We start from the raw sequence: 57,671 nt of genomic DNA, 5'->3' as shown, positions 1-57,671 counted from the left end.
GATAAAGATGGCGGAGGACTTCATGCGGGCAAACTGCTCTGCGCCGAACAGATGGTACGTTTCGTCGGTCAGCGGCAGGATCAGGCAGACAAAATCGGCTTCATCCAGCAGCGTGTTGAGGTCGCAGTAGCGAGCGTTGAAACGCTCCTCTGCTTGCTCATGGCGACGGCGTGCGTTGTAGAGAATCGGCATATTGAAGCCGAAATGGGCACGCTGTGCCAGCGCCATCCCGATGCGGCCCATGCCGACAATCCCCAGCGTCTTATGGTGTACATCGATACCAAACCAGTCCGGCCCGATGCTCTTCGTCCACTCACCGCCCTTCACCCGCTCGGCCACTTCGACCACTCGACGGGCGGAGCTGAGTACCAGCGCCATCACCGTGTCGGCGACCGTTTCGGTCAGTACCGTCGGCGTGTGCATCAGCAGTACGCGACGGGCGTTGAGCGCCTCGACGTCAAAATTATCGTAGCCCACGGAGATGGTGGACGTCGCGCGAAGCTTCGGCATCTTCTCCAGCAGGGCGGTATTGACGGTTTCGCTTGAGCCCAGCAGACCTTCCGCGTTGGCGAATGCCTGAGCGTGTTGCGCCACCGTCTCCGGGCGTAGGTTAGGTACCTGGGTAACGGAAAAATGTTCTTCCAGGCGACGTAGCAAATCGTCAGGTAACGCTTTGTAGAGAATAATGGACGGCTTCATGCGAATCTCCGTGAGTTAAATTTAAGCGTGGCGTGCGCCAACGGGTAGCGATTGATTATGAGCAGGCTTAACAATCAAAGTTAGCCATACTGAGGCAAAAAGCGCTATCCCCATAAAAATGTAAGATGCCGACGGGCTGCCGGTAGCGCCGTTGAGATAGCCGACGAACCACGAGCCGAAGAATGAACCCAGTGCGCCCATGCTGTTAATCAGCGCCATTGCACCGCCTGCGACGTTGCGCGGTAGCATCTCAGGAATGATGGCGAAGAACGGGCCGTACGGGGCGTACATTGCGGCACCGGCAATCACCAGCAGAATATAAGAAAGCCAGAAGTGATCGGCGCCGACGGCCCAGGAGCCGATAAAGGCAAAACCGGCAAGCAGCAGCAGCGGCCAGACGAACAGGCGGCGGTTCTGCAATTTATCAGAGGCCCAGGACACCACGATCATCGCCACCGTAGCGGCCAGATACGGCACGGAAGAGAGCCAGCCCACTTCGACCATCCCTAAGTTCGCGCCGCCGCTGCGGATGATGGATGGCAGCCACAGTACGAAACCGTAGACCCCGATGCTCCAGGCAAAATACTGCATGCACAGCAGAATCACATTCCGTGAACGGAAAGCTTCGCCGTAGTTGCGAACGGCCTTAATTCCCTGCTGTTCGCGTTCCAGCTGCGCCTGAAGCGCGGCTTTTTCCGATTTGTTCAACCAGCCGACCTGTGATGGCTTATCTTTTACCAGCACCCACCAACAGAAGGCCCAGATGACCGCCGGAAAGCCTTCGATAATAAACATCTCGCGCCAGCCGAGCGCCTGAATCAGATAGCCCGATACCACCGACATCCACAGTACCGTGACCGGGTTGCCAAGGATGAGAAACGTGTTGGCACGTGAGCGTTCCGACTTCGTAAACCAGTTGCTGATGTAAATCAGCATGGCAGGCATGACGGCGGCCTCGACGACGCCGAGAATAAAGCGAATTGCCGCCAGCGCCGGAATATTGGTGACCATCCCGGTCAGCGAGGCACAGACGCCCCACAGCACCAGGCAGGTAAAGATCAGCTTACGTACGCTGCGGCGTTCGGCGTAGATGGCGCCGGGAATCTGGAAGAAGAAATAGCCGAGGAAGAACAGGGCGCCCAGCAGGGAGGAGATCCCTTTGGTAATGCCCAGATCTTCGGTGATCCCGGCGGCGGAGGCGAAACTAAAGTTCGCGCGGTCAAGGTACGCCAGGCTGTACGTGATAAACACGATCGGCATGATGTACCACCAACGTTTTGCTGCGTTTGTTGAGCTGTTCATAGGCCTGCCTCTATTGTCGCTTCGCCGCCGCTGTATGTAGGGTACAGGGTGGCACTATCGTAACGTGACGTTATTCGCCTAACGCTTCACGCGTGGGTAAACCTTCACTGTCGCCCTGAACCTGAATGGCCAGCGCGCCAATTTTATTGCCTCGGGTGACGGCCTGATGCAGCGAGCGGCCTTCCAGCAGCGCGCTGATGACGCCGACGGCAAAACCGTCCCCGGCACCGACGGTGTCGACCACGTTATCCACTTTTACCGGGGCAACGTTGCCTTGTTCACCGGAGGCTGTTTTGTACCAGGCACCGTCAGCGCCCGTTTTCAGCACCACCGCTTTCACCCCCTGATTGAGATAGAAATCGGCGATGCCTTCCGGCGTCTGCTGTCCGGTTAAAATCATGCCTTCTTTCAAACCGGGTAAAACCCAGTCAGCCTGGAACGCAAGCTGGTTGAGTTTCTCCACCATTTCCGCTTCGCTTTTCCACAGCACCGGACGCAGGTTCGGGTCGAAGGAGAGGGTTTTGCCCTGCGCTTTCATCGTGCGGGCCGTGTGGTCCAGCAGCGCATAAGAGCTGGCAGAGAGCGCCGCCGCCACGCCGCTTAAGTGCAGGTGGCGGGCGCTGGCGAAGTATTCATCGTGATAATCGGCAACGGAGAGATGGCTGGCAGCGGAGCCTTTGCGGAAGTACTCCACAATGGGATCGGTTCCATTTTCGACTTTAGATTTTAACTGAAAGCCGGTTGCATGCTGCGGGTCGATGGTGACGCCGCAAGCATCAATACCTTCTTTTTTCAGCGAGTTAAGGACAAAGCGTCCAAAGCTATCGTTGCCCACGCGACTGACCCAACCCACCTTCAGCCCCAGGCGCGCCAGACCGGTGGCCACGTTCAGCTCCGCTCCCGCCACGCGCTTGATAAAATGCTCCACGTCGGCCACGTCGCCGGTTTGCGTCGCCACAAACATCGCCATCGCTTCGCCGATGGTGATGACATCCAGGGAATGTTTCATCGCTTACTCCTTACGTAATAGTTCGACATAGCGGCGGGTAACCGCAGCCAGGTCGGCCCCTTCCAGCGGAAACTCAATGCCACGCGGCACATCGATCGGGAGCTGGTTTAGCAGCGCCAGCCAGCGGGCGTCGGCCTCATCGGGCGGAACCGCGCGGTAGCTGTCGTGATGCGGCACGGCGGCTTTGACGTGGATATAACCGACTGACGGCGCCAGCTGCTCCGCCGCCGCTTCTGGCGTATCGCCGACCCACAGCCAGTTGCCCATATCGAACGTGAGCTGTACGGGAAGTTTCTGCATATGGCAGGCGGCGTTGAAACGTTGCATTGGCGGCAGGCGTCCACAGGACGTTTGATCGTTCTCGACCACCAGTTTCATGGCGCTACTTGCCAGCCAGTCGCGTAGCGTGTTGAACGACTCGGTATGGCGAAAGTGGCCCAGCGACACTTTCAGCCACAGCGCACGCAGCGTGGTGGCTTCCTGAAGCAAAGCGGGGAGCAGAGGATTAAGGGAACCATCGGCCATAAACAGCGCTTCGGGCGCGGAGTAACAGGCCTGCAGGCCGGATGATTGAATCGCCGATGCCAGCGCGGGCAGCGTCTGAAGCTCTGCGGGGGTAAACATCTCGCGGCGGATTTCTACGCCGTCAGCTCCGGCTGCGGCGATGATGGGCAGCATGGCTGCTTGCCCGCCTGCGCTGCGTACCGCGTCGTGGCCATAAGCGGCGGTGACCACCATAATTTTTCTTTGCATAGGGACTCCGAATCTAACGCTATGTCTAATACGCTAGATGGAATCGGTTCCAAAGAAAATCTCACTGTGTTGAATTTATGATCGCCATCACGAAGGAAGATTAACGGGCCGTGGAACCGCGCACGATCAGCTCGCCGGAAAAGACCTGCTCATGAATGGCATCCGCCGCCCCTTCAATGCGCCGCACCACCTGCTCTACGGCGGCGTAGCCAATCTGCCAGGTCGGCTGCTTGAGGGTGGTAATGCCCACGCCCGCCAGTTCGGCCCATTCCAGTTCGTCAAACCCCAGCAGGCCGATGTCGCTGCCCCAGTTCAGGCCGATGCGCTTGAGCGAACGTGCAACCTGAAGGGTCAGCGCGCCGTTGGCGGAGATCACCGCTTTACGCATTCCGCGGTGCTGCTGGTGGAACTGACGCAGCGTGTTATCAAGCTGAGTGTTCTCTGCCAGCGGCACTTCGGCATTTTCGGCGACGACGCCGGGATAGCGGGCCAGCGTGGCGCGGAAGGCGCTCAGGCGTTCGCGCCGGGTGTTAACGGTGCCTAGCGGTTCGCTGAGGAACAGCAGCGCCTCAAATCCTTGCTCAATCAGGTGTTCAGTGGCGGTGGTAGCGGCCTGAGTGTTATCGAGCCCGACCACATCGCAGGCGAAGTCCGGAATTTTACGGTCGATTAGCACCATCGGTAGCGCGGACTGCTGCAAACGTTGCAGCCCCTCTTCACGCATGCCGACGGCGTTGACGACAATTCCTTCGACCTGATAGCTGCGCAGCAGATCAAGATAGTGCAGCTCCTGGTCCACCTCGTTATTGGTGTTACACACCAGCGGGGTGAAGCCTTTTTCGCGGCAGGCGGCTTCAATGCCGCTAAGCACATTGACGGAGTAAGGGTTGGTGATATCGGCAATGATCAGGCCTATCAGACGGGTGCGCCCGCGCTTCAGGCTGCGGGCCATCAGGCTTGGGCGATAGTCGAGCTCGGCAATAGCGGCTTCAATGCGGGCCAGCAGCGCGTCGGAGAGCAGATGCTTCTCGCCGTTAAGGTAACGGGAAATGCTGGTTTTGCCGGTTTTCGCCGCTTTTGCCACATCGCTGATGGTGGGGCGCGCTGATTTTGCCATGGGAAGGTCTCTCGCCTGAAAGTGACAACACCTTAGCGCGAAAATCTGTCTAATCAAGTATTTTGCCGGGTGGAGAGGCCACCCGGCAATGAGATTACTGCATCGGGCTTAAGGTAATTTCTACGCGACGGTTCTGCGCTTTGCCTTCTTCGGTGCTGTTGCTGGCGATAGGATTCGCTGGCCCCATACCGGTGGTACGCACGCGTGCAGCGGCGACGCCCTGGGTGATCAGCGAGCTGGCCACCGAGTCGGCGCGCTGCTGAGACAGCTTCATGTTGAGCTGCTGGCTACCGGTGCTGTCGGTATAGCCGACAACATTCACCGCAGTTTTCTCATACTCTTTCAGTACCATAGCGACGCCGGTTAAGGTGTTGGCGCCTGCTGGTTTCAGAGTGGCGGAGGAGCTGTCGAAGGTGACGTTATTCGGCATATTCAGCACGATATTGTCACCGTTACGAGTGACGCTGACGCCGGTCCCCTGCATTTTTTGGCGTAGTTTCGCTTCCTGCACGTCCATGTAATAACCCACGCCGCCGCCGAGCGCTGCCCCCGCAGCTGCGCCGATCAGCGCGCCTTTACCGCGATCTTTCTTGGAAGACGAGAGTGCGCCAACGCCCGCGCCCACCAGCGAGCCAATGCCCGCGCCGATACCGGATTTACCCACTTCGCGCTCGCCGGTGTATGGGTTTGTGGTGCAGCCTGATATTGCCAGCGCGCCGCTCACGATGGCAGCAATCGCAAATACACGTTTTTTCATCTTAATTCCTTAATGACATTCTTATTTTTCGCCACAGCGACGGTGGCGCGTCATTATGACTGGCGAAATTGCTGAAAATTCTTGGGAACTCTCTGAAATTTGTAAGTAACATTGAATGGCGCAAAACATAACCGACACCACCTGCAGGAGCGCCCATTTGTCTACGCCATCTTCTCCCTATACCGTTTTAACCGCAGCCCACTGGGGCCCTATGCTTGTCGAGACAGACGGCGAGCAGGTGTTCTCCTCACGCGGGGCGCTACAAACGTCGTTTACCAATTCGCTGCAAAGCGTGGTGCGCGATCAGGTGCACAGTAAAACCCGTGTGCGTTACCCCATGGTGCGAAAAGGCTTCCTGGCCTCGCCGGATAGCCCTCAAGGTATACGCGGGCAGGACGAGTTTGTGCGGGTAAGCTGGGATGACGCGCTCGCGCTGATCGATAGCCAACATCGCCGTATTCGTGAAACCTATGGCCCGGCGTCGATATTTGCTGGCTCGTACGGTTGGCGCTCTAATGGTGTTCTGCACAAGGCGGCGACGTTGCTACAGCGCTATATGAGCCTGGCGGGCGGCTACACCGGCCATCTGGGGGATTACTCGACCGGGGCCGCGCAGGCAATCATGCCGCATGTGGTGGGCGGTAATGAGGTGTATCAGCAGCAAACCAGCTGGCCCATGGTGCTGGAACATACTGACGTGGTGGTGTTATGGAGTGCTAACCCGCTGAATACGCTGAAAATCGCCTGGAATGCTTCCGACGAGCAGGGGTTGCCTTATTTTGAACAACTGCGCCAGAGCGGTAAGCGACTGATCTGTATCGATCCGATGCGTTCGGAAACCGTCGACTTCTTTGGCGAGTCGATGGAGTGGATCGCTCCGCACATGGGCACCGACGTGGCGTTGATGCTCGGCATTGCCCACACGCTACTGATCAATAACTGGCACGATAGCGACTTTTTAACGCGTTATACCGCAGGTTTCCCGGTATTTGCTCAATATCTGTTGGGTGAAGGCGATGGCGAAGCCAAAACCGCCGAGTGGGCAGCCGCCATTTGTGGTGTTCATGCCGATAAAATTCGCGAACTGGCAGAAGTTTTCCATAAAAACACCACCATGCTGATGTCCGGCTGGGGAATGCAGCGCCAGCAGTACGGCGAGCAAAAGCACTGGATGCTGGTTACGCTGGCGGCAATGCTGGGGCAGATTGGTACGCCGGGCGGCGGCTTTGGGCTGTCGTATCATTTCGCCAACGGCGGCAACCCGACGCGGCGCGCGGCGGTGCTGGGCTCAATGCAGGGCACGGTGCCGGGCGGCGTTGATGCGGTCGATAAAATCCCGGTCGCACGCATTGTCGAAGCGCTGGAAAACCCCGGCGCGCCGTATCAGCACAACGGTATGGACCGCCACTTCCCGGATATTCGCTTTGTCTGGTGGGCGGGCGGCGCCAACTTTACCCATCATCAGGATACCAACCGGCTGATTCGCGCCTGGCAGAAGCCTGAACTGGTGGTGATTTCTGAATGCAACTGGACGGCGGCGGCACGGCATGCGGATATCGTCCTGCCCGCCACCACCTCCTTTGAGCGCAACGACCTGACCATGACCGGCGACTACAGCAACCAGCACCTGGTGCCGATGAAGCAGGTTGTGCCGCCCCGCGATGAAGCCCGTGACGACTTTACGGTGTTTGCCGACCTCTCTGAGCGCTGGGAGCAGGGCGGTCGGGCGCGCTTTACCGAAGGGAAAAGCGAGCTGGAGTGGCTGGAGACCTTCTACCGAATCGCCGCTCAGCGCGGCGCGAGCCAGCAGGTGACGCTGCCGCCATTTGCGCGTTTCTGGCAGGATAACGCGCTGATTGAAATGCCGGAAAGCGAGCAGAACGCGGATTTTGTTCGCTTTGCTGCCTTCCGCGCCGATCCGCAGGCCAATCCGTTGAAAACGCCGAGCGGTAAAATCGAAATTTACTCCGAGCGTATTGCCAGCTTCCAGTATGCTGATTGTCCGCCACATCCGATGTGGCTGGAGCCGGACGAATGGCATGGCAACGCGCATCCCGGGCAGCTTCAGTTGCTGTCGGCGCATCCGGCGCACCGTCTTCATAGCCAGCTTAACCATACATCTCTGCGTGAACGTTATGCGGTGGCGGGGCGTGAGCCGATTACCCTCCATCCGCAGGATGCGAAGATACGGCAGATTGCCGAGGGCGATCTGGTCCGCGTCTGGAACCACCGGGGACAGGTGCTGGCTGGCGCGGTTGTCAGTGACGGTATTAAGCCCGGCGTGATGTGCCTGCATGAAGGGGCGTGGCCTGATTTCGCGCATGAGGAAGGCGGAATTTGCAAAAACGGTGCGGTCAACGTTCTGACCAAAGATATCCCCAGCTCGCGGCTGGGGAATGGCTGCGCCGGCAACACGGCGCTGGCATGGGTCGAGAAATATGATGGGCCGGTGCTTACGCTAACGGCGTTTGATCCGCCTGCCAACGCATAATCCACGTGGGATGCCGGGTCTCCTCCTGCCACGCGCTGTCTTCAATACGAAAACCCTGCGCGTGGTAGAAATTTACCGCCCGGCTGTTTTTTTGATAGACCTCCAGGCTGAGATCGGCAAAGTGCTGTTTAACGACGTTGAGCAGCGCATGGCCGATGCCTTGACGGATGGCTTCCGGGGCAACAAACAGTGCGCCGACAAAGCGCGATTCAATAACGCTGATGAATCCCTGTAAACGCTGTTGCTCATCTTCCCACACCCAGGTTTCCGCGGCGGGAAGGTAGGTATCGCGCACAATGCTTAAGCTCTCTTGCCAGTACTGGGCGTTAATAAACGGGTGCGCAAAGGTAGTGCTTTCTAACCACAGCTCAAGTAAAGGGTCGAGCTGCTTAGTGTTCCATTTTCTGATCATGCTGAACTCCAGGATGGCAGAAGCAGGTGGTCACATGGTCGTTGACCAGCCCGCAGGCTTGCATGAAGGAATAACAGATGGTGGTGCCCACGAATTTAAAACCACGTTTTTTCAGCGCTTTTGACAGCGCGTCGGAGGCGGGCGTCGACGTCGCGATTTCGCCCAGCGTTGCGGCTTGAGTGACGACCGGGGTGTTATCGACAAACGACCAGACGAAGTCATTGAATGATTCACCGCTGGCCTCCATCGCCAGGAAGGCGCGGGCGTTGCCGATAATCGCCTGAATTTTACCCCGGTGGCGAATGATGCCGGCGTCCAGCACCAGCCGCTCGACGTCTTCTTCAGTCATGGCGGCGACCTTTGCCGGGTCGAAATGGTGGAAGGCACGACGATAGTTTTCACGCTTTTTCAGCACGGTTATCCAGGAAAGTCCGGCCTGCTGGCCTTCCAGGCAGATCATCTCGAACAGTTTCTGGTTATCTCTTTGGGGGACGCCCCATTCGGTATCGTGATACTCGATGTAAAGCGGATCCTGGCTTACCCAACCACAGCGCTGCATTTTCTTCTCCCTGCTTTTGTCGAAATAATAAAACCCTGCACTTCGCTTGACGCCTGTCATAAAGAGACAATAGTTAATACAGGGGACTTTATCCCTGAAAACATAACAATAACTGCCAAAATTGGCTCTTTCTGGAGTCACTTAATGAATAATAAGAAATGCAATGGCCTTTGGCGATGTGCTGCGCCAGCGTCGGTTTTTGTGTGGATGTTAGTATCGCCACACGCGAATGCCTGGCAACAGGAATATATCGTGACTGACTCACAAAGTAATACTGCCGAGCGCTATACATGGGATAGCGATCACCAACCGCGGTACAACGACATTCTGGCGGAACGTATTGATGCCATGCAAACTGGCTCGGGGCTGAATATGAATGTGCCGGACTCGACGCCGCTTGATGCAACCAAAACGATGAGCGTTGGCTGGAATTTCCCGCTGGCGGAGGGCATAACCACTGGGCCAGTCGCGACGTGGCATTATGATGGCTCTCCGGGCTTTATGTGGAATGAATTTGGCGATACCGCCAGCGCCGGTGCGCAGACCGACCCGCTCTGGCACGCAAGCGTAAGCACCCTCGGTTGGCGCCTGGATTCGCACCCGTGGCTGGGCATTCGCCCGTGGGCGCAGGTGAGCTATAACCAGCAGTTTGGCGAGAATCAGTGGAAGGCGCAGTCTGGCCTGAACCGAATGCCGACCACGACGCAGGACGGCAACTGGGTGGATGTGACCGTGGGGGCAGATATGTTACTGAATTCACATCTGGCAGCCTATGCCGCGCTCTCGCAGGCGGATAATATGGCGGCGGGTGCAAACTATCTGTATACCATGGGCGTCAGCGCGCGCTTTTAATCACGCAATATATTCAGCGGCGGAATCATTTTTTTCAATGTCATTCATTCCGCCGCTGATGCATTTCATTCCGTCCTGAATGCATTTCATGCCTTTTTGAACCAGCGAAAATGTTAACTTCGTTATCGTTGGCAGCAGTTAATTCAAGAAGGCATCTTCATCATGAACGCTGCAACTAAAAATCACACTCGCTGGCTGACATTGTTCGGCACCATTATTACCCAGTTCGCCTTAGGTTCTGTCTATACCTGGAGCCTGTTCAACAGCGCGCTGTCCAGCAAACTGGACGCGTCGGTCAGCCAGGTAGCGTTCTCCTTTGGTTTACTCAGCCTGGGTCTGGCGCTCTCCTCTTCCGTGGCCGGTAAACTGCAGGAACGCTTTGGCGTGAAACGCGTCACCATCGCTTCCGGCGTGCTGTTGGGGCTTGGCTTCCTGCTGACGGCACATGCGAACAGCCTGATGATGCTGTGGCTGAGCGCCGGTATCATCGTCGGCCTGGCAGACGGCGCGGGCTATCTGCTGACGCTCTCCAACTGTGTGAAATGGTTCCCGGAACGTAAGGGGCTGATTTCCGCCTTTGCCATCGGTTCTTACGGCTTAGGTAGCCTCGGCTTCAAATTTATCGACAGCCAGCTGCTGGCGACCGTCGGGCTGGAAAAAACCTTTATGATTTGGGGCGCGATCGTGCTGGTGATGATCGTCTTCGGCGCGATGCTGATGAAAGACGCGCCGAATCAGGAAGTCCAGAAACATAACGGCGTGATGGAAAATGACTTCACGCTGGCGGAATCAATGCGTAAACCGCAGTACTGGATGCTGGCGGTGATGTTCCTGACCGCCTGCATGAGCGGCCTGTATGTGATTGGTGTTGCTAAAGACATCGCACAGGGGATGGTGCATCTGGATCTGGCCACCGCAGCCAACGCCGTTACCGTTATCTCCATTGCCAACCTGAGCGGTCGTCTGGTGCTGGGTATCCTGTCTGACAAAATCGCTCGTATCCGTGTGATTACCATTGGTCAGATTATCTCGCTGGTGGGTATGGCCGCGCTGCTGTTTGCACCGCTGAACGAAATGACCTTCTTCGCGGCGATTGCCTGTGTAGCCTTTAACTTCGGCGGTACCATCACCGTGTTCCCATCGCTGGTAAGTGAATTCTTCGGCCTGAACAATCTGGCGAAAAACTACGGCGTGATTTACTTAGGATTTGGTATCGGCAGCATCTGCGGTTCGTTGATCGCCTCTCTGTTTGGCGGCTTCTACGTAACCTTCTGCGTTATCTTTGCCCTGCTGATTATCTCGCTGGCGCTGTCGACCACCATTCGCCAGCCGAAAACGGAAATTCTGCACGAAGCGCACGCTTAACATTATTACTCCTTTCAATAAGATGATTCAGGCCAAATATTTTTGTAAATATTTGGCCTGATCACATCCGCAGCGAATACTTTTCCCCTTTCTTGTTGTCTACTTACCGCGCTTGCAAATGCGGCCCTTTGGGCAAATCGCATAAATTAACTAGTCTACTAATTATTTGATTTGTGACTTGTTTTTTATTTTCCCTTTTTCCAGGGTTTTTCGAATGAGATACATCAAAGCGATGTCCCAGCAAAAGCTCAGTCTTTTGCTGGCGGTATACATCGGCTGGTTTATGAATTATTCCGTGTTGGTTCGTCGGTTCGGGGGGTATTTATCGGACTTCAGTGTCGAGAAAGGGATGTTTATCGGCATTGAGCTGGTGAGTTCGCTGCTGGTGACGTTCTTCCTGTTCCGTCTGCTGTCGCTGGGGGGACGTAGGTTGTGGAAAGTGCTGGCAACGGCCGTGGTGCTGATTTCCGCCGGCGCAAGCTACTACATGACCAACCTGAATGTGGTCATTGGCTACGGGATTATTGCCTCGGTGATGACGACCGATGTCGATCTCTCCAAAGAGGTGGTGGGCTGGCATTTTATCTCCTGGCTGGTGCTCACCAGCATTATCCCGCTGATCTTTATCTGGTTTAACCAGGCGCGGGATACGCTGCTTAATCAACTGCTGACGTCAGGGCAGCGCCTACGGGGTATTGGCATTGTGCTGCTCTGTGCGCTGTTGGTGTGGGGGCCTATTCGCTTGATGGAAGCCCACCTGAAGGACAGCGAGCGCCTTTCACAGGTCGATCTACCAAGCTATGGCGGCGTACTGGCCAACTCTTACCTGCCGAGCAACTGGGTCTCTGCGCTAAGTCTGTACGGTTGGACCCAGGTTGATGAATCGCTGGATACCAGCGATCTTATCGATCCGGCAAAGAAGTTTACCTACGTTGCGCCTAAAGACATTGATGATACCTATCTGGTGTTTATCATCGGCGAAACGACCCGCTGGGATCATATGGGCCTGTTCGGCTACGCGCGCAACACCACCCCGGAGCTGGAGAAGGAGAAAAATCTGGTGGCCTTCCGCGGCTATTCCTGCGATACCGCGACCAAGCTTTCGTTGCGCTGCATGTTTGTCCGTCAGGGCGGGGCGAGTGATAACCCGCAGCGCACGCTGAAAGAACAAAACGTGTTTGCGGTGCTGCATCAGCTCGGCTTTACCGGTGACCTGCTGGCGATGCAGAGCGAACTGTGGTTCTACAGCAACACCATGGCCAACAACATTGCCTACCGCGAGCAGATTGGCGCCGAGCCGCGTAACCGCGGCAAGAGCGTGGACGATATGCTGCTGGCGGATGAAATGAAAAACGTATTGGCGCGTAACGGCGTCGACGGTAAGCACCTGATCATCATTCACACCAAAGGCTCGCACTTTAACTACACGCAGCGCTACCCGCGCAGCTTTGCAAAGTGGACCCCGGAGTGCGTGAACGTGGATGATAAATGCAGCAAAGCGGAGCTGATTAACTCGTACGATAACTCGATCACCTACGTTGACCATTTCCTGGTGAACATCTTTGATCAGTTACGCGATAAGAAGGCCATCGTCTTCTATGCCGCGGACCACGGCGAGTCGATCAACGATCACGAACGTCTGCACGGTACGCCACGCAAGATGGCGCCGCCGGAGCAGTTCCGCGTGCCGATGATGGTCTGGATGTCGGATAAGTATCTGGAAAATCCGGACCACGCCAGGTCGTTCGCATACCTGCAACAGCAGGCGGCGATGAAGCAGCCGAAACGCCACGTGGAGCTTTATGACACCATTATGGGCTGTTTGGGTTACACTTCTCCGGACGGTGGAATCAACGAGTACAACAACTGGTGCCACATCCCCGAGGCGAAAAAATCGGCGCAGTGATGGCTTTCTGGCCGAACAAGGGGCTTTTGTTAAATAAGGGATTGACGAGGGCGGGGCACAGCAGTAAGATGCGCCGCATTCGGTGATTGGCGCAGCCTGGTAGCGCACTTCGTTCGGGACGAAGGGGTCGGAGGTTCGAATCCTCTATCACCGACCAAATTAAAAAAAGCCGCTCTTTGAGCGGCTTTTTTGCGTTTGTAGCTCAGCTCTCTTATCGCGAAGTGGATGCCCGCACGACCAGATCCGGAGTTTTACCCTTGCTGTAGCTGACCTTCTCACCCGCCATAGCGGCAAACAAGAGCGTGATGGCCTGACGCGCCACTTCATCAAGATGCATATTCACTGCCGTCAGTGGCGGTGTGGATTCACGTGCGCGAATACCGTCATAGCGAGTAACCACCCGTATTTGTTCAGGTATGGCGATATCTTGTTCCTGAAAAGCCCGTACCGCGCCGCTGGCAAAGGTATCGATCAGCACCAGCACGCCATCAACGTCGGGATGTTCCTGTAATAGCTGATGTGCCGCGCGGTAGCCGGCATTTTCACCGTCGCTTTCATTGAGCGAGTAGATGACGGGGGACTGCCGCCCTTCACACCAGCGCCGGTAAGCCGCTTTGCTCTCCAGCATTGATGTGCGCTGCATGTTGCCGACAAATAACGCACATTTACGTGTGCCGGAGGACTCCAGATGCGCGAGCAGAATTTGCGCCGTTGCTGCTGAATGCAGTTCAACCCACGGCACAGGCGTGTCGGTCCCCGGCGTGCGGCCAATGGTGACACAAGGAATGCCGGCCTGCGCCAGCGCCTGTAGCTGGGGATCGTTTTCCGCCGGCTCAATCAGAATCGCTGCGTCGAAGCCGACCGCGTCCAGCGGATTTGCGCCCGGTGGCACCAGAATCAAGGCATGCTGTTTTTCCAGCGCCATCATGGCGGAAGTGAGCGCAACCTCCATCATAAATCCCAGCCGGGAGGCGCCGGAGGCAATGGTCAACGGCACCGATGAGAGCAGCGCGATGGTATTGGTTTTGCCGGTACGCAGCTGTCGGGCACGGATATTGGGCGTGTAATTCAGCGCGACAATCGCCTCTTCAATACGCCGACGGGTCTCCGGTTCAACAAAGCGCGTGTTATGCAACGCGTTGGATACCGTTCCTGGCGACACGCCGGCATGGCGGGCGACATCAATCAACTTTGTGCGTTTTTTTTCTTGAGCAGGCATTTGCTTGCAGCCTCCAAAATCTTTTGCACAGATTAACACACTTTTTTGTGCTGACCTTTTACGTTGCTATGCCAGCTGATGAATAAGCTTTTTCAGAAAAAATTCTTCATTAAAACGTTTTAATGGGGTATTTTTACGCAAATTTATCCATCTGGAGGCTACGTGGCACACTTAACTCAGGATCCGACTTTTACGCTTGGACGCCGTCCATCCGGGCTCACCTTTATCGACAAAGAGAAGAGTTTTGGCGGGTATACCCTCTTTGCCCCGCAAACCGCAGAAGGGCGGGTTTATCTGGTTGATGAACAGGGTGAGGTCGCGCATCAGTGGCAGCTGCCGGTACGTGCAGGGCGCGATGCGGTGCTGCTGCCTAACGGTAACCTGGGATATAACGGTAGCCACCGTACCTCCGCAAATCTCTATCCCGCGTGGGATCTCTGGCATGGCGGTGATTTCTACGAAGTGACGCCGGATAACGAAATTGTCTGGCACTATGAAGACATCTTCCATCACCATGATGCGCAGTGGTTGCCGAACGGTAATCTGCTGTATACCGCCGCGTCGCCGCTGCCTGCCGATATCGCTGCCCGTGTGACCGGCGGCGACCCGCGACGTGATGCGCCGGACGGCGTGATTCAGAGCGACGTCGTCAAAGAGGTCAATCGCGACGGTGAAGTACTCTGGGAATGGCGTGCCTGGGAGCATTTGAATCCGGAAGATTTCCCGATTCATGAGATTTTTGACCGTCGCCACTGGCCGATGATTAACGGCCTGTCGGTGACTCGCGATGGCCTGGTGCTGATGAGCCTGCGCACGACGTCTGGCGTGATTGCCGTATCTAAAGAGAGCGGCAAAGTTGTCTGGCACGCGGGGCCGGAAGTGGTGGCGCAGCAACATACGCCGGTTGAAATGGAGAACGGGTCGATTCTTGTTTTTGACAATGGCAACCTGCGTCCGGGCGTGACCTCGCCGCATTCCACGGTGCTGGAGTTCAATCCGCAAACCCACGCCATTACCTGGCAATATCGCGATATCTTCCCGCCGGCCTTCTTCTCCCCCTATATGGGCAGCGCGCAACGTCTGGCGAACGGCAACACCTTTATCTGTGAATCCGCATTTGGTCGTCTGTTTGAAGTGACGCCGGAAGGGGAAACGGTTTGGGAATATATCATTCCGTTCTTCAATGAGTATCCGGAGCACCTGAGCAAAGGCATTATTCCCGGAAAACAGAACAGTGCATTCCGCGCGCATCGTTATGCCGCCGACGCGATTGCCTGGTTGAAATAATCTCTGCCGCCAGTGCGTGCTGGCGGTCATTTTTTTGATGTTTAACGGGAGGCAATCATGCCGCAACCTGGCCTTACCACGCCGGACAACGATGCATTACCCTGGCAAACGACCTTTCTTCTGGCGCTTCAGCATGTGCTGGTCGTCGCCGCGACCCCCATCACTTCCGTTTTTCTGATCGCCAAAGCGCTGCACTTTACCGACGCGGTGACCGCTTCGGTGCTGAGCGCCACGTTTCTGATGTGCGGGCTGGGCGCGATTCTGCAAAGCCTGGGCGTGAAAGGGGTAGGCGCGCGCCTGCCGTTTATCATGGTGCCCGGCGGCGCGCCGATCGCGATTTTTGTCGCTATCGCTCTGCAAACCAATATCCAGACGGCCGTTGGCGCGGTTATCTTAACGTCGTTGTTCTACTTTCTGGCGCTGCCCATTTTCCGCCGCTGCCTGCACCATTTCCCGCCCTTTATTATCGGCATTATGCTGCTGATGGTGTCGATAAACCTGATTCGTCTCTACGGCGGATTGATTATTGGCCAGCCGGGAAGCACGGATTTTGCTCACCCGACCAGCATTATTTTATCGCTGGGGACGATCCTGATTACGCTGGTTTTCGCGCTGGTCTTTACCGGTATTCTGCGCCAGCTTGCTGTGATGTTTGGCCTGCTTGCCGGTACGCTGTTGGGCATGATGCTGGGCAGTGCCGACTTTAGCGGCGTGAGCCACGGCCCGCTGTTCAGCGTTCCGCAATTGTTCCCCTTCGGTTGGCCCATTTTCAACCTTTCCGCTTCGTTGCCGTTGCTGATTTACGCGGTAATTTCTATGGCTGAAGCAACTGGGCAAACGATTGCGACGGCGGAGATTGTTAATTCTACGCAGAACGTCCGTGAAGCGATTCCGCGTACGATTCGCGGCGATGCCATTATGTCGCTGCTGGGGGGGATTTTCGGGACATCGCTAATTATTACCTCCGGCGAAAATATCGGTGTGGTGCGCACCACCAATGTCAAATCACGTTATGTCACCGCCGCAGCAGGGCTGCTGTTGATTCTGATTGCGCTGTTCTCACCGCTGGTACGTCTTGCGACCTGCCTGCCAGGGCCGGTGGTGTGTGGTACGGCGGTGATTGTGTTCAGCATTATCGGGGTGATTGGTATCGATATGATCGCTCGTGAACCGTTGCACACACCGGGCAAAACTTACGCGCTGGCAATGGGGCTGGCGATGGGCATGCTGCCTATTCTGGTGCCGGGTCTTTATCAAAATTTCCCGTCAGGCGTGCAAATGGTGTTTGGTAACGGCATGGCGGCGGGGACGTTGACGGCGATTCTGGTCAACTCGCTGTTTAACTGGAGTGAAAAGCGAAGTCAGGCGCGTGTAAAACCATAAGTTTATGAGAGCGGGCCGTTGGCCTGCTCTTATCCATCTAAAGAACTATTTTCTCACTGTTTGTTCACAATTATGTGACATATTCCATTGTATTTTTATATGCATAGACGAATCTTTTTTCACGCTACTTATGGGTAACCTCAGCATTTTCACCTGTGCGTTTTAACGTTCGCGGCATTAATCGCTCAGATAATCAGCATATCGAAAGAAATTTTTCACATAATGACTAATTGTTAATCACTGAATGTTGCAAAGTATTAAGTGAATAACTCTGCCTTCATGCCCATAGCATAAATTTCTCTGCTGAAAATAGTGCTTCGGGGTTTTTTTAATCTTTGCCCATCCATTCTCACCTTCAGTACAAATCCCGGTTAACTGTATTGACGTTTTCACATTCTATTGACAGATTGTACGGCATGAGGGGCATTTCATGGAGAATCCGCACTGCAACTCAGATGTTCCAGTGAAAGGAATCCCTCGCCTCTATATGCATCGACCCAGCCGGTTAAATAAAAAATAAGGTCAGGCGGTGTAACCCAATGCAAAGGGTAAAAACAACACATATCACATTGGAGCAGAATAATGAGTATTTCCTTGAAGAAGTCAGGGATGCTGAAGCTGGGCCTCAGCCTGGTCGCGATGACCGTTGCTGCCAGCGTACAGGCCAAAACCCTGGTTTATTGTTCAGAAGGCTCGCCGGAAGGCTTTAACCCACAGCTCTTTACGTCTGGTACCACCTATGATGCCAGCTCCGTACCTATCTATAACCGTCTGGTTGAATTCAAAACCGGCACCACGGAAGTGATTCCGGGTCTGGCCGAGAAATGGGACATCAGCCCGGATGGCAAAACCTATACCTTCCACCTGCGTCAGGGTGTGAAGTGGCAGGATAACAAAGAGTTCAAACCGACTCGCGACGTGAATGCCGACGATATCGTCTTCTCCTTCGACCGTCAGAAGAACCCACAGAACCCGTACCACAAAGTTTCTGGTGGCAGCTATGAATACTTTGAAGGCATGGGCCTGCAAGACCTGATTAGCGAAGTGAAAAAAGTCGACGATCATACCGTACAGTTCGTGCTGACTCGCCCGGAAGCGCCGTTCCTGGCCGACCTGGCAATGGACTTCGCCTCTATTCTGTCTAAAGAATATGCTGACAACATGCTGAAAGCCGGTACGCCGGAGAAAGTGGACCTGAACCCAATCGGTACCGGTCCATTCCAGCTGGTGCAGTACCAGAAAGACTCCCGTATTCTGTACAAAGCCTTCCCGGGCTACTGGGGCACCAAGCCGCAGATCGACCGTCTGGTCTTCTCCATCACGCCTGACGCTTCCGTGCGTTATGCCAAGCTGCAGAAAAACGAGTGCCAGGTGATGCCGTACCCGAACCCGGCAGACATCGCGCGCATGAAAGAAGACAAGAGCATCAACCTGATGGAACAGGCTGGCCTGAACGTGGGCTATCTCTCCTTCAACACCGAGAAAAAACCGTTTGATGACGTGAAAGTGCGCCAGGCGCTGACCTACGCAGTTAACAAAGAAGCGATCATCAAAGCCGTTTATCAGGGCGCTGGCGTAGCCGCGAAAAACCTGATCCCGCCAACCATGTGGGGCTATAACGACGACGTCAAAGACTACAGCTACGATCCGGAAAAAGCCAAGGCGCTGCTGAAAGAAGCGGGCCAGGATAAAGGCTTCACCGTTGAGCTGTGGGCGATGCCGGTACAGCGTCCGTACAACCCGAACGCTCGCCGTATGGCTGAGATGATTCAGGCTGACTGGGCGAAGATCGGCGTACAGGCCAAAATCGTGACCTACGAGTGGGGCGAATACCTCAAGCGTGCGAAAGCGGGCGAACACCAGGCTGTGATGATGGGCTGGACCGGCGACAACGGGGATCCGGATAACTTCTTCGCGACCCTGTTCAGCTGCGCAGCGGCGAAAGACGGCTCCAACTACTCTCGCTGGTGCTACAAGCCGTTTGAAGACCTGATTCAGCCGGCGCGTGCGACCGACGACCACAACAAGCGTATTGAACTGTACAAGCAGGCTCAGGTAGTGATGCATGACCAGGCTCCGGCGCTGATCATCGCTCACTCCACCGTATACGAGCCAGTGCGTAAAGAAGTCAAAGGCTACGTGGTTGACCCATTAGGCAAGCACCACTTCGACAACGTATCGATCGAATAATAAAGACGACGCCTTAACAGGCCGCGCATGCTTCCTGCCCCCTTTGGGGCGGGAAGCCGCGCCGTATCTGCGCCTCTCGTGTTGAGAACTGGCGGCAGATTTGTGAGCAATACAGACGGCCTGTGACCAGGCGGGACGTCATTAGAGAGAATCAGGGTTATGTTGCAGTTCATCCTCAAACGGTTGGGTCTGGTGATCCCGACGTTTATCGGTATCACCCTCCTCACGTTTGCCTTCGTGCATATGATTCCCGGCGATCCGGTGATGATTATGGCGGGCGAGCGTGGTATTTCCCCTGAGCGCCATGCCCAGCTGCTGGCTGAACTCGGCCTGGATAAGCCAATGTGGCAGCAGTATCTCCACTATATCTGGGGCGTGCTGCACGGTGACTTAGGGATTTCATTAAAGAGTCGTCTCCCGGTGTGGGACGAGTTTGTGCCGCGCTTTAAAGCGACACTGGAACTCGGTATCTGCGCCATGATTTTTGCCGTCGCCGTGGGGATTCCGGTGGGCGTGCTGGCCGCGGTGAAGCGCGGTTCTATCTTCGATCACACAGCCGTTGGCCTCGCGCTGACCGGCTACTCCATGCCGATTTTCTGGTGGGGCATGATGCTGATCATGCTGGTGTCGGTGCACTGGAACCTGACCCCCGTTTCCGGGCGCGTCAGCGACATGGTGTTCCTTGACGACTCCAACCCACTTACCGGCTTTATGCTGATTGATACCGCAATCTGGGGCGAAGAAGGCAACTTTATCGATGCGCTGGCGCATATGATTCTGCCGGCTATCGTGCTGGGGACCATTCCGCTGGCGGTAATTGTGCGTATGACCCGCTCGTCCATGCTGGAAGTGCTGGGTGAAGACTATATCCGTACCGCGCGCGCCAAGGGGTTAACCCGCATGCGCGTCATCATCGTGCACGCGCTGCGTAACGCGATGCTGCCGGTGGTGACGGTTATCGGCCTGCAGGTTGGTACGCTGCTGGCTGGTGCGATTCTGACGGAAACCATCTTCTCCTGGCCGGGGCTGGGGCGCTGGTTGATTGACGCGCTGCAACGCCGTGACTATCCGGTGGTGCAGGGTGGGGTGCTGCTGGTGGCGACGATGATTATCCTCGTCAACCTGCTGGTAGACCTGCTGTACGGCGTGGTGAACCCGCGCATTCGTCATAAGAAGTAAGGGGCCGTCATGTCACAAGTTACTGAGAATAAAGCACCGGTGCCGATGACCCCATTACAGGAATTCTGGCACTATTTTAAGCGCAATAAAGGCGCGGTGGTTGGCCTGGTGTACGTGGTTATCGTGCTGTTTATTGCCATCTTCGCCAACTGGATTGCACCGTATAACCCGGCGGATCAGTTCCGCGATTCGCTGCTGGCTCCGCCAGCGTGGCAGGACGGCGGTAGTCTGGCGCATCTGCTGGGCACCGATGACGTTGGTCGTGACGTGCTGTCGCGCCTGATGTACGGTGCGCGTCTGTCGCTGCTGGTTGGCTGTCTGGTGGTGGTGCTGTCGCTGGTGCTGGGGATCATCCTTGGCCTGGTGGCGGGTTACTTTGGCGGCCTCGTCGACAACATCATCATGCGTGTCGTCGATATTATGCTGGCACTGCCTAGCCTGCTGTTGGCGCTGGTGCTGGTGGCTATCTTCGGCCCGTCGATCGGCAACGCCGCGCTGGCATTAACCTTTGTCGCCTTGCCGCACTACGTCCGCCTAACCCGTGCCGCCGTGCTGGTGGAGGTCAACCGCGACTACGTAACCGCTTCCCGCGTCGCGGGCGCCGGGGCGATGCGCCAGATGTTCGTCAATATTTTCCCAAACTGCCTTGCGCCGCTGATTGTTCAGGCATCGCTCGGTTTCTCTAACGCCATTCTCGATATGGCTGCCCTCGGCTTCCTGGGGATGGGCGCACAGCCGCCTACGCCGGAGTGGGGCACCATGCTCTCTGACGTTCTGCAGTTTGCCCAAAGCGCCTGGTGGGTGGTGACCTTCCCGGGGCTGGCGATTCTGCTGACGGTGCTGGCATTTAACCTGATGGGTGACGGTCTGCGTGACGCGCTCGATCCCAAACTGAAGCAGTAAGAGGTTCGAGATGGCGTTATTAAATGTAGATAAATTATCGGTGCACTTCGGCGACGAAGGCACACCGTTTAAAGCCGTAGACCGCGTGAGCTATAGCGTCAGTCAGGGCGAAGTCGTTGGTATTGTCGGCGAGTCCGGCTCGGGTAAATCTGTTAGCTCATTGGCGATCATGGGGCTGATTGATTATCCCGGCCGCGTTATGGCTGAAAGCCTGATGTTTAACGGTCAGGATCTGAAGCGTATCTCCGAGAAAGAGCGTCGCAATCTGGTGGGCGCCGAAGTGGCGATGATCTTCCAGGATCCGATGACCAGCCTGAACCCGTGCTACACCGTCGGCTTCCAGATTATGGAAGCGATTAAAGTGCACCAGGGCGGCAACAAACAGACGCGCCGTCAGCGGGCAATCGACCTGTTGAATCAGGTCGGGATCCCGGATCCGGCATCACGACTGGATGTTTACCCGCACCAGCTGTCCGGTGGGATGAGCCAGCGCGTGATGATCGCCATGGCGATTGCCTGCCGTCCGAAGCTGCTGATTGCCGATGAGCCGACCACCGCGCTCGACGTGACCATTCAGGCGCAGATTATCGAGCTGCTGCTGGAATTACAGCAGAAAGAGAACATGGCGCTGATCCTGATTACTCACGATTTGGCGCTGGTGGCTGAAGCTGCGCACAAAATCATCGTGATGTACGCCGGTCAGGTGGTAGAGACGGGGGCGGCCAGCGACATTTTCCGCGCGCCGCGCCATCCCTATACTCAGGCGCTGCTGCGGGCGTTACCCGAATTTGCTCAGGATAAAGCGCGTCTGGCTTCGCTGCCGGGAGTTGTGCCGGGTAAATACGACCGCCCGAACGGCTGTCTGCTGAACCCGCGTTGCCCCTATGCGACGGATAAATGCCGCAGCGTAGAGCCTGAGCTGAATACCGTTGACGGTGCTCGCCAGTCGAAATGCCACTATCCACTCGATGATGCCGGGAGGCCCACACTATGAGTACGCACGAGGCCACCTCGCAGCAGCCGCTGCTGCAGGCAATTGACCTGAAAAAACACTATCCGGTGAAGAAGGGGATGTTTGCTCCTGAGCGCCTGGTGAAAGCATTGGACGGCGTGTCATTTACGCTGGAGCGTGGCAAAACGCTTGCCGTAGTGGGCGAGTCCGGCTGCGGCAAATCGACCCTGGGTCGCCTGCTGACGATGATTGAAGTGCCAACCGGCGGCGAGCTGTACTACCAGGGGCAGGATCTGCTCAAGCACGATCCACACGCGCAAAAATTGCGTCGGCAGAAAATCCAGATTGTGTTCCAGAACCCCTATGGTTCTCTGAACCCGCGTAAGAAGGTGGGGCAGATTCTGGAAGAGCCGCTGCTGATTAACACCTCGCTCAGCAAAGAGCAGCGCCGTGAAAAAGCGTTGGCGATGATGGCGAAAGTGGGTCTCAAAACGGAGCACTACGACCGTTATCCGCACATGTTCTCTGGCGGTCAGCGCCAGCGTATCGCTATCGCTCGTGGTCTGATGCTCGACCCGGACGTGGTGATTGCCGACGAACCGGTCTCCGCGCTCGACGTTTCCGTTCGCGCGCAGGTGCTGAACCTGATGATGGATTTGCAGCAGGAGTTGGGGCTGTCTTACGTCTTTATCTCCCACGACCTGTCGGTGGTGGAGCACATCGCCGACGAAGTGATGGTGATGTACTTAGGCCGTTGCGTGGAGAAGGGCACGAAAGACCAGATCTTCAACAACCCGCGTCATCCGTACACCCAGGCGCTGCTCTCCGCGACGCCGCGTCTGAATCCGGACGATCGCCGCGAGCGCATCAAACTGACCGGTGAGCTACCAAGCCCGCTGAATCCGCCGCCGGGTTGCGCTTTCAACGCGCGTTGCCGTCGACGCTTCGGGCCGTGCACGCAGCTTCAGCCGCAGCTTAAAGATTATGGCGGTCAGCTGGTGGCATGCTTTGCCGTTGACCAGGATGAGAATCAAGAAAAGAGCGTGTAACGTACTGACTATCTTAAAGGCCGCAGAGGTTAAACTTTGCGGCCTTTTTGTTTTCGGGCGCAATTCTGAAAAGGAGTCTCTTCCGGCGAGTTGAAAGGTCGATTGCCGTATTATTGACGGCAAGCCGGGTTTCCCGGTGAGGCGCAATGTTGCGGGGGCTTGATCCCCGGCGGCATGAGTTGCTGAAAAGAGAAAGCCCCCGCACGTTGTTTGGTTTTAACCTGGCAACTTACGAGGGCATCCACATCTCTTCACAAAGACAGGATAGCCGCGAACCGTTGCCATTGCAATGCAGGCGGTTGTATGACGCTCAACGAGGCACTAGTGCTTGCGGTTGTAACCTCCATCGTCGGCCCATTGGTGGTCGCATTGGTACGTCACTTCTTCAGGTTCTAAGCTGACGGGGCGTTGTGGCTGCCGCAGTGGCAACATGCGCCCGAACCGGGCCGTAGGGGAAACTCTGCGGCCTTTTTCGTTGATGCGTCGGGCTGAATTCCGAAAAAGGCATCCGCCCCGCACAGAGTGGCGAGTTGAGGAATTGTTTGCAGTAGTATCAGAAGTAAGCCGGCGTTTCCGGTGAGGCGCAATGTTGCGGGGGCTTGATCCCCGGCGGCATGAGTTGCTGGAAAGAGAAAGCCCCCGCACGTTGTTTGGTATCAACCGGCAACATAACGAGGGCCATTCACTTGCTAGACAACAAGAGGATAGCCGCGAACCGTTGCCATTGCAATACAGGCGGTTGTATGACGCTCAACGAGGCATTAGTGCTTGCGGTCGTGACCTCCATCGTCGGCCCATTGGTGGTCGCGCTGGTACGTCACTTCTTCAGGTTCTAAGCTGACGGGGCGTCGTGGCTGCCGCAATGGCACATGCGCCCGAACCGGGCCGCAGAGGAAGCTCTGCGGCCTTTTTCGTTAACCCCAATGAACGGTTATTGCGGATACGGTACCCAGGCACCGCCGTTCAGGCGCACGTATGGTTTGCCCTGATATTGCACTACCACAGCGTTGGAGTTTTCCGACACGGCGGCAGTCTGCGGCAGGTTGCTGGTCAGCGCGGACCAATCAACGCTGTCTTCGGTGAACAGCTTGCCGTCCACCGCGCGGGCAACCAGCTCGGAAATGGCGAGATAGCTGCTTGGCTGGGTGATGTCGATTGCCGGACCCTGATGCGGCGCCTTCATACCAAAGAATTTGATGGCGGCCGGAACGTGGGTAATCGACGGGCTTGGGATATCGCGCAGGCCGGAAACCTGCATCTTATCGCCTTGCAATGCCGCGCCATGCTCAGGAACGACCACCACCATCACCTTACGACCTGATTTTTCCAGCTCGGTAAAGAAGGCATCCAGTTCATCGAATAGCTTCTGTCCACGGGCTTTATAGTCTGCGGTCTTACTCTGACCCGGATAATGGTTACCGTCGTGCAGCGGCAGAATATTGTAGAAGGTCGCCGAACGGCCACCCACAGGAATATCCGGAGACTGCATCCAGCGATTCAGCGTGGCGAGGTCGTCATACACCGGTGAACCGTCGAATGACAGCAGGTTGACCGGCAGTTTACTCTGATCCATCAGCGGGCTCTGCATGCCGCCGTTTTCACGTACTTCTTTAAGGAAGTCGCCGAAAACACCGTTGTGGTCGAGCATCAGGTTCTGCTTAAAGCCCAGTTTTGAAAGATTATCGAACAGATAGCATTGGTTGCCCGCGGGCTGATACAGGCTGGTGTGTGATGGCTGACCGCAACTGGCGCGCAACAGGCGAATCGCCGCCGGGCCACTGTACGAGGTGGCTGAGTTGAAGTTGCTAAAGCGAATATCAAAGTGCGACCACAGCGGATGTTGCATCAGCGCGGCAGCTTCGAGATCGGAATTTGCCAGCGAGCAGATGTTGATAACCAGCAGGTCAAATGGCTGAGCGTCAGCCGGCAACTCCGTTGGGAAAGTCGTGACGCGCTTACTTTCCGCAGTGTAGAAGCTGTTCAGCCAGGCGTTCAGGTTATCTGATGTCGGCGCGGCGGTTTGTGCCGGAATATCGCTGTTTGTAGCTGCACTTGTGCCTGTTGTTGCCGTTGGCGCAGCCGTGTTGGCGGTTGTCGCCGTCGCATTTTGCCCGGGAGGCCACAGGCTAAACGAGGGACCAAGGAGCGCGTTCAGGTTAATCCACACCATGGCGATGACAACAAATACCGTAATACGAATCCATTGGTTCAGGAACAGCCAGGCGACCAGCAGCACGAAGAAGACGCCAACCATCTGCCAGTTGATGAAACGCGTGATCAGGTCCCAAATGTAATCGGCGCTGAAACCTGCAATTTGCGAGCCCTGGCTCATAATGCTTTCCGGTCCCGGCAGCCAGGTATCGTGCCAGAACAGCGCAAAGCCGATAGGTATCGCAATCCAGTGTCGCCAACGGTGCAGCCGACTGTTGGGCAACGGGAACAGCAGGAAGGCCATAAATACCAGGTTCTGCATGGCGTGAAAATTCAGGTATCCGGCCCACAGTAGGCCAAATTTGACCAGAAAATAGAAGTTCCAGCCGGATAGGCCCCGCCAGTAATGCCAGGAGGAAGAAGGCGTCGCGGTGGCGTTTTGCGTCGAATTAGTCATTTTTTGATTTTGCCCTGACGGCCAGATCCCGGCGCAATACGCCTACTGGCTTAACATAACGGGGTTTAAGAAACATCAAGCGGAAGGCGTTTTCAATCCGACGTTGATGGTGGCGCGTCAGATATCCCAACGGGAAAAAAATAAACGCGCACAGTACCACGAGTTGAATAATATCGCTTATTGACATCATGACGATTTCTCTTCGGTATCGGCGGACAAACGCAGTGGTTCGGGATAACGACGCCAGCCGTTGCCCTCGTAAGTGGCGTTGATGACGTTGGTCGGTTTTGGCGCCATCTGCAGTGGTTTGGTCCACAGTTCTGGCTTCACGTCGCGCATGATCAGCAGTTCGGAGGCAATTTGCTTATCTTCGAACCAAATCATGCGGTTAGAGAAAATATCGCCGGTAGGTAGCGGAAAAATATGGTTCAGCGCTTTGTCCAGGTCATTGACCCGGCAGAACGGCAGGAACAACACCAGACGTTGGTCGGCAATGGTGACGATGTCGCCCATACGGTGAGGGCGACATAGCGTGAGCGCCTGCTCAACGCGAAGTCCCGGCGCCGGGCGCAAAGCGACCATCACCCCTTTGCTGTCGGCGGGGAGTAAGGTGTTGTTGATCACTTTTTGCACCGAGTCGCAGAATACATCCCACTTCTGATAACCCTTCAGCTTCAACGGTTCCGTGTTGGCCAGCAGCGTGCTCAGGTCTTCCGGTACGTGGCGATTGAACTGCTGCGTTTGCACGCTTTCAATCAACGTCAGGCTGCGAGACAGCGGCGCGTTTGCAGAAATTACCAGGTTGGCGCCACAGCTGAGCAGCAGGCGCTCGTCGGTGGCGCGCAGGCTTGCCGTGGTCTCGCGAACGATGATTTTTAATGCGCTTCCGCGCTGGCGACGCAAGGTATGGATATAGTGGGCCAGTTGTTCGACCTGGCTATTCTGGTTGAGCGAGAATATGACCGTTGCGGCCTGGGCGGTGCGCGCGGCATTAAATACGGCGTCGTTGGTTTCGAATAACGTCCAGTGTTCTGACAGCGGCGGTGCGCCTTCAAGAATATTGATATTACTCAGAACTTCTTTTTCATCACTGCGTGGTTGCACGTTGGCAACCTCTTCCTGTGCTAAATGCCAGCCGTTGTCATTTTGTTTAATTAAAAGCTGCTGACGGGCGCTAACGCCTTTTTCATTCGCCCAGTAAGATATATCCAGGAGTTGACTATCACCCTGGTAACGTAAATTTGCGAGGCCGGAAAGTGAACGATATTCACCCAGAAGATGTGATGTTAAGGCATCGGCATTGTTGCCAGGGCTAAGAACTAAAAGAGTGCAATGGTAGTATTTCGCCCATTGTTGAGACTTGTTTACCCAATCGAGAAGTTTTTTCCCCAATATATTTTCCCAGGCGTTGTGGGAACATAAAAGGATAACGAAATAATCTTTGGGCTCCAGCGTGCAGAGTAAATCGCGGCGCATAAAGTGTAGACCATTCTGGCTATCCTGCATGGTAAATAGCGCAATTTTTTTTGGCCCGGAATTATCCCTTAACTCTATGAGGTCATTGGGGTTTCCCCCCATACCGACGACGGCGACATGGGCCGAATCTGGCTGCGCGGAAAGCGTCTGATTTAGCAGGCTAACGGCATCCTCATGGCGGTCAGTATTGATCCACCAGACGCCGCCTGTGGGCATATGGCTCACCTCATCCCACAGCGACTGAATACCTAGCGAAAATATGGGGTTCATCGTGTCCCTCTTATCGACGAAAATCCTGCGTATAAGTTTACTAGTGTCATCGCCAGAATAAACCTAATATTGAAATTAAATAGCATCAGATTTAGCATGTATACTCTAAATAATTCGAGTTATCGTCAGGCGATAAGTGTGTAAATCCCCTGGAAATTGCATAACTATGTGGCTGGAATGAGTAGAAGTGGATGTGCTCATTGCCATCTGAAGTATGATGAGTATAAACGAATTTCATGGAAAGGTTGCCAGTCGAAAGAGGTGGCGCATTCGTACTTTGATTTCAGAGGGAGTAAAGAAATGCCAGATAACGAACCTATGACATCAGTTGATTCGCAACTCGGTTACACTTTCCAGAATGACTTTCTCGCATTGAGCCGAGCTTTCTCTCTACCCAATATAGATTACACTGATATTTCCCAGCGTGAAAAATTAGCTGCGGCGTTTAAGCGCTGGCCGCTGCTATCAGAGTTTGCAGAACAAAAAGCCGAACAAAAATAAGGAAGCCGAATGGCTATTCTGGGATTACAGGGCGTGCGCGGTGGCGTGGGCACAACGTCAATCACGGCGGCCCTCGCGTGGTCATTGCAACTGCTCGGGGAGTCGGTATTGGTTATCGATGCCAGCCCCGACAATATGCTGCGCCTGTCATTTAACGATGATATCGCTCGTGAAAGCGGCTGGGCGCGCGCAGTGCGGGACGGTAATGACTGGCGCGATACCGCGCTCCGCTATACCGCGCAAATCGACCTGCTACCGTTCGGCAAACTGCAACCCGGCGATCGACAAAATGTGGCCGTACTCAGCGACACGCTGTCGATCATCACCGAAATTGTCCAGACGCTGGAGCGTGAGGGACGCTATCAGTGGATACTTATCGACGTGCCGCACGGCTTCTATCCGTGGACGCCTGCGCTTATTGAGGCTTGCCACTATACATTGACCATCGTGAAGCCGGACGCCAACTGCCACATTCGTTTGCACCAGCAGCCACTGCCTGCCAATACCCATATTCTGCTTAACGGCCTGCGCATGAGCAGCCCGCTGCAGGAAGACCTGTATCAGGTCTGGCTGCAAACACAGCGCCATCTGGTGCCGGTGGTGGTCCATCGCGATGAGGCGATGGCCGAAAGCCTGGCCAGCAAGCAGCCTTTGGGCGAGTATCGTCATGACTCGCTGGCCGCTGAAGAGATGATCACCCTCGCCAACTGGTGCCTGATGCACTATGCCGGACATCACCCGGCGGAGGAGCGCGAATCATGATTCGCCTTAGCAGCTGGATATTCGTCCCGTCGGTGTATGCGCAGCTACGTGCGCGCTATATCGGCTATCGGCGTGCTGGCTCTTCCTGGCTCGCCGCAACGCTAGCTTGCCTGTGGGTCGGGCTGGCATGGATGTTTTTGCCGCTAGAAAACCCGCGCTGGCAGGCGCTGCAAGCACGTCAGGATGAGCTGTTTCCGCATATTCGTTTTGCGCGTCCCCGGCCATTAGATCCGCTGCGTTACCTGCTGCAGGCACTGTGGCTCATCATCAGCAAACCGCCGGAAACCCGGCGTGCCGTGGCCTGGCGCCCTTTCGCCGGCGTCGATCGCCTGCGTGAACGCTATAACCAGTGGGCGGAGTCGCTGCCGGGCCGTGTGAACGCGCAAACCGGCCATCTCGACCATAAAAAAGAGCTGGCGCACCTGAACCCAAAACTGCGACGGTTTGTGCTTGGCGTTGCCGTAGTGCTATCGCTGCTGCTGGCGCTGGTTTGTATCACGCAGCCGTTTAACCCGATTTCACAGTTTATTTTCCTGATGCTGTTGTGGGGCGTGGCCCTGCTGGTGCGCCGTATTCCCGGTCGTTTCTCCGCGCTGATGCTGATCGTTCTGTCGTTGACGGTCTCCTGCCGCTACATCTGGTGGCGCTATACCTCGACGTTGAACTGGAACGACCCCGTCAGCCTGGTATGCGGGCTGATTCTGCTGTTTGCAGAAACCTATGCCTGGATAGTGCTGGTACTGGGCTACTTCCAGGTCGTCTGGCCGCTGAATCGTCATCCGGTGCCGCTGCCGAAAGACATGAACGAATGGCCGACGGTCGATATCTTTGTGCCGACTTACAACGAAGATCTGAACGTGGTGAAAAATACCGTTTATGCCTCACTCGGTATCGACTGGCCGAAAGACAAGGTGAAAGTGTGGATCCTTGATGACGGCGCCCGTGAAGAATTTCGCCAGTTTGCGAAAGACGTCGGCGTTGAGTATGTCGCGCGTACCACGCATGAACATGCAAAAGCGGGGAACATCAACAACGCGCTGAAGCTGGCGAAAGGCGAGTTCGTCTCCATCTTCGACTGCGACCACGTGCCGACGCGCTCGTTCCTGCAAATGACCATGGGCTGGTTCCTGAAGGATAAAAAGCTGGCAATGATGCAGACGCCGCACCACTTCTTCTCTCCGGACCCGTTCGAACGTAACCTGGGGCGTTTCCGTAAAACACCGAACGAAGGCACGCTGTTCTACGGCCTGGTGCAGGATGGCAACGACATGTGGGACGCGACCTTCTTCTGCGGCTCGTGTGCGGTCATCCGTCGTAAGCCGTTGGATGAAATTGGCGGTATCGCCGTGGAAACGGTAACCGAAGATGCGCACACTTCGCTGCGTTTGCACCGTCGTGGCTACACCTCAGCCTATATGCGTCTGCCGCAGGCGGCGGGGCTGGCGACGGAAAGCCTGTCGGCGCACATCGGCCAGCGTATTCGCTGGGCGCGTGGCATGGTGCAGATCTTCCGCATGGATAACCCGTTGTTGGGCAAAGGGTTGAAGTTGCCGCAGCGGCTCTGCTACCTCAACGCCATGTTCCACTTCTTATCGGGCGTGCCGCGGTTGATCTTCCTGACCGCGCCGCTGGCTTTCCTGTTGCTACACGCTTACATCATCTACGCCCCGGCGTTGATGATTGCGCTGTTCGTGCTGCCGCACATGATTCACGCCAGCCTTACCAACTCGAAGATTCAGGGTAAATATCGCCACTCCTTCTGGAGTGAAATCTATGAAACGGTGCTGGCCTGGTACATCGCGCCGCCGACCATGGTAGCGCTGTTTAACCCGCATAAAGGCAAATTCAACGTGACCGCTAAGGGCGGCCTGGTGGAGGAAGAGTACGTCGATTGGGTGATCTCAAGACCGTATATCTTCCTTGTGCTGTTAAACCTGGTTGGCGTGGCGTTCGGCATCTGGCGCTATATGTACGGCCCGGAGAACGAAATTCTCACCGTATGGATCAGTCTGATTTGGGTGTTCTATAACCTGATTATTCTCGGCGGCGCGGTTGCCGTGTCGGTTGAGAGCAAGCAGGTGCGCCGCTCGCATCGTGTCGAAATCAAAATGCCGGGGGCGATTTCCCGTGAAGACGGGCATCTGTTCTCCTGTACGGTACACGACTTCTCCGACGGTGGCGTCGGCATTCGTATCAACGGCGACGCTCAGGTGCTGGAAGAGCAGAAGGTGAATTTGCTGCTAAAACGCGGCCAGCAGGAATATGTCTTCCCGACGCAGGTGGTGCGCGTGCTGGGCAGCGAAGTCGGCCTCAAGCTGCTGCCGATGAGCACGCGTCAGCATATCGACTTTGTACAGTGTACCTTTGCGCGCGCGGATACGTGGGCGCTGTGGCAGGACAGCTTCCCGGAAGATAAACCGCTGGAAAGTCTGTTCGATATTCTGAAGTTAGGGTTCCGTGGTTATCGTCACCTGGCCGAGTTTGCGCCGCCGGTGGCAAAGGAAATTTTCCGGTCGCTCACCTTGTTGGTGGCGTGGGTGGCCTCGTTTGTACCGCGTCGTCCGGAACGTGACGCGGTGGTCGAGCATCCGCTATCGGCTTTGGCTCAACAATAATGATGATTATGCGATGAAAAGAAACCTTTCCTGGATTTGTGCAGTGGCAGTGGGTATGGGCAGTTTACTGCCGCTCACGACGCATTCAGAAACGACGCCAGAGGTGTCGGTGACGCCCACCGTTCAGCAGGACGCGACAGCGCCTACGCCTGACGCCGCGCCGGTGGTGGTGGAGGATGCGCCAAGCCGTGACGTAAAGCTTTCTTTCGCCCAGATTGCGCCACCGCCGGGCAGCATGGTGCTGCGCGGTTCGAATCCGGACGGTGGCGTGGAGTTTGGCATGCGCAGCGACGAAGTGGTGTCTAAGGCGCTGCTTAACCTGACCTACACCCCGTCGCCGTCCCTGCTGCCGATTACCTCGCAGCTGAAGGTTTATCTGAACGATGAACTGATGGATGTCCTGCCGGTGACCAAAGAGCAGTTAGGTAAAAAAGTGACCGCGCAGATCGCCGTCGATCCGCTGTACATAACCGATTTTAACCGCGTTCGCCTGGAGTTTATCGGCCACTACCGCGATGTGTGCGAAAACCCGGCCAACAATACCGTCTGGCTCGACGTGGCGCGTAATAGCTCGTTGGATTTGACCTACCGCTCGCTGAAAGTGCGTAACGATCTTTCCCACTTCCCGGTGCCGTTCTTCGACACGCGCGACAACCGCGCGCTGGAGCTGCCGATGGTCTTTGCCGCGTCGCCCGATCTGCAACAGCAGCAGGCGGCGGGCATTATCGCCTCGTGGTTTGGCGCGAAAGCGGGCTGGCGTGGACAGAGTTTCCCGGTGCTGTTTAACACGCTGCCGGAGCGTAACGCGATCGTCTTTGCCACCAACGTTCGTCGTCCGGACTTCCTGCGCGATCATCCGGCGGTCAACGCGCCGACGATCGAGATGATCGACCACCCAGGCAACCCGTATATGAAGCTGCTGGTGGTGTTTGGCCGTGACGATAAAGATTTGCTGAAAGCGGCGCAGGGCATTGCCTCGGGCAACATTCTGTTCCGTGGTGATAGCGTCACCGTTGATGAAGTGAAGCCGCTGCGTCCACGCGTGCCGTACGATGCGCCGAACTGGGTCCGTACCGACCGCCCGGTCACCTTCGGCGAGCTGAAAACCTACGAACAGCAGCTACAGTCTACCGGGTTGGAGCCTGCCTCCATCAACCTGTCGCTGAATCTGCCGCCGGATCTGTACTTGATGCGCAGCACCGGTATCGATATGGACCTGAAATATCGCTACACCATGCCGCCCGTCAAAGACAGTTCGCGGATGGACATCAGCCTCAACAACCAGTTCCTGCAGTCATTTAACCTGGATAGCACTCAGGACGTCAACAAGCTGATGCTGCGCCTGCCGGTGCTGCAGGGCCTGCTGGATGGCAAGAATGACATTAGCATCCCGGCGCTGCGCCTGGGGGCGATGAACCAGCTGCGTTTTGACTTCCAGTATATGAACCCGATGCCAGGCGGTACGCTGGAAAACTGTATTACCTTCCAGCCGGTACAAAACCACGTGGTGATTGGCGATGACTCGACGATTGACTTCTCCGACTATTACCACTTCTTGCCGATGCCGGATCTGCGCACCTTTGCTAACGCGGGCTTCCCGTTCACCCGTATGGCGGACCTGTCCGATACGGTCATCGTGATGCCGAAGACGCCGTCTGAAGCACAGGTCAGCACGCTGCTGAATACCGTGGGCGTGGTGGGCGGACAAACCGGTCTGGCAGGCACCAGCATGACCATTGTCGATGAGGGTAGCCAGATTAAGAATAAAGATGCCGACCTGCTGCTGATTGGCTCTATTCCACAGCAGCTCAAAGACGACAAGCATATCGACCTGCTGGTCAATGCGACGCAAAGCTGGGTGAAAACGCCGGTGCGCCACCACGACCTGCCGAGCATCTATATGGATGAGGATGACCGTCAGGCCAGCGTGCAAACGGGCATTACCTCCTCAGGGCCGATGGCCGCGGTGGTGGGTTTTGAATCGCCTTATTACAAACAACGTAGCGTGATCGCCCTGTTGGCGGACAGCGCCAGCGGCTATAACTTGCTGAATGGCGCGCTGAACGACAGCGGTAAACGCGCGGCGATGTTTGGCTCGGTATCGGTGATTCGTGAATCCGGCGTCAGCAGCCTGCGGGTAGGGGATATCTACTACGTCGGCCACCTGCCGTGGTTTGAACGCGTTTGGTTTGCGCTTTCCAACCATCCGGTGCTGCTGGCTATCTTCGCGGCGATCAGCATCGTGCTGCTGGCCTGGGTACTGTGGCGTCTGCTGCGTATCATCAGCCGTCGTCGTCTGGATCCGGAAGACGAGTAAGCCGCGATGAAGATGCTGAGCTGGATCGTTCTGCTGTGCGCCCTTGGCGGTCAGGTACAGGCTGCCTGTGACTGGCCGGCCTGGGAGCAGTTTAAAAAGGATTACGTGAGTGCAGAAGGGCGGGTGATCGATCCCAGTGATTCTCGCAAAATCACCACCTCAGAGGGGCAAAGCTATGGGTTGTTCTTTGCCCTCGCGGCCAACGATCGTCAGATGTTCGCCACTCTGTTTAACTGGACGCAGAACAATCTGGCGCAAGGTTCACTGCGCGAGCATCTTCCGGCGTGGTTATGGGGTAAAAAGAGCGAAGAGGCATGGACGGTGCTGGACAGCAATTCCGCGTCTGACTCCGATATCTGGATTGCCTGGACGTTGCTGGAGGCCGGTCGACTGTGGAAAAACGACGACTATACCGATACCGGCAAAGCGCTACTGGCGAAGATTGCTGCCGATGAAGTGGTGAATGTACCGGGTCTGGGGCTAATGCTTCTGCCAGGACGCGTCGGTTTTGCCGAAGAGACGCGCTGGCGCTTTAACCCCAGCTACTTCCCTCCGCAGGTGGCGCAGTATTTCAGCCGCTTCGGCGCGCCGTGGACCACGCTGCGCGATACCAACCTCAAACTGCTGCTTGATACCGCCCCGAAAGGCTTTTCGCCGGACTGGGTGAGCTACGAAAAAGCAAAGGGCTGGCAGCTAAAAGAGGCGAATGTGATCGGCGGCTATGATGCGATTCGCGTCTATTTGTGGGTGGGAATGATGAACGACGCAGACCCGCAAAAAGCGCGTCTGCTTAAACGCTTTAACCCAATGGCGGCGCAGACCGCCCGGCAGGGGCTTCCCCCGGAGAAAGTGGCGATCGCCACGGGGAAAGTGACCGGTGATGGCCCGGTTGGTTTTTCGGCTTCACTGCTGCCGTTCTTACAGGATCGTGATGCTCAGGCCGTTCAGCGCCAGCGTGTAACCGACCATTTTCCCGGCGCGGATGCTTATTATAGTTATGTTCTGACCCTCTTTGGTCAGGGCTGGGATCAACACCGTTTTCGCTTCAGCGCCCGCGGCGAATTACTACCTGACTGGGGCCAGGAATGCGCAAGTTCACACTAAGTTTACTCACCCTCTCTCTGGGGCTGTCGTTGGTACAGCCGGTCTTCGCGGACACCTCGGCGGAAGAGCAGTTGCTCAACCAGGTGCGTCTTGGCGAAGCCAGCAAACGTGAAGATCTGGTGCAGCAGTCGCTGTATCGGTTAGAGCTGATTAACCCCAATAACCCGAAGGTGCTGGCGGCTCGCCTGCGCTACATGCTGCGTCAGGGGGATACCGCGGGTGCGCAGGCGCAGTTGAAAAAACTGGCGCAGGTCGCGCCCAATTCCACGGAGTACAACGCCTCGCGCGCGGAAATTGGTTTGAACACCGATGCCGGGCGTCAGTCGCTACAGCAGGCGCGTTTACTCGCCACCACCGGCCATGTGCCGGAAGCGCTGGCGGAGTATGAAAAAGCGTTTAACGGCCCGCCGCCAGATGGCGACTATGCCGTGGAGTACTGGACTGCGGTGGCGAAACTGCCCGCCCGGCACAACGAAGCGCTCAAACAACTGCAGTCGTTGAACCAGAAAAACCCCGGCAACGTTGGCCTGCAAATGACGCTGGCGAATACGCTCCTGGCCGACAACCAGCGCGATGCGGCATTTGCGGTACTCGAACAGATGGCGAAATCGGCGGGTGGTCGCGGACCGGCAGCCGACCTCTGGTTTAAGGCCATTAAAAACCAGCCTGCCAGCCCGTCCAGCGTGCAGGCGCTACAGCGTTACCTGTTAATTTTCACCAGCGGCGAATCGGCGGACAGCGCCCGTGCGCTGCTGGCCGAGCAGCAAAAACAGCTGGCGGATCCGGTGTTCCTTGCGAAGGCGAAAGAGGCCGAAGCTGAGGCGAATAAACCGCAAACCTGGGAACTGTACTGGCCGCTGATCCGCAAAGGCGACGCGGCGCTGAAAGCCAATAATCTGGCGCAGGCGGAGAGCTTCTACCAGCAGGCGCGTAAGCTGGATGCCACCGACAGCTATGCGGTACAAGGGCTGGGCGACGTGGCGATAGCCCGTAAAGATACCGCTGCGGCTGAGCGCTATTACCAACAGGCGCTGCGCCTTGACCGTGGCAACAGCGGCGCGGTGCGCGGGCTGGCCAATATCTATCGCGCCGAGTCGCCGGAAAAAGCGACCGCTTTTATTAATGGTCTCTCGGCCAGCCAGCGTCGCAGTATTGATGATATCGAACGCAGCCTGACCAACGACCGGCTTTCACAGCAGGCAGAAGCGCTGGAAAACCGCGGTGAGTGGGCGCAGGCGGCGACGCTTCAGCGTCAGCGCCTGGCGCTGTCGCCTGACGATGTGTGGATCACCTATCGCCTTTCCCGCGACCTGGTGAGCGCGGGGCAACGCGGCGAAGCCGACCGTCTGATGCTCAACCTGGCGCATAAGAAACCGACCGACGCCGATCAGGTTTACGCCTACGGGCTGTATCTCTCCGGCAACGGTCAGGATCAGGCGGCGCTGACGCATCTGGCCGCGCTGCCGTCGTCGCAGTGGACGGACAACATTCGCGAGCTGGATCAACGTCTGCGCAGCGACCAACTGATTGCTCAGGCAAACCGTCTGCGCGACGGTGGACAAGAGGCGCAGGCCATCGCGTTGCTGAAACAGCAGCCGGAGTCTGCACGCATTCATTCAACCCTCGCCGACTGGGCCCAGCAGCGGGGTGACAGCGCCGTAGCGTTGACCGAATACAACGCGGTGCTGGCGAAAGACCCTCATGATGAGGATGCCCACCTGGGGTTAGCGGAGGTCTACGCGGCTGACGGCAACGCATTGGCGGCGCGCCAGCAACTGGCCGAACTGCCGGCAGAAGGTGAGCGTTCGCTCGGTACCCAGCGCCGTATTGCGTTGGTGAGTGCGCAACTGGGCGACACGGGGGCGGCCCAGAAAATGTTGACCGCGCTGGTGCCGCAGGCAAAAGCGCAGCCGCCATCAATGGAAAGCGCGATGGTGCTGCGCGACGCGGCGCGTTATCAGGCGCAGGACGGCAACCCACAGCAGGCGCTGGAAACCTACAAAGATGCCATGGTGGCGGCGCAGGTTACCCCGACGCGACCGCAGGATAATGACACCTTTACCCGCCTGACGCGTAACGATGAAAAAGATGACTGGCTCAAGCGCGGCGTGCGCAGCGATGCGGCCGACCTGTATCGTCAGCAGGATTTGAACGTCACGCTGGAGCATGATTACTGGGGTTCCAGCGGTACGGGCGGTTATTCGGATCTGAAAGCGCACACCACCATGTTACAGGTGGACGCGCCGCTTGCTGACGGGCGAATGTTCTTCCGCTCCGATCTGGTCAATATGGATGCCGGGAGTTTCTCCACCGACAAAAATGGCTACCATAAGGAGCAGTGGGGGACCTGTGATTTAGCCAGTTGTCATGCTTCTGCGCATCAGAGCGATAGTGGCGCCAGCGTGGCCGTGGGCTGGAAAAATGATACCTGGAACGCCGATATCGGTACCACGCCGATTGGCTTTAATGTCGTCGATGTGGTCGGTAGCCTGAGCTACAGCAACGATCTCGGCCCGCTGGGCTACACGCTCAACGCGCACCGTCGACCGATTTCCAGCTCGCTGCTGGCCTTCGGCGGACAGAAAGACAACAGCAGCGGCGCACATCCCGGTACGACCTGGGGTGGCGTGCGCGCTAACGGCGGCGGTCTGAGCCTGAGTTACGATAAAGGTGAGGCCAACGGCGTATGGGCCTCGCTGAGCGGCGATCAGTTGACCGGCAAAAACGTCGCCGACAACTGGCGCGTGCGCTGGATGACCGGCTACTACTACAAGGTTGTCAACGAGAACAACCGTCGGGTAACCGTCGGGCTGAACAACATGATCTGGCACTACCAGAAGGATTTGAGCGGCTATACGTTAGGTCAGGGCGGCTATTACAGCCCGCAGGAGTACGTTTCCTTCGCCGTGCCAGTGAATTGGCGCCAACGCACGGAAAACTGGTCGTGGGAACTGGGGGGATCTGTCTCCTGGTCGCATTCACGTACGAAAACCGAGCCACGTTATCCGCTGATGAATCTGATTCCGTCGCAATGGAAGCAGGACGCGAGCGATGATACCAACGGCGGCGGCAGTAGCCAGGGCTTCGGCTACACGGCGCGGGCCCTCGTCGAACGTCGGGTCACGTCCAACTGGTTTATCGGCGCGGGTGTGGATATTCAGCAGGCCAAAGATTACACCCCAAGCCATGCGCTGTTGTACGTGCGTTACTCCGCCGCCGGATGGCAGGGTGACCTCGACATGCCGCCGCAGCCGCTGGTACCGTACGCTGACTGGTAACCTCATCTATCCTGATATAGGTATTCGTCTTATATAACCCGGCTTGACGCCGGGTTATAATTATCGCGCCAGAGTCCGTTTTGACTTTGCCGCCAGCCTCGTTATTCTCAATGCCTGAGCAATACGTTCGTACCTGTGGAGAGCTCTTTTGCGCGTCAGCCGTTCACTTACTATAAAACAAATGGCTATGGTTGCTGTTGTTACCATGTTGTTTTTGTTTATATTTTGCTTTATTTTGCTGTTCCATTTTGTGCAGCAGGATCGCTATAACACGGCTACGCAATTAGAGAGTATCGCGCGCTCGGTGCGCCAACCCCTTTCCGCAGCCATCCTTAAGGCCGATATCCCGGAAGCAGAGTCCATTCTTGGACGTATTCAGCCGTCAGGTATTGTTAGCCGGGCGGACGTGGTATTGCCAAACCAGTTTCAGGCGCTGCGCATGAGCTTTATCCCGGAACGCCCCGTTCCGGTGAGTATTACCCGTATTTTCGAACTGCCGGTGCAGATATCGCTGCCGCTCTATTCGCTTGAACGGCCGGCAAATCCGCAGCCGTTGGCCTATCTGGTGCTCCAGGCCGACTCCTGGCGTATGTATAAGTTTGTGATGAGCGCGCTGGCAACGATAGTGACCGCTTACTTTCTTCTGGTGTTGATTCTGACCGTTGCCCTGACCTGGTGTATTAACCGGCTTATCGTCAGGCCGCTGCGCAGTATCGCCTATGAGATTCACGACTTACCGGGGGCGGACCGCATCGGGCATCAGCTGACGCTGCCGCGCCTGCACCATGATGATGAAATTGGCACGTTGGTCCGCAGCTATAACCGTAACCAGCAGGCCCTGTTACGCCAGTACGACGAACTGAGCAGCCAATCGACCCGATTCCCGGTTTCTGACCTGCCGAACAAAGCGTTCTTGCTGGGGCTACTGGAGCAAAGTCTGGCGCGCAAAACGCCGGTGGCGCTGCTGGCGATTGCCTGCGAAACCCTGCAGGACACCGCAGGCGTACTGAAAGAGGCGCAGCGCGAAATGCTGCTGCTGACGCTCGCCGAGAAGATTAAACAGGTGATCTCGCCGCGTATGGTGCTGGCGCAGGTCAGCGGCTATGACTTCGCTATTCTGGCTTACGGCGTTAAAGAGCCGTGGCACGCCATTACATTAAGTCAGCAAGTACTTACTATCATGAATGAGCGTTTACCGTTGCAGGGGATTCAGCTCCGCCCGAGCGCCAGCATTGGTATCGCCATGTCTAACGATGGTCTGACGGCGGAGCAGCTTTACCGACGTTCACTCTCCGCCGCCTTTACCGCACGCCGTAAGGGCAAAAACCAGATCGAGTTCTTTGACCCTGAACAGATGATCAAGGCGCAGAAACGGCTGACTGAAGAGAGCGATATCCTGACGGCTCTCGATACGCAACAGTTTTCTATCTGGCTTCAGCCGCAGGTGGATACTGCCACCGGCAAGGTGTGTAGCGCCGAGGTGCTGCTGCGCCAGCGTCAGCCGGACGGTAGTTGGGCGTTACCCAACGATTTGATCGATAGCATTGAGTCCTGTGGCCTGATGGTCACCGTCGGCCATTGGGTGCTGGAAGAAGCCTGCCGTCAGCTGGCGGTGTGGCAATCGCGCGGCATTATGCTGCCGCTGTCGGTAAATATCTCCGCGTTGCAGCTGCTACACCACGATATGGTCTCCGACATGCTGGCGTTGCTTAACCGCTACCGCATCGCGCCCGGCACGCTGGTGCTGGAAGTGACCGAAAGCCGCCGTATCGACGACCCGAAAGCCGCGGTGGCGATCCTGCGTCCGTTGCGTAACGCCGGGGTAAGGATTGCGCTGGATGACTTCGGCATGGGCTACGCCGGGCTGCGCCAGTTGCAACATATGAAGTCGGTACCGGTCGACATCCTGAAGATTGATAAAATCTTTATCGACACGCTGCCGGAAGACGCCAGTATGGTATCGGCCATCATCCAGCTGGGGCGTAGCCTCAATCTGAAGATGGTGGCTGAAGGCGTTGAAAATGAAGAACAATATGCCTGGCTGCGTGCGGCGAGTGTGGATGTGTTGCAGGGCTTTCTGTTCGCTCGTGCGGTACCGCCGGAGGTGTTTGAGCAGGATTATCTTGGCCAGGAGAAATCGCTGTTACCGAGTCACTGAACATAGCAATTGTGCGTGTCAGCTCAAAGATTTAACAATTAAATATCAAATCAACGTACAAATATTTCGATTATGTTTCTTGGATGTTATTTTGTGCTCACAGGTGAAAATAAACCCTACTTTTCCTGTGGCTATAGCTTAAGGACATCCTATGAAAACCTCTTTCTTCAAAAGCCTCTATTTCCAGGTGTTAACGGCGATAGTGATCGGCGTGTTGCTCGGTCACTATTACCCGGAATTGGGCGCGCAAATGAAACCGCTCGGCGATGCCTTCGTCAAACTGATTAAAATGATTATCGCGCCGGTTATCTTTTGTACCGTAGTAACAGGGATCGCTGGCATGGAAAGCATGAAAGCGGTTGGCCGCACTGGCGCAGTGGCGTTGCTGTACTTTGAAGTGGTCAGTACTCTCGCCCTGATTATTGGCTTGATCATTGTGAACGTGGTTCAACCCGGCGCCGGGATGAACGTTGACCCGGCGACGCTGGATGCCAAAGCGGTCGCCATGTATGCCGAACAGGCGAAAGATCAAGGGATTATCCCCTTCCTGATGGATATTATTCCGTCGAGCGTCATTGGCGCCTTTGCGAGCGGTAACATCCTGCAGGTGCTGCTGTTTGCGGTGATGTTTGGCTTTGCGCTGCACCGCCTGGGTAACAAGGGCCAGCTGATTTTCAACGTCATTGAAAGCTTCTCGCAGGTCATCTTCGGCATCATCAACATGATCATGCGCCTTGCGCCTATCGGCGCTTTCGGTGCCATGGCCTTCACCATTGGTAAATACGGCGTAGGCACGCTGGTGCAGCTCGGCCAGCTCATCATCTGCTTCTATATCACCTGTATTCTGTTTGTGGTGGTGGTGCTGGGTTCTATCGCCCGCGCGACCGGCTTCAGCATTTTCAAATTTATCCGCTATATCAAAGAAGAACTGCTGATTGTGTTGGGCACCTCTTCATCGGAGTCCGCGCTGCCGCGTATGCTCGATAAAATGGAGAAACTGGGTTGCCGTAAATCGGTGGTGGGGCTGGTTATTCCTACCGGTTATTCATTTAACCTCGACGGCACCTCGATTTACCTGACGATGGCGGCGGTCTTTATCGCCCAGGCGACCAACAGCCATATGGATATTTTCCATCAGGTGACGTTGCTGGTGGTGTTGCTGCTTTCGTCGAAAGGGGCGGCCGGTGTCACCGGGAGCGGCTTTATCGTGCTGGCGGCGACTATCTCTGCGGTGGGTCATTTACCGGTTGCCGGTCTGGCTTTAATTCTGGGTATTGACCGCTTTATGTCCGAAGCGCGCGCGCTGACCAACCTGATTGGTAACGGCGTGGCGACTATCGTGGTCGCGAAACGCGTGAAACAGCTGGATGCTCAGCAGATGGACGACGTGCTCAATAACCGTCCGACTGCGAAAAAACCGCACGAATTATCCTCTTAATCCTCCCACTTACGCCCGTACTCCCTTGCTGGAGTGCGGGCTCCTGCGCATAATTAGGCGGCGTCATGAATGGGCTGTGCTAGCCTATGGCTGTCGTGCATTTTATTTTTCTGAGCCATGTGACGTTTTTGCGATCGTGTGGTCTAACTGACGTATTTACTTCATTATTTTAGGCAATCGCTCTATGGCGGTTGTCTTTGTAACCAGGAACGTTCATCAGGGGTTCACATGCAGGGCACAACAATTCGACTTTTAGCCGGTGGTTTGCTGATGATGGCAGCGGCCAGCTATGTGCAGGCAGAAGCGCTCCAGCCGGACCCGGCCTGGCAACAAGGTACGTTGTCTAATGGCTTCCAGTGGCAGGTGCTTGCCACACCGCAGCGCCCGAGTGACCGTGTAGAAATCCGGCTCTCTATTGATATTGGTTCGCTGAATGAAAGCGCTCAGCAAACCGGCTTTAGCCACCTTATTCCTCGTATTGCGCTGACCCAAAGCGGCAGTCTGCCAACCATGCAGGCGCGCTCGATGTGGCAGCAGGGTATTGACCCAAAACGCCCGCAGCCTCCTGCGGTCGTCTCGTATGACTACACTCGCTTTAACCTAAGCCTGCCAAACAACCGCAGCGATCTGCAAAAAGAGGCGCTGAACTGGCTGGCCAGCTCGTTGGGCAAACCAAACATCACCCAGGAAAGCGTGAATTACGCGCTGAGCGTGCAGGATATGGTTGCGACCTGGCCGCAGGATACCAAAGAAGGTTGGTGGCGTTATCGCCTGAAGGGGTCGACGATGCTGGGTCACGACCCGGCTGAACCACTGAAAATGCCGGTGGATGCGAAGCAAGTCGCCGAGTTCTATCAGAAATGGTACACCCCGGACGCCATGACGCTGATTGTGGTCGGCAACGTCGACAGTCGTGCAACAATTGAACAGATTAGCAAAGCCTTTGGCGAGCTGAAGGGCAAACGTGAAACGCCGGCAGCGCTGCCGACGCTGTCTCCGCTGCGTCCGGAAGCGGTGAGCATTATGACCAACGCGGTCCGCCAGGATCGTTTATCCATCATGTGGGACGCGCCGTGGACGCCAATCCGTGAATCGGCAGCGCTCCTGCGCTACTGGCGCGCCGATCTCTCCCGTGAGGCGCTGTTCTGGCATGTTCAGCAGAAGTTGAGCCGTACCAACACCAAGGATATCGGGCTGGGCTTCGACTGCCGCGTGTTGTACCTGCGCGCGCAGTGCGGCATCAATCTGGACTCACCGGGTGAAAAGCTGGAAAACAACCTGGGGCTGGTGGCGCGTGAGTTGGCTAACGTTCGTGATAATGGCCTGCCGCAGGATGAGTTTGATGCGCTGGTGGCGCAGAAAAAGCTGGAGCTGCAAAAGCTGTTTGCGACCTACGCGCGCATGGATACCGACGTGCTGATTAGCCAGCGTATGCGTTCACTGCAAAATCAGGTGGTGGATATCGCGCCGGAGCAGTACCAGAAGCTGCGCCAGAGTTTTCTCGACTCGCTGACGGTGGAGATGCTGAATCAGGATCTGCGTCAGCAGCTTTCGCAGGATATGGCGCTGATTTTACAGCAGCCAACCGGCGAGCCTGAGTTCAATATGAAGGATCTCCAGGATACCTGGGGCAAGATCATGCTGGCGGAGAAGACGGAGTCGGCGGCGGCAGTGGATGAAAGCCATCAGGATGTGACGGATATTCCTCCGGCGCAGTAATTTGTCCGGTGCATGCCCCTCACCCTAACCCTCTCCCCAACGGGGAGAGGGGACCGATCGTGCAAATGCTGACGTCCGATTTTCTCCCACGCACATTCTGCTTTTCTCCCTCGCCCCTTTGGGGAGAGGGCCGGGGTGAGGGGAAACTTCCTCTCCCAGCCTCCAGACGAAAAAAAACCTCTCCCAACCGGAAGAGGTTTTTTCATACCCGAAACTTTACGCAGGCATTGCGTCGCGCGGAATAATCGCCCCACGATGCTGAATCACGGTGCTCGCCGTCAGGTGGCCGCGTTTTGCTGCCGCCGTTGCATCGCCGCCGGTCAGGCGCACGGACAGGTAGCCTGCGCTGAACGAGTCACCTGCCGCCGTGGTATCCACCACTTTCTCTTTCGGCAGTTTAACCGCCGGCACGTCTACCAGCGCTTCACCTGCGATGGCTACCAGGCAGGAGTCTGCGCCGCGTTTCACCACCACTTCGCTCACGCCAGCGGCCTGAGTACGGGCAATGACTTCTTCAACCGGCTTCTCGCCCCACAGCGCGTCTTCGTCGTCGAGGGTCAGGAAGGCGATATCGGTGCATTGCAGCATCTGCTGGTAAACCTGCTGCGTCTCTTCTTTGCTTGCCCACAGGCGCGGACGATAGTTGTTGTCAAAAATGACCTTACCGCCGTTCGCGCGGCACTGCTTCAGCAGCGCCAGCAGTTTTTCGCGGCTGGCCGGGCTTAAAATCGCCAGGCTGATGCCGCTCAGGTAGAGATAGTCAAAGCTCGCCAGCTGTTCGCAGATGGCGGCAGACTGCTCGCTCTCCAGCCAGAATTTAGCGGCAGCTTCGTTACGCCAGTAGTAGAAGGTGCGCTCGCCGGTATCATCGGTTTCGATGTAGTACAGGCCCGGCATGCGGTCGCTCATGCGTTGAATCAGGTCAGTTTTGACGTTCTCTGCCTGCCAGGCGTCCATCATCTGCTGGCTGAATGTGTCGGTACCCAGCGCGGTCACGTAGTTGACGCTGAGTTCTGCAGGGGAGACCTGACGCGCGATATAGACGGACGTATTTAAGGTGTCGCCGCCAAAGCCGCGGTTAACTTGTGCGCCCTTCTCGGACAGTTCAATCATGCATTCGCCAATCACGGCAATTTTTTTGGACATAGTCATCAACCTGATTCGGTAAATTTTTCGTAGTGTGCGCTGTGGCTATTCGATGGTCAACTATATTAAAACAACGTTCCATTATTTTTTTTGAGCTAGCGCGTGTTACGACGTATTTGTCATCAATACGGAAAAATAAAATGCCCACGATGGACATAAAGTTCTCAATGGCGACGCCGATAACCTAAACACCAGACCCTCAGACCCTCTATTCACAGGAAGCTTAAATGACGTTAAAGCAGGTGAGCCAGCGGGCGAGAGTTCCTGATACGGAGCCAGAAAGCCTACAGCAGCTGCGTTATTGGCAAGAGTGTGAGCGCGTCTATACCTACCAGCCTATCTACACCACGCAAGGCCGCTTGATGGCGATCGAAGTGCTAACGATAGTGACCCATCCCTCTCAACCGCAAAAACGTATTGCCCCGGATCGTTACTTCGCCGCAGTCTCTATCGGTCAGCGGATCCACGTCATCAAAGAACAGGTGGCGATGCTGGCAAAAAAGAAATCATTTTTTGAACAGAATAAGGTGCTGGCGTCGGTTAACGTCGATGCGCCGACGCTGCTGGAAATGCGCCAGGACCGGATACTGAGAACGATGATTGAAACGCTGCCGTGGCTGCGCTTCGAGCTGGTAGAACATATGCCGCTGCCGCAGGACTCTTCGGTGGCCTCGCTGTGTGAATTCGGCCCGCTGTGGCTGGATGATTTTGGCACCGGCATGGCCAACTTCTCGGCGCTGAACGAAGTGCGCTATGACTACATCAAGGTGGCGCGCGATCTGTTCATCATGCTGCGCAAAACCCCGGAAGGCCGCAAGCTGTTCATCCTGCTTCTGGAGCTGATGAACCGCTACTGTGAAGGGGTGATCGTGGAAGGCGTGGAGACGCTGGAAGAGTGGCGTGAAGTGCAGCAGTCGCCAGCACATGCGGCGCAGGGCTATTTTCTTTCTCGTCCAATACCCTTTGCTCATCTTGAAGAGGTGTTTTTGTCCCTTTGAATCAGGCTGTTTCCGGTAATTCCATCTGTCTGGTCTATCTTTAGGACAGGCAAGGGAAGAAGCGAGGAAGCAGAATATGACCAGAGCAGGCAAAATTACCGCCACAGTAGCAGGGACTTTCTTGTTGTTGATCGTCGTACTCATCGTGGTGATAGCGACCTTTGACTGGAACCGACTCAAACCGACCATCAACCAGAAAGTCTCTACAGAACTTAACCGTCCGTTCGCTATCCACGGTGATTTAGGCGTGGTGTGGGAGCGCCAGAAACAGGAAACCGGCTGGCGAAGCTGGGTACCCTGGCCGCACGTCCATGCGGAAGATATTACGCTCGGCAACCCGCCGGATATCCCCGGGGACACGATGGTCCATCTCCCCCGGGTGGAAGCCACCCTCGCGCCGCTGGCGCTGCTGACCAAAACCGTCTGGCTGCCGTGGGTTAAACTGGTGAAACCCGACGCGCGGCTGATTCGCCTGTCAGAAAAAAACAATAACTGGACCTTTAATCTCGCCGGGGACAAACAGCCGGACTCCAACGCACAGCCCTCCAGCTGGTCTTTCCGCCTCGATAATATTCTCTTCGACCAGGGACGGATCGCGATTGATGACAAGGTTAGCAAGGCGGATATCGAGATCCTCGTCGATCCGCTGGGCAAGCCGCTGCCGTTTAGTGAGGTGACGGGCACTAAAGGTAAAAACGAAAAATCCAATGTGGAAGATTACGTTTTTGGACTGAAGGCGAAAGGGCGCTATAACGGCGAACCGCTGAGCGGCACGGGGAAAATTGGCGGCATGCTGGCGCTGCGCGGCGCGGATGCCTCGTTCCCGGTGCAGGCCGATTTCCGTTCCGGTAATACCCGGGTGGCGTTTGCCGGGGTAGTGAATGACCCGATGAAAATGGGCGGCGTCGACCTGCAGCTGAAATTTTCCGGCGATTCGCTGGCGGATCTGTATGACCTGACCGGCGTACTGTTGCCCGATACGCCGGCGTTTGAGACCGATGGTCGGCTGGTGGCGAAAATCGATACGCAGAAGTCATCGGTCTTTGATTACCGTGGCTTTAACGGACGGATTGGCGACAGTGATATTCACGGCTCGCTCAGCTACACCACCGCTAAGCCGCGTCCGAAGCTGGAGGGCGATCTGGAGTCGCGCCAGCTGCGGCTGGCGGATTTAGGCCCGCTGATTGGCGTTGATTCCGGCAAAGGCGCGGAACAGTCGAAGCGTGCGGAGCAGAAAAAGGGCGAGAAAAGCATTCAGCCCGCCGACAAAGTGCTGCCGTATGACCGCTTTGAAACCGACAAATGGAACGTGATGGATGCCGACGTGCGCTTCAAGGGCCGACGTATTGAGCACGGCGGCAGCCTGCCGATTAGCGATCTCTCCACCCATATTGTGCTGAAGAACGCCGACCTGCGTCTGCAGCCGCTGAAGCTTGGCCTGGCGGGTGGCAGCATCAACGCCAACGTTCATCTGGAAGGGGATAAAAAGCCGATGCAGGGGCGGGCGGATATTCAGGCCCGCCGCCTGAAGCTGAAAGAACTGATGCCGGACGTTGAACTGATGCAGAAAACGCTCGGTGAGATGAACGGCGATGCCGAGCTTCGGGGAACCGGTAACTCTGTGGCGGCGTTGCTCGGTAACAGTAACGGCAACCTGAAGCTGCTGATGAACGACGGCTTAATCAGCCGCAACTTGATGGAGATCGTCGGGCTGAACGTCGGTAACTACATTGTCGGGCAGATTTTTGGCGACGATGAAGTGCGGGTGAACTGTGCGGCGGCCAATCTCGACATCGTCAACGGCGTGGCGCGCCCGCAGATTTTCGCCTTCGATACTGAAAACGCGCTCATCAGCATTAGCGGAACGGCGAGCTTTGCCTCTGAGCAGCTGGATTTAACCATCGACCCGGAAAGTAAAGGCATACGCATTATTACCTTGCGCTCGCCGCTGTACGTGCGCGGCACCTTTAAGAATCCGCAGGCTGGGGTGAAAGCGGGGCCGCTTATCGCCCGCGGCGCAGTCGCTGCGGCGCTGGCGACGCTGGTCACGCCGGCCGCCGCGCTGCTGGCGCTGATTTCCCCCTCCGAAGGCGAGGCAAACCAGTGCCGAACGATTCTGACCCAGATGAAGAAGTAAGAAGGAGCAGGCCGGATAGGGCGCTGTGGCACCGCTATCCGGCAAATCAATTACAGCGACTGATGGCGCGTCTCATGAGTTAACAGCAGCGCAATCAGCGTTAGCGCGGCCATGCAGGCCAGATAGATGCCAACGGCGGCCAGCCCATAGTTCGACTGCAGCCATGCCGCGATATACGGCGCGACCGATGCGCCCAGAATCGACGACACGTTGTAGGAGAAGGAGGCTCCGGTATAACGGACTTCCGTCGGGAACAGCTCCGGCAGCAGCGCTCCCATCGGGCCAAAGGTCAGCCCCATCAGGCTCAGGCCCACCAACAGATACAGCATAATCAGCGCCGGGTTCCCGGAGCCCAGCAGCGGCTGGAAGAAGAACAGCGCGAAAATAATAATCAGGCTGGTAATGACGATCATGCTAGGGCGGCGACCAAAACGGTCCGCCAGCAGGCCCGCGATTGGCACCATTACGCCAAAGCCAATCACCGCCAGCATCAGCATCCACAGCACTTCGTTACGCGGCAAACCCAGACCGTGTGGCACGGCGGCGGTACTGTAGGTCATCGAGTAGACGGTCATGATATAGAACAGCGTATAGGTCGCCAGCATGATAAAGGTACCGAGGACCGTCACGCGCACGTGTTTGCTGAGCAGCGTGCCCATCGGCACTTTCACCTGTTTCTTCGCGGCGGCCACTTTGGCGAATACCGGCGTTTCATGCAGCGACACGCGAACGTACAAGCCAATGATCACCAGCACAGCCGAGAGGATAAACGGCACGCGCCAGCCCCAGGTCATGAACTGCTCGTCGGTCAGCAGCCAGGAGAGCAGCAGGAAAGTGCCGTTCGCAAAGAAGAAGCCAATCGGCGCGCCCAGCTGCGGGAACGAGCCGTACAGCGCACGCTTACGCGGCGGGGCGTTTTCGGTCGCCAGCAGAGCCGCGCCGCCCCATTCGCCGCCCAGCCCCAGACCCTGGCCAAAGCGCGCCAGCGCCAGCAGCATCGGCGCCAGAATGCCAATGGATTCGTAACTCGGCAGCAGGCCGATCACCACGGTGGAGATCCCCATGGTAAGCAGTGAAGCAACCAGCGTCACCTTACGGCCAACGCGGTCGCCGAAGTGACCAAATAGCGCGGAACCGATAGGGCGGGCGACGAAGGCAATGGCGAAGGTTGCCAGCGATTGCAGCGTGGCCGCCGTCGGATCGCCCTGCGGGAAGAAGATGTGCGGGAAGACGATCACCGCTGCGGTGGCGTAAATATAGAAGTCGAAAAACTCAATGGCGGTGCCGATAAGCGAAGCCACGACGACTTTGTTACGCGAGTTAACCGGAGCGGTTGCCTGTTCGTTGTCGAGTGTTGTGCTGGTCATAGTGTTTTCTAATATTTATAGCGAACGAAAGGCCATATTAGACATAGCAAAAGCGACATTTCAATCTGTAACAGGATTGTAAAATGAGGCAAAGAAGGGGAAAAAGTGGATAATTTTTATACCAGGAAATTGGCATCCATGAAATGCTTCACATTTTTTATAACTTGGATGATAAAACTGGTTTTTTGTTAAATAAAAGTTACGGGCTGGATTTATATGCTGAAACGATGGACTGGGCTGAAGTTTTCAGCCCAGCGTCGCGCTTAGCTATGTGTTTTTCCCGGCATGCGCGGGTCATCTTTGTATTCTGCGGTGGCGATCCACGCGGCGCAGAACAGGGTCAGGCGGGCGAAGAAGTAGAAGAACGCCATCAGGCCAAGCACTGAACCAAACGCCGCGCCGGAAGGCGATTTCACCAGCGTTGGCAGCGTCCAGGTCATGATAATTTTAATCACTTCAAAACCGATGGCGGCAATAAAGGTGCCGCGAATCAATGCCTTCTTACGCGGACGATGGCGAGGCAGACGCCAGAAAATCCAGAAGAACAGCAGGTAGTTGGCGAAGATAGAGATCGCCAGGCCAATCAGTCGCCAGGCGGGTTTCAGCCACTCGATGCTGTCGAGGTACAGCGCGGAGATAATCATCTGCTGGGCGGAACCGGCCACCGAGGTGATGGACAGCGTGACAATCAGCGCAACCAACAGGCCAATCAGCGACACGAAGTCACGCAGGTATTTTACCCAGATGGCCTCCTGGTCCTGCGGCGTGCGTTCCCAGACGTCACGCGACTGCGCGCGAATCGCTTCGCGCAGATTACCCATCCAGTTCACGCCAGAGTAGAGGGCAATCCCCAGACCCACCAGGCCGACGGTGGTACGCTGCTGGACGGCGGTATTAATGGTGCTTTTTAAGGTCGCGGCCAGCGTCGGGTCGCTGACGTTGTTGAGGATTTTATTGAAAATATCCTGAAGTAGCGTGGGATGTGAGGCGAGGATAAAACCGGCGGCGGCAAACGACACCATCAGGATCGGAATCATCGATAAAAATGAGAAGTAGGTAATCGCCGCACCGAACTGGTTACCCATTCGGTCATTGAAGCGCTCGGCGGCGCGAATCAGGTGGGCGATGACCGGGCGGCGCTGAATCTTCTGCGCCGTGCTGGTGACGGTATCCAGCGCTTTGCTGGCCTTTTGCTGTAGACGTTTGTCGTTGTTTTCCGACGTCATCAGGGGAAATTTCCTTTTTATTGCTTTTACTTAAGTATAGAGGGTTCTGCGGAGTCGGTGCTGTTTGCCCCAACCGGACCCGGTGCCAGATTCAATCGACATAGTCGCGCAGCACCTCGGTTAACCACTCCATCAACACATGCACCCGGCGCGACAGGTTGCGGCGGTGAGGGTAAATCAGCGATACCGGCATCGGTTCCGCCCGATACTGCGGCAGAATTTCCACCAGTGTGCCGTCGCGGAGCGCATCGCGGATGCCAACTCGCGGAACCTGAATGATGCCCAGCCCTGCCAGACAGGCCGCATGGTAGGTTTCGGTACTGTTTACCGTCAGCACTCCGCCTGTTTTCACCCATTGCGTTCCGGTGTCCCTTGCCACTTCAAAGCCTTGCGGACGCACGCCGAGGTTTACCGCATAGTGTACCAGCGCATGGCTGCTGAGATCTTCCAGTGATTCCGGATAGCCGAAGCGGGCGAGATACGCCGGGCTGGCGCAGTTGATAATGGTGAGCTTACCGAGCGGGCGTGCAATCAGTCCCGAATCCTTCAGCGTACCGACGCGTACCACGCAGTCAAACCCTTCGCGAATCACATCCACCAGGCGATCGCTGCTGCTGAGTTCCAGTTCGATACCGGGATAGTGTTGCAAAAAGTCGGGCAGGCGGGGAATGACCACGTTCCGGGCGACAGCGACCGGCATATCCACCCGCAATCGACCACTGATGCTGCTGGGATCGTTCTGGAACATGCCGTCCAGCTCATCAAGATTGCTCAGGAGATCTTTAGCACGCTCAAAGTAGACCATCCCGTCCTGCGTCAGCAGCACGCGGCGGGTAGTGCGGTGCAGCAGGCGGCAGCCAAGGTGATTCTCCAGCGCCTGAATCTGTCGCGATACGCTACCTTTAGGAAGGCCCAGCGTGTCGGCCGCACGGGAAAAACTCTCCAGTTCGGCCACGCGGATGAATAGCTGCATTGCGTGAATTTTATCCATCAGAATGACCTATTGTTGTCGTAAGTGAGACAGTGAAGCGTAATTAGCAGTATTTATTGTTCTTTTATCACCTAATAAGCTTGTTCTCAACGTACACACCACCTGAAATGAGGTTTCCTATGAACCAGCGTATTGCGATTGTGACCGGCGGCAGCCGTGGATTGGGAAAAAATGCAGTGCTGAAGCTCGCCGCACAGGGAACGGATATTATTTTTACCTACAACAGCCAACGTGATGCTGCCCTGCAGGTTGTCGCCGAAGTGGAACAAACAGGGGCGAAAGCGGTGGCATTGCAGCTGAACGTCAGCGAAACTGCGAGCTTTACGGCATTTTCCGGGCAGGTGAAAACGCAGCTTAAGCAGGTGTGGGGGCGGGAGATATTTGATTATTTAGTGAACAACGCCGGTATTGGTCTCTATGCACCGTTTGCCGAGACATCGGAAGCGCTGTTCGATGAGCTGATGAACATTCATTTTAAGGGGCCGTTCTTCCTCACCCAGCAGCTTCTGCCATTGATGGCTGACGGCGGGCGCATTCTTAACGTTTCGACGGGGCTGGCGCGCTTTGCACTGCCGGGCTACGCGGCTTACGCGTCCATGAAAGGGGCGATGGAGGTCCTCACGCGCTACCAGGCAAAAGAACTCGGCGCGCGGGGAATCTCCGTCAACAGTATCGCGCCAGGGGCCATTGAAACCGACTTTGGCGGCGGACGCGTGCGTGACAACGAAGAGCTGAATAAATACGTGGCCTCGCAAACCGCGCTAGGCCGTGTCGGCCTGCCGGACGATATCGGCGACGCTATCGCCGCCCTGCTCAGCGACAATCTGCGCTGGATGACCGCGCAGCGTATTGAAGTTTCGGGTGGGATGTTCCTGTAAGCGCTACGCACTTTTCATATTGTGCTGAAATAAGTCCGAATTCGGGCTTATTTCATTTTGCGCTTTCTATTTTTCCTTCGGTAATCTACATTTCGCCAAATAATATTTATCATTAGCCCTTTCTCTCAGTTTTTCCTTAATCATGATGTGATGAGTTATGTGAATGCGTAATGGCGCTCTCAGGGTTGTAATTATTCATAATTATGATGTTTAGATCGCCGCTTATCTACGTAAAATGCCCCTGGCCAAACGGCGAGTTCTTATTTCATGCCGCGAGGATTACTCTTCCGGTCATTAAGAACAGTTTATTTTTTTAATGGGGAAACCGTTATGCAGGTAGTCATGTTTGACAGGCAGTCAATATTTATTCATGGAATGAAAATTAGCTTACAGGAACACATTCCAGGAATTGATGTTTGTGCCGTCAACCAGGCCGATGACCTGTGGCGGCAGTTGTTACAGCATCCGGATGCGCTGCTCATTCTGGATGGGGGAATGGACCCCGGATTTTGCCAGTGGTTGTTGCAGGAGAAGTTTCAGCAGTTTCCGGAGTCTAAATGCATCATCATCGTCAATGAATATAACCAGGCCTGGCTCAGCAATATGATGGCATTTAATGTGCAGGCGATTATTCCGCGCGATGCCAGCGTAGAGGTATTTGTACAAACCATCAAAAGCGTGATGCGCGGGTTAATTTGCCTGCCGGGCGACTGGCGGATGGAGTATGAGCAAACGAGACATGGGCTGGATAACTTAAGCCAGCGTCAGCGAGAAATATTAACCCTGCTGGCGAACGGAGAAACCAATAAAGAGATTAGCCGGACGTTGAATATTAGCGCCGGAACGGTGAAAGCCCACCTGGAGTCTTTGTACCGCCGCCTGGATGTGAAGAATCGTACCCAGGCGGCGATGCTGCTTAATCATCGCCAGGATTTACAGCCAAGCGGTCTGGAATAACGCGGCTTCAGCCTGGCGTTGGCGCGCCAGGCTGCTCTGTTGCTCTCCTGCGCGAAGCCACTCGGCCAGCGCGGCGTTAAAATCCTGGCGGTTAATCTCTTGTGTTATCGGTGATAGCTGAACGCCCTCAGGCCCGAGGCTAAAGGCCAGCGACAGCAGCGCGTCAAACTGATGCTGTTCCAGCGGTACGTTGATGCACTGAAGAAGCACCTGCCGATAATATTCCACGTCCCGTTCAAACAGCGCCTCTGCCTGCGGGTGGGTTAACAGCGTATCAAAGCGTTCCCGGTCATGAATAAGATGCCCATAGCCAATCACCCAAAACCCCTCCGCATCGCGGTATTTCTCCAGCGAAAGCCCCTGAAAACGCTTAATAAATGCCAAACCCTGCCGGCTCGGCATGGTGATGCCTGTGCTCATGATGCTCTCTCTCCCGGTAACGCGAGAAGTGTAAAAGAGCGGGGCTCACCCGCCTATTGGCCGGATGACGGTGAATTATCAAACTCGTGGTTGAGTAGGCCAAACAGCCAGTCGTTGTGCCACTGCCCGGCGAGGAAATAGCTCTCGCGCAGCTCGCCTTCAAGACGGAATCCGAGTTTTTCCAGGGTGCGGCGCGAGGCCATATTGCCCGCCGTGACCGTCGCGGTGAGCCGACGAATACCGCCGGTGCTAAAGGCATAGTCGCACACCGCACGCAGTGATTCAGTGCCGTAGCCTCTGCCCTGCGACTCAGGGGCGAATAAAAATCCCACTTCCGCACAGTCATGGTCGCGATGAATATAGCCGGTGATGCCGAGCGCCGCGTTCTGCCTGTCGCGAACCAGCAAACAGAGCCAGTGTGCGTCACCGGGCGACCAGTGAGGCAGTCGGGAATCAAAGGCGGCGCGGATCTCGCTCTCACTGCGTTTGTCCGCCACAAAGCGCATCACCTGCGGGTGCTGCTGAAGGGCGAGAAAGAAGGGCCAGTCGCGGTCGACAAGCTGTGTGCAGACTAAACGTTCGGTGGTGAGCGCGATCATAATTTCACATTCTGAGTGGGGGCACAGGACTGTTAATTTGCCTGATTTCGTCTATGGTGTAACGACAAAAATAACAGAAAAATAACATATTAACCCTAAGGCGAAACGGCCTTGCTGTTGGTGAAGGAACGTGAAGATGTCGACGTCGTCGCGTCAGGTTGGTCAGCACTTTGAGCATTGCCTGAGCATTATTCGCCAGGCCTCCATTGAAATACTCACTCTGCTTAAGCTCCGCGTGACGGAGGGTAAAGATCCCCGCTGGTTTCTGGAGCAGTTGGATCAGGCCCGGCTGAATCTCGGCGGCTGGGGCGCCGTTGCCCAACGCCTCGGCATCAACGACAGCCAGCTAAGTGAATTTATGCTGCAACTGCGCCACCTTCAGCAGGGGATCCCCTCGTATGAACACGGGCAAGGGGCGACGGAGAACCAGTTGATTGCGGCGCTGCGCTTTGTCGTAACGCTGGAACAAATCAAACAGCAGCAGCCTCTGCTCATGTTCAACACCGGCTATGCCAGTGACGGCGAACAGCTTCAGGAGCCAGCGCTGCGCCAGCTTCGGGCCGTTGAGCTGACTATCCGCGGCCTGATCGGCGAGGCCTGGCCTGATGAACCGCATTTGCATCATTTTCTGAAGTCGCAGTTCGGGCCGCAAGCGTGCGCCCGTTGGCACTCGCGAAGCCCGTCGGGCGAGATGCTTGACGGCATGACCTTCAGCGAGATGGCGCTGTTGCTTGTCGATAAGAAAACATTCTCCCGCCATTTTACTTCGTTCTTCAACTATGCGACCGCGCTGACGTTTCTGGTTGAGCAGCGCTTAACGCTGCATCTGTTTCTTGATGACATCCGGCGGATGCGAAATTCGGTACTTGCTCACCGGACGTTGGGGGAAATGGAGTGCCTGCTGCTGGACTTATACGCGCAGCAGATTGCCGCGCCGGTTCAGCGCGCCTATGAGCAGGGGCGCACCCGCGTTAATCCCGCCAGCCTGATGGCCGCAGACGGCGCTGAGGTCCAGCAGTTCTGGGAGCGGGCGCATGACTATGCGCGTGCCTACGGTCTGGATGGTCGGCCCATTCCCGACAGCATCGAGCGGCTGTCGCAGAAAACGCGACAGCGTGCCGATACGCGAGAACGCATTATTGCCGCCGTGCTGTGGAGTGCGGTCGGCGTAACCGTGCTGGTGATGGCGCTGGGCGGTATCTGGCTTCTCACCGCGACGCCAGAGGTGGTGCCGTCTGCGGTCTCGCCGATTGAAGAACAGGCGACCGCTGCGGAGGCGCGTGCGACGCCTTCGCCCCGTGAAATTCTGGCTCGGCGCGGGATTCTTTGGGACAGTAATGCGCTGCGTTCGGCGATCGACAGCAATAATATTGAGGTGGCCGAACTCTTTTTACGCGGCGGGATGAACTGGCAACTGGCCTGGACCGATCTGGCGATGTCCGCTGGTCATCAAACGGTGCTCAATCTGCTCTTACGCTACCGCCTGCAGATGGACGAGCCGAAGCCCTGCCGACGGTTTATCAATACCCTTACGCACGAGATGTCACAGGGAGCGCCGCTTAATACGGTGCGGAAATCCTATCTTCAGACCTTCTGCACGACCCCGGCGGTCGTGGCCCGCCAGCGGCAGGCGGTGGATAACGCGCAGCGGCGCAATCAGGCTACGGGTAATGCGGAAAGTAAAAAATGGCTGCTGATACAGCGATCTATCTATGAGGTGATTCGTTAAGAAGGATGCGCGACGCGCGATGGGACGGATGGTACACCCCGTAACCTCCACGCATCTCGCGTCACGCAATGCGATTACAGCAGACGATAGTGCGCGTCCGGTTTCAGTTTTGGCGGGATGAGGCTGTCTTTGACCATCTCCCGCAGATCTATCTCTATCGCGTTGCAAATGGCATTGAGCGGCAAGTCGTTATCTTCCGTACCAAAAGGGTCTTCCAGCTCAGTGGCAATCGCGTCGAGGGCCAGCAGCGCGTAGGTGGTGAAAATGGAAAATAGCAGCGTCAAAACGCCAAAGTCGTGAATCAGCAGCAGCGGATACACGGCGCAAAAAATCCCTACCGTACGATGCAGCAGCAGCGAATAGGCATAAGGGATTGGCGTGTTGCTGATGCGTTCGCAGCCGCCCTGAATGGTACTCATCTGATTCAGATAGTGGTTGAAATTGCGGTACACAAAATCATTTGGTCGATGCTGATACAGCCACTGCCCCACGTTTTGCAACAGCGCGTTGCAGGGCGTAGTAAGGTGCTGGTAGTCCAGCGCGCGGGAAATCGGCACCGGTCCGTGGCGCAGCTTGGCTTTCAGCGTGGTGCAGTAGGTGACGATCAAATCCAGCACCACTTTTTTCTCTTCTGCGCTGGTATTGGTGGTGTTAATAACTTCACGCATTAACGAGCGGCTGACAATCAGCAAATCCCCCCACAGCTTGCGAGCTTCCCAGTAGCGAAGCCACGCCGTGTTATTGCGAAAGCCAAGAAACACCGATATCGAAATAGAGATACCAATAAAGTAGAACGAGCTTTCCTTTGCCATAATGCCGTGCAGGTGCAATAGCGGCAGCACAAACAGATAGGCAATGTTGAGCATGATAAAGAAGCAAAGCTGAGGCGAGATTTTTCGCATGATGGAGCCGCGCCACGAGAATAATTTACGCAGCCAGCTTTGCTCTGGCCTGACAATCATGGTTTACGCCTTTTCTACTGACAGCGCTAAAAGAGTGTCGTAGACCACCTGCAGGCGTTCGAGATAGTGCGTAAACACCCCGGTTTTATCCTGAACGGGAATGCAGCGATCAAGATTGCCATGTACGTCGATACAGGCTGGCGGGAGCTCAATACGTCCCAACGTCCCGGATTCGACCTCAAACTGGATCTGGATTTCACCAAACATGCTTGAGCGGATGATATGAATATTAACACCGCTAAATACGCTGATGCTTAAGCGACCTTTTTCGCTGGGTTGAATTTGGTGATGATACATGCGCTCGGAGGCGGTGATTTGGGTGATAAGCTCCATGGAATAGGTATTCCAGAATTTATCCATTTTATTGAGGTGGTTGAAAATCAGCAGTGATTTTTCTTCCAGAGAGGTAGCGATATTCGTCATCTTTGGTATCCGCAGCGCGCGAAGCGCCCTATCCTGAATGTAATCTATAGCGGCGCGAATGGTTATGTCGTGCGCATGTTTATGTCTATATAGGATGGGTAATCTGGCAATTGCATTAATTAAGTGCGCTAACAAAATAACATATTTCGGATGCGATGGCGTGATTGTAAAACGTCAATAATAAAGTACTTGGTCTATACTTATTATT

The 57,671-nt window shown here is 56.1% G+C and carries 45 protein-coding genes and 1 tRNA gene (1 of these 46 running past the window's edge); 26 read left to right on the top strand and 20 right to left on the bottom strand.

Annotation, left to right across the window (positions count from 1 at the left end; genetic code table 11):
- From ghrB to NNN71_RS01475, 6 genes are all read right to left on the bottom strand, one after another.
- Positions 1–699, bottom strand: the 5' portion of a protein-coding gene (gene ghrB / locus NNN71_RS01500; protein ID WP_271457723.1) for a glyoxylate/hydroxypyruvate reductase GhrB. It extends 276 nt beyond the left edge of the window; only the first 699 of its 975 coding nucleotides appear in the window; it begins with the start codon at positions 697–699; its stop codon lies off the left edge, out of view.
- Between the two features lie 21 nt (positions 700–720).
- Positions 721–2,001, bottom strand: a complete 1,281-nt coding sequence (locus NNN71_RS01495; RefSeq protein WP_271457722.1) for an MFS transporter — start codon at positions 1,999–2,001, stop codon at positions 721–723.
- A gap of 70 nt (positions 2,002–2,071) precedes the next feature.
- Complete coding sequence (locus NNN71_RS01490; RefSeq protein WP_167574848.1) at positions 2,072–3,010, bottom strand: sugar kinase; 939 nt, start codon at positions 3,008–3,010, stop codon at positions 2,072–2,074.
- A 3-nt stretch (positions 3,011–3,013) separates the two neighbouring features.
- Positions 3,014–3,763 (bottom strand): sugar phosphate isomerase/epimerase family protein, encoded by a 750-nt coding sequence (locus tag NNN71_RS01485; protein ID WP_271457721.1) that lies wholly within the window; start codon positions 3,761–3,763, stop codon positions 3,014–3,016.
- Positions 3,764–3,863: 100 nt separating this feature from the next.
- Entirely contained in the window at positions 3,864–4,880 is a 1,017-nt protein-coding gene (locus NNN71_RS01480; RefSeq protein ID WP_223803718.1) for a LacI family DNA-binding transcriptional regulator, read from the bottom strand.
- Between the two features lie 94 nt (positions 4,881–4,974).
- Positions 4,975–5,637: an OmpA family lipoprotein gene (locus NNN71_RS01475; RefSeq protein ID WP_064541153.1), complete on the bottom strand. Its 663-nt coding sequence runs from the start codon at positions 5,635–5,637 to the stop codon at positions 4,975–4,977.
- A 211-nt stretch (positions 5,638–5,848) separates the two neighbouring features.
- On the opposite strand from NNN71_RS01475, the gene NNN71_RS01470 reads away from it, so the two are divergent.
- Positions 5,849–8,128: a molybdopterin guanine dinucleotide-containing S/N-oxide reductase gene (locus NNN71_RS01470; RefSeq protein ID WP_442910497.1), complete on the top strand. Its 2,280-nt coding sequence runs from the start codon at positions 5,849–5,851 to the stop codon at positions 8,126–8,128.
- On the opposite strand, the gene NNN71_RS01465 is transcribed toward NNN71_RS01470, so the two are convergent.
- Positions 8,091–8,540 carry an N-acetyltransferase gene (locus NNN71_RS01465; protein WP_163446876.1) on the bottom strand — a complete coding sequence of 150 codons (450 nt, stop codon included), beginning with the start codon at positions 8,538–8,540 and terminating at the stop codon, positions 8,091–8,093. The two genes, NNN71_RS01470 and NNN71_RS01465, sit on opposite strands and share 38 nt — an antisense overlap.
- Positions 8,518–9,099: a DNA-3-methyladenine glycosylase I gene (tag, locus tag NNN71_RS01460; protein ID WP_163446875.1), complete on the bottom strand. Its 582-nt coding sequence runs from the start codon at positions 9,097–9,099 to the stop codon at positions 8,518–8,520. The genes NNN71_RS01465 and tag overlap by 23 nt, the downstream gene beginning before the upstream one ends.
- 144 nt (positions 9,100–9,243) lie before the next feature.
- On the opposite strand from tag, the gene NNN71_RS01455 reads away from it, so the two are divergent.
- From NNN71_RS01455 to NNN71_RS01440, 4 genes are all read left to right on the top strand, one after another.
- Positions 9,244–9,951 carry an autotransporter outer membrane beta-barrel domain-containing protein gene (locus NNN71_RS01455; RefSeq protein WP_271457719.1) on the top strand — a complete coding sequence of 236 codons (708 nt, stop codon included), beginning with the start codon at positions 9,244–9,246 and terminating at the stop codon, positions 9,949–9,951.
- 162 nt (positions 9,952–10,113) lie between these two features.
- Positions 10,114–11,316, top strand: a complete 1,203-nt coding sequence (locus NNN71_RS01450) for an L-lactate MFS transporter (RefSeq protein ID WP_167574853.1) — start codon at positions 10,114–10,116, stop codon at positions 11,314–11,316.
- A 214-nt stretch (positions 11,317–11,530) separates the two neighbouring features.
- Positions 11,531–13,222, top strand: a complete 1,692-nt coding sequence (gene eptB / locus NNN71_RS01445; RefSeq protein WP_271457718.1) for a kdo(2)-lipid A phosphoethanolamine 7''-transferase — start codon at positions 11,531–11,533, stop codon at positions 13,220–13,222.
- A gap of 80 nt (positions 13,223–13,302) precedes the next feature.
- Positions 13,303–13,379 (top strand) — tRNA-Pro (locus NNN71_RS01440).
- Between the two features lie 54 nt (positions 13,380–13,433).
- Here NNN71_RS01440 and NNN71_RS01435 read toward each other — a convergent pair.
- Positions 13,434–14,441 carry a LacI family DNA-binding transcriptional regulator gene (locus NNN71_RS01435; RefSeq protein WP_271457717.1) on the bottom strand — a complete coding sequence of 336 codons (1,008 nt, stop codon included), beginning with the start codon at positions 14,439–14,441 and terminating at the stop codon, positions 13,434–13,436.
- 162 nt (positions 14,442–14,603) lie between these two features.
- Between NNN71_RS01435 and NNN71_RS01430 the strand changes: the two genes are divergently transcribed.
- The 7 genes from NNN71_RS01430 (at position 14,604) to dppF (ending at position 23,384) form a co-directional block, all read left to right on the top strand.
- Positions 14,604–15,728 (top strand): aryl-sulfate sulfotransferase, encoded by a 1,125-nt coding sequence (locus tag NNN71_RS01430; protein ID WP_271457716.1) that lies wholly within the window; start codon positions 14,604–14,606, stop codon positions 15,726–15,728.
- A 57-nt stretch (positions 15,729–15,785) separates the two neighbouring features.
- The gene (locus NNN71_RS01425; RefSeq protein ID WP_163446863.1) at positions 15,786–17,111 is read left to right on the top strand and encodes a uracil-xanthine permease family protein; all 1,326 of its coding nucleotides are present in this window, start codon (positions 15,786–15,788) and stop codon (positions 17,109–17,111) included.
- Positions 17,112–17,693: 582 nt separating this feature from the next.
- Positions 17,694–19,301, top strand: a complete 1,608-nt coding sequence (gene dppA, locus NNN71_RS01420; protein WP_163446861.1) for a dipeptide ABC transporter periplasmic-binding protein DppA — start codon at positions 17,694–17,696, stop codon at positions 19,299–19,301.
- A 159-nt stretch (positions 19,302–19,460) separates the two neighbouring features.
- Complete coding sequence (dppB, locus tag NNN71_RS01415; protein WP_064541180.1) at positions 19,461–20,480, top strand: dipeptide ABC transporter permease DppB; 1,020 nt, start codon at positions 19,461–19,463, stop codon at positions 20,478–20,480.
- A 9-nt stretch (positions 20,481–20,489) separates the two neighbouring features.
- A complete protein-coding gene (gene dppC, locus NNN71_RS01410) occupies positions 20,490–21,383 on the top strand; it encodes a dipeptide ABC transporter permease DppC (protein WP_064541183.1) in 894 nt (297 codons plus the stop codon).
- Between the two features lie 10 nt (positions 21,384–21,393).
- A complete protein-coding gene (dppD, locus tag NNN71_RS01405) occupies positions 21,394–22,377 on the top strand; it encodes a dipeptide ABC transporter ATP-binding protein (protein ID WP_167574856.1) in 984 nt (327 codons plus the stop codon).
- Positions 22,374–23,384 carry a dipeptide ABC transporter ATP-binding subunit DppF gene (dppF, locus tag NNN71_RS01400; RefSeq protein WP_271457715.1) on the top strand — a complete coding sequence of 337 codons (1,011 nt, stop codon included), beginning with the start codon at positions 22,374–22,376 and terminating at the stop codon, positions 23,382–23,384. Before dppD ends, dppF begins: the two co-directional genes overlap by 4 nt.
- A gap of 931 nt (positions 23,385–24,315) precedes the next feature.
- On the opposite strand, the gene bcsG is transcribed toward dppF, so the two are convergent.
- Genes bcsG through bcsE form a run of 3 tightly spaced genes read right to left on the bottom strand, consistent with a single transcriptional unit; the run spans position 24,316 to position 27,738 of the window.
- The gene (bcsG, locus tag NNN71_RS01395) at positions 24,316–25,992 is read right to left on the bottom strand and encodes a cellulose biosynthesis protein BcsG (RefSeq protein ID WP_271457714.1); all 1,677 of its coding nucleotides are present in this window, start codon (positions 25,990–25,992) and stop codon (positions 24,316–24,318) included.
- The gene (bcsF, locus tag NNN71_RS01390; protein WP_163446853.1) at positions 25,985–26,182 is read right to left on the bottom strand and encodes a cellulose biosynthesis protein BcsF; all 198 of its coding nucleotides are present in this window, start codon (positions 26,180–26,182) and stop codon (positions 25,985–25,987) included. The genes bcsG and bcsF overlap by 8 nt, the downstream gene beginning before the upstream one ends.
- On the bottom strand, positions 26,179–27,738 hold the full coding sequence (gene bcsE / locus NNN71_RS01385; protein WP_271457713.1) for a cellulose biosynthesis protein BcsE: 1,560 nt from the start codon (positions 27,736–27,738) through the stop codon (positions 26,179–26,181). The genes bcsF and bcsE overlap by 4 nt, the downstream gene beginning before the upstream one ends.
- 300 nt (positions 27,739–28,038) lie before the next feature.
- Here bcsE and bcsR point away from each other — a divergent pair, with 300 nt between their 5' ends.
- From bcsR to NNN71_RS01340, 9 genes are all read left to right on the top strand, one after another.
- The gene (bcsR, locus tag NNN71_RS01380; protein ID WP_064541198.1) at positions 28,039–28,239 is read left to right on the top strand and encodes a cellulose biosynthesis protein BcsR; all 201 of its coding nucleotides are present in this window, start codon (positions 28,039–28,041) and stop codon (positions 28,237–28,239) included.
- A gap of 9 nt (positions 28,240–28,248) precedes the next feature.
- On the top strand, positions 28,249–29,001 hold the full coding sequence (gene bcsQ / locus NNN71_RS01375) for a cellulose biosynthesis protein BcsQ (protein ID WP_163446851.1): 753 nt from the start codon (positions 28,249–28,251) through the stop codon (positions 28,999–29,001).
- Positions 28,998–31,616, top strand: a complete 2,619-nt coding sequence (gene bcsA, locus NNN71_RS01370; protein WP_163446849.1) for a UDP-forming cellulose synthase catalytic subunit — start codon at positions 28,998–29,000, stop codon at positions 31,614–31,616. Before bcsQ ends, bcsA begins: the two co-directional genes overlap by 4 nt.
- A gap of 13 nt (positions 31,617–31,629) precedes the next feature.
- Positions 31,630–33,933, top strand: a complete 2,304-nt coding sequence (bcsB, locus tag NNN71_RS01365; protein ID WP_271457712.1) for a cellulose biosynthesis cyclic di-GMP-binding regulatory protein BcsB — start codon at positions 31,630–31,632, stop codon at positions 33,931–33,933.
- A 6-nt stretch (positions 33,934–33,939) separates the two neighbouring features.
- On the top strand, positions 33,940–35,037 hold the full coding sequence (gene bcsZ, locus NNN71_RS01360) for a cellulose synthase complex periplasmic endoglucanase BcsZ (protein WP_163446845.1): 1,098 nt from the start codon (positions 33,940–33,942) through the stop codon (positions 35,035–35,037).
- Positions 35,019–38,315, top strand: a complete 3,297-nt coding sequence (gene bcsC / locus NNN71_RS01355; RefSeq protein ID WP_271457711.1) for a cellulose synthase complex outer membrane protein BcsC — start codon at positions 35,019–35,021, stop codon at positions 38,313–38,315. The genes bcsZ and bcsC overlap by 19 nt, the downstream gene beginning before the upstream one ends.
- A 148-nt stretch (positions 38,316–38,463) precedes the next feature.
- Positions 38,464–40,473, top strand: a complete 2,010-nt coding sequence (gene hmsP / locus NNN71_RS01350; RefSeq protein WP_167574862.1) for a biofilm formation regulator HmsP — start codon at positions 38,464–38,466, stop codon at positions 40,471–40,473.
- Between the two features lie 151 nt (positions 40,474–40,624).
- Complete coding sequence (locus NNN71_RS01345) at positions 40,625–41,911, top strand: dicarboxylate/amino acid:cation symporter (protein WP_163446840.1); 1,287 nt, start codon at positions 40,625–40,627, stop codon at positions 41,909–41,911.
- Positions 41,912–42,139: 228 nt separating this feature from the next.
- On the top strand, positions 42,140–43,630 hold the full coding sequence (locus NNN71_RS01340; RefSeq protein ID WP_163446838.1) for a M16 family metallopeptidase: 1,491 nt from the start codon (positions 42,140–42,142) through the stop codon (positions 43,628–43,630).
- 216 nt (positions 43,631–43,846) lie between these two features.
- On the opposite strand, the gene NNN71_RS01335 is transcribed toward NNN71_RS01340, so the two are convergent.
- The gene (locus tag NNN71_RS01335) at positions 43,847–44,776 is read right to left on the bottom strand and encodes a sugar kinase (protein ID WP_271457710.1); all 930 of its coding nucleotides are present in this window, start codon (positions 44,774–44,776) and stop codon (positions 43,847–43,849) included.
- 227 nt (positions 44,777–45,003) lie between these two features.
- On the opposite strand from NNN71_RS01335, the gene pdeH reads away from it, so the two are divergent.
- Both pdeH and NNN71_RS01325 read left to right on the top strand, forming a co-directional pair.
- A complete protein-coding gene (gene pdeH, locus NNN71_RS01330) occupies positions 45,004–45,774 on the top strand; it encodes a cyclic-guanylate-specific phosphodiesterase (RefSeq protein ID WP_163446834.1) in 771 nt (256 codons plus the stop codon).
- Positions 45,775–45,850: 76 nt separating this feature from the next.
- Positions 45,851–47,911, top strand: coding sequence for an AsmA family protein (locus NNN71_RS01325; RefSeq protein ID WP_271457709.1), 2,061 nt, complete (start codon positions 45,851–45,853; stop codon positions 47,909–47,911).
- Positions 47,912–47,961: 50 nt separating this feature from the next.
- Here the strand turns inward: NNN71_RS01325 and NNN71_RS01320 are convergent, their stop codons facing one another.
- The 3 genes from NNN71_RS01320 to NNN71_RS01310 form a co-directional block, all read right to left on the bottom strand.
- A complete protein-coding gene (locus NNN71_RS01320) occupies positions 47,962–49,278 on the bottom strand; it encodes an MFS transporter (protein ID WP_271457708.1) in 1,317 nt (438 codons plus the stop codon).
- Between the two features lie 263 nt (positions 49,279–49,541).
- Positions 49,542–50,504 carry an inner membrane protein YhjD gene (gene yhjD / locus NNN71_RS01315; protein ID WP_223882138.1) on the bottom strand — a complete coding sequence of 321 codons (963 nt, stop codon included), beginning with the start codon at positions 50,502–50,504 and terminating at the stop codon, positions 49,542–49,544.
- Positions 50,505–50,595: 91 nt separating this feature from the next.
- Entirely contained in the window at positions 50,596–51,495 is a 900-nt protein-coding gene (locus tag NNN71_RS01310; RefSeq protein WP_167574866.1) for a LysR family transcriptional regulator, read from the bottom strand.
- A 119-nt stretch (positions 51,496–51,614) separates the two neighbouring features.
- On the opposite strand from NNN71_RS01310, the gene NNN71_RS01305 reads away from it, so the two are divergent.
- Both NNN71_RS01305 and NNN71_RS01300 read left to right on the top strand, forming a co-directional pair.
- Positions 51,615–52,373: an SDR family NAD(P)-dependent oxidoreductase gene (locus NNN71_RS01305; RefSeq protein WP_271457707.1), complete on the top strand. Its 759-nt coding sequence runs from the start codon at positions 51,615–51,617 to the stop codon at positions 52,371–52,373.
- A 330-nt stretch (positions 52,374–52,703) separates the two neighbouring features.
- A complete protein-coding gene (locus NNN71_RS01300; protein ID WP_271457706.1) occupies positions 52,704–53,330 on the top strand; it encodes a response regulator transcription factor in 627 nt (208 codons plus the stop codon).
- Here NNN71_RS01300 and NNN71_RS01295 read toward each other — a convergent pair.
- Both NNN71_RS01295 and NNN71_RS01290 read right to left on the bottom strand, forming a co-directional pair.
- Positions 53,307–53,750, bottom strand: coding sequence for a lysozyme (locus tag NNN71_RS01295; RefSeq protein ID WP_163446826.1), 444 nt, complete (start codon positions 53,748–53,750; stop codon positions 53,307–53,309). The genes NNN71_RS01300 and NNN71_RS01295 overlap by 24 nt on opposite strands.
- 53 nt (positions 53,751–53,803) lie before the next feature.
- On the bottom strand, positions 53,804–54,349 hold the full coding sequence (locus NNN71_RS01290; RefSeq protein WP_271457705.1) for a GNAT family N-acetyltransferase: 546 nt from the start codon (positions 54,347–54,349) through the stop codon (positions 53,804–53,806).
- A 136-nt stretch (positions 54,350–54,485) separates the two neighbouring features.
- On the opposite strand from NNN71_RS01290, the gene NNN71_RS01285 reads away from it, so the two are divergent.
- The gene (locus NNN71_RS01285; RefSeq protein ID WP_271457704.1) at positions 54,486–56,078 is read left to right on the top strand and encodes an STY4199 family HEPN domain-containing protein; all 1,593 of its coding nucleotides are present in this window, start codon (positions 54,486–54,488) and stop codon (positions 56,076–56,078) included.
- A gap of 74 nt (positions 56,079–56,152) precedes the next feature.
- Here NNN71_RS01285 and NNN71_RS01280 read toward each other — a convergent pair whose 3' ends face one another.
- Together NNN71_RS01280 and NNN71_RS01275 are read right to left on the bottom strand one after the other, a co-directional pair.
- Complete coding sequence (locus tag NNN71_RS01280) at positions 56,153–57,040, bottom strand: bestrophin family protein (protein WP_167574870.1); 888 nt, start codon at positions 57,038–57,040, stop codon at positions 56,153–56,155.
- Between the two features lie 3 nt (positions 57,041–57,043).
- Positions 57,044–57,463: a hypothetical protein gene (locus tag NNN71_RS01275; RefSeq protein WP_271457703.1), complete on the bottom strand. Its 420-nt coding sequence runs from the start codon at positions 57,461–57,463 to the stop codon at positions 57,044–57,046.
- Between the last annotated feature and the right edge of the window lie 208 nt (positions 57,464–57,671).

The sequence above is a fragment of the Kluyvera sp. Awk 3 genome (assembly GCF_028069715.1).
GTDB classification, from domain to species: domain Bacteria; phylum Pseudomonadota; class Gammaproteobacteria; order Enterobacterales; family Enterobacteriaceae; genus Kluyvera; species Kluyvera georgiana_A.
This window is presented reverse-complemented; position numbering and strand designations above follow the sequence as displayed.

Coding starts and splice junctions, on each gene's coding strand:
- NNN71_RS01295 (WP_163446826.1), bottom strand. CDS start 53,750: ATGAGCACAGGCATCACCATGCCGAGCCGGCAGGGTTTGGCATTTATT.
- NNN71_RS01480 (WP_223803718.1), bottom strand. CDS start 4,880: ATGGCAAAATCAGCGCGCCCCACCATCAGCGATGTGGCAAAAGCGGCG.
- NNN71_RS01285 (WP_271457704.1), top strand. CDS start 54,486: ATGTCGACGTCGTCGCGTCAGGTTGGTCAGCACTTTGAGCATTGCCTG.
- yhjD (WP_223882138.1), bottom strand. CDS start 50,504: ATGACGTCGGAAAACAACGACAAACGTCTACAGCAAAAGGCCAGCAAA.
- NNN71_RS01455 (WP_271457719.1), top strand. CDS start 9,244: ATGAATAATAAGAAATGCAATGGCCTTTGGCGATGTGCTGCGCCAGCG.
- NNN71_RS01305 (WP_271457707.1), top strand. CDS start 51,615: ATGAACCAGCGTATTGCGATTGTGACCGGCGGCAGCCGTGGATTGGGA.
- dppA (WP_163446861.1), top strand. CDS start 17,694: ATGAGTATTTCCTTGAAGAAGTCAGGGATGCTGAAGCTGGGCCTCAGC.
- dppF (WP_271457715.1), top strand. CDS start 22,374: ATGAGTACGCACGAGGCCACCTCGCAGCAGCCGCTGCTGCAGGCAATT.
- NNN71_RS01275 (WP_271457703.1), bottom strand. CDS start 57,463: ATGACGAATATCGCTACCTCTCTGGAAGAAAAATCACTGCTGATTTTC.
- NNN71_RS01470 (WP_442910497.1), top strand. CDS start 5,849: ATGCTTGTCGAGACAGACGGCGAGCAGGTGTTCTCCTCACGCGGGGCG.
- dppD (WP_167574856.1), top strand. CDS start 21,394: ATGGCGTTATTAAATGTAGATAAATTATCGGTGCACTTCGGCGACGAA.
- NNN71_RS01290 (WP_271457705.1), bottom strand. CDS start 54,349: ATGATCGCGCTCACCACCGAACGTTTAGTCTGCACACAGCTTGTCGAC.
- bcsZ (WP_163446845.1), top strand. CDS start 33,940: ATGAAGATGCTGAGCTGGATCGTTCTGCTGTGCGCCCTTGGCGGTCAG.
- NNN71_RS01485 (WP_271457721.1), bottom strand. CDS start 3,763: ATGCAAAGAAAAATTATGGTGGTCACCGCCGCTTATGGCCACGACGCG.
- dppC (WP_064541183.1), top strand. CDS start 20,490: ATGTCACAAGTTACTGAGAATAAAGCACCGGTGCCGATGACCCCATTA.
- tag (WP_163446875.1), bottom strand. CDS start 9,099: ATGCAGCGCTGTGGTTGGGTAAGCCAGGATCCGCTTTACATCGAGTAT.
- NNN71_RS01310 (WP_167574866.1), bottom strand. CDS start 51,495: ATGGATAAAATTCACGCAATGCAGCTATTCATCCGCGTGGCCGAACTG.
- bcsB (WP_271457712.1), top strand. CDS start 31,630: ATGAAAAGAAACCTTTCCTGGATTTGTGCAGTGGCAGTGGGTATGGGC.
- NNN71_RS01465 (WP_163446876.1), bottom strand. CDS start 8,540: ATGATCAGAAAATGGAACACTAAGCAGCTCGACCCTTTACTTGAGCTG.
- bcsE (WP_271457713.1), bottom strand. CDS start 27,738: ATGAACCCCATATTTTCGCTAGGTATTCAGTCGCTGTGGGATGAGGTG.
- NNN71_RS01280 (WP_167574870.1), bottom strand. CDS start 57,040: ATGATTGTCAGGCCAGAGCAAAGCTGGCTGCGTAAATTATTCTCGTGG.
- NNN71_RS01335 (WP_271457710.1), bottom strand. CDS start 44,776: ATGTCCAAAAAAATTGCCGTGATTGGCGAATGCATGATTGAACTGTCC.
- bcsR (WP_064541198.1), top strand. CDS start 28,039: ATGCCAGATAACGAACCTATGACATCAGTTGATTCGCAACTCGGTTAC.
- bcsG (WP_271457714.1), bottom strand. CDS start 25,992: ATGACTAATTCGACGCAAAACGCCACCGCGACGCCTTCTTCCTCCTGG.
- bcsA (WP_163446849.1), top strand. CDS start 28,998: ATGATTCGCCTTAGCAGCTGGATATTCGTCCCGTCGGTGTATGCGCAG.
- NNN71_RS01495 (WP_271457722.1), bottom strand. CDS start 2,001: ATGAACAGCTCAACAAACGCAGCAAAACGTTGGTGGTACATCATGCCG.
- dppB (WP_064541180.1), top strand. CDS start 19,461: ATGTTGCAGTTCATCCTCAAACGGTTGGGTCTGGTGATCCCGACGTTT.
- NNN71_RS01435 (WP_271457717.1), bottom strand. CDS start 14,441: ATGCCTGCTCAAGAAAAAAAACGCACAAAGTTGATTGATGTCGCCCGC.
- NNN71_RS01325 (WP_271457709.1), top strand. CDS start 45,851: ATGACCAGAGCAGGCAAAATTACCGCCACAGTAGCAGGGACTTTCTTG.
- NNN71_RS01490 (WP_167574848.1), bottom strand. CDS start 3,010: ATGAAACATTCCCTGGATGTCATCACCATCGGCGAAGCGATGGCGATG.
- pdeH (WP_163446834.1), top strand. CDS start 45,004: ATGACGTTAAAGCAGGTGAGCCAGCGGGCGAGAGTTCCTGATACGGAG.
- NNN71_RS01345 (WP_163446840.1), top strand. CDS start 40,625: ATGAAAACCTCTTTCTTCAAAAGCCTCTATTTCCAGGTGTTAACGGCG.
- NNN71_RS01425 (WP_163446863.1), top strand. CDS start 15,786: ATGCCGCAACCTGGCCTTACCACGCCGGACAACGATGCATTACCCTGG.
- bcsC (WP_271457711.1), top strand. CDS start 35,019: ATGCGCAAGTTCACACTAAGTTTACTCACCCTCTCTCTGGGGCTGTCG.
- NNN71_RS01320 (WP_271457708.1), bottom strand. CDS start 49,278: ATGACCAGCACAACACTCGACAACGAACAGGCAACCGCTCCGGTTAAC.
- NNN71_RS01300 (WP_271457706.1), top strand. CDS start 52,704: ATGCAGGTAGTCATGTTTGACAGGCAGTCAATATTTATTCATGGAATG.
- bcsF (WP_163446853.1), bottom strand. CDS start 26,182: ATGATGTCAATAAGCGATATTATTCAACTCGTGGTACTGTGCGCGTTT.
- eptB (WP_271457718.1), top strand. CDS start 11,531: ATGAGATACATCAAAGCGATGTCCCAGCAAAAGCTCAGTCTTTTGCTG.
- NNN71_RS01340 (WP_163446838.1), top strand. CDS start 42,140: ATGCAGGGCACAACAATTCGACTTTTAGCCGGTGGTTTGCTGATGATG.
- NNN71_RS01450 (WP_167574853.1), top strand. CDS start 10,114: ATGAACGCTGCAACTAAAAATCACACTCGCTGGCTGACATTGTTCGGC.
- bcsQ (WP_163446851.1), top strand. CDS start 28,249: ATGGCTATTCTGGGATTACAGGGCGTGCGCGGTGGCGTGGGCACAACG.
- NNN71_RS01475 (WP_064541153.1), bottom strand. CDS start 5,637: ATGAAAAAACGTGTATTTGCGATTGCTGCCATCGTGAGCGGCGCGCTG.